The organism is Celeribacter ethanolicus, from assembly GCF_002407265.1.
Taxonomy (GTDB): domain Bacteria; phylum Pseudomonadota; class Alphaproteobacteria; order Rhodobacterales; family Rhodobacteraceae; genus Celeribacter; species Celeribacter ethanolicus.
Map to the genome: position 1 here is coordinate 1386439 of NZ_CP022196.1, position 56212 is coordinate 1442650.

The following is a 56212-nucleotide window of genomic DNA, read 5'->3' on the forward strand; positions in this document are numbered from 1 at the left end:
GACGACCAGGTCCCGACCACGACGCCAAGCGTCATCGCGAAGACAAAGCCCCGGATCACATCGCCACCCAGCACCAGAAGCGCAATCAGCGCGATCAGCGTGGTGCCGGAGGTCATCACGGTCCGCGACAGGGTCTCGTTAATCGACATGTTGAGCACGCCGCCGAGGTCCATCTTCTTGTATTTGCGCAGGTTCTCGCGGACCCGGTCGAACACCACCACGGTGTCGTTGAGCGAGTAGCCGACGATGGTCAGAAGCGCTGCGATTATGGTGAGGTCGAACTGAATGCCGAAGAGGGCAAACACCCCGATGGTGATCGCCACGTCATGCACGAGCGCCACCACGGCGCCGACGGCAAACTGCCATTCGAAGCGCAGCCAGATATAGAACAGCACGGCGGCGATGGCGGCAGCCACGGCCTCGACCGCAGTCCAGATCAGCTCGCCCGAGACCTTCGGCCCGACGGATTCGACGGAGGGGAAGGTGATCGAGGGATCGACCGTTTTCAACGCATCCTCGACCATCTGCACGGTTTCCGGCGTGATCGCCTCGACCTCGTCCTGGGCCTGAATGCGGATTTGCGACACATGCTGGTTCTCGGCGAAATTCGGATCATAGACCTCGGTGATCGACACATCGCCAAGGCCGAGCGTCGAGAGCGCGGCACGATATTCGCCGACATCGACGGCGGATTCGGACTGGGTCCGGATCGTGGTGCCGCCCTTGAAGTCGATGCCGAAATTGAGCCCCAGAGAGATGAAGGACACCAGCGCCACCGCGACCATGACGGCGGAGAAGCCGAAGGTTATCCTGGCTCGTTTGAAGAAATCAATCGCGGTGTCGGCAGGCACGAGATGCACCCCCTTGAGCGTCCAGCCCTTGCGGTTCTTGCGCCCGTACCACATCACGACCATCGCACGCGTCACATAGATCGCGGTGAAGACCGAGGTGATCAGACCCAAAGCCAGCGTCACGGCAAAGCCCTTGACCGGACCGGAGCCCATGACGAACAGGATCGCGGCGGTGATGAAGGTGGTGATGTTGGCGTCGACAATGGCCGACAGCGCCTTTTCATAGCCAAGCTCGATCGCCCGCGCGGTGGACTTCGAATTCTTCAGCTCCTCACGGATGCGCTCAAAAATCAGCACGTTGGCGTCCACGGCCATCCCGACCGTCAGCACGATCCCGGCGATACCCGGCAGGGTCAAGGTGGCCCCGATGGAAGACAGAAGCCCGAACAACAGCCCGACGTTGATGATCAACGCGATATTGGCGAAGATCCCGAAGAGGCCATAGGCCAGCGCCATAAAGATCAGCACGGCGGCAAAGGCGACCATGGTCGCGATCTTACCGGCCTCGATGCTGTCGGCACCGAGCTCCGGCCCGATGGTGCGTTCTTCGAGGAAGTTGATCTTGGCCGGAAGCGCACCGGCACGCAGCAGAACCGACAACTCGGTCGATTCCTCGACAGTGAAGGAGCCGGTGATCTGGCCGGAGCCGCCCCGGATCGCGTCCTGAATGCGCGGCGCGGAGATCACTTCGTTATCGAGCACGATGGCGAACAGCGCGCCGACATTGGCGGCGGTATAATCGCCGAACTTGCGCGCGCCGGTCGGGTTGAACCGGAAGGTCACCGAAGGTCGCCCGTTCTGGTCGAAGGCCGGTTGGCTGTCGGTCAACTCGTCGCCGGAGACCACGGCGGTCTGTTCGAGAATGTAATAGATGCCCGGCTCATTGACCGAAGGCGCGATGAAATTGCGCGCGCCGGGGGCCTCATCCGGGTTGGTGGTGCGGCCCACGACCGGGTTGAAGGTCAGCTTCGCGGTGGTGCCGATCAGCGATTTCAACTCGGCGGCGGACCCGATGCCCGGCACCTGAATGAGAATGCGGTCCTCGCCCTGACGCTGGATCGTCGGCTCGCGGGTGCCGACCTCGTCGACCCGGCGGCGAATGATCTCCAGCGATTGCTGCATGGTACGGTCGTCCGTGGCGGCTTTTTCCGCCTCGGACAGCTCGACCGTGATCACATCGTTGACGGCAGAGACCGCGATGTCCTTTTCGCCCGCAGCGGTCAGCGACACCACCGGCGTGCCGAGCTTGCGCACGGTCGCCAGAGCGGTTTCCATGCCGGAAGCCTCGGAAATGCGGATGCGGAGCTGGCCTGCGGGCGCGTCCAGACGACGGATCGTGCCCACCGTGTCGCGCTCGTCGCGCAGCGCGTCACGCACCTCCGGCCAGAGCGCATCCATGCGCGAAGCATAGACCTCTTCCACCTGCACTTCGCCCAGAAGATGCGCGCCGCCGCGCAGGTCGAGACCGAGGTTCACAAGCGAGGACGGCAGGTAGGACGGCCAGGCATCGCGCGCCGCGGCCCGCTCCGGGGTTTCGCCGGACTTCTCAATCGCCGCGATGGCGTCGTTATGCCCCTCGACCCGCGGATAGAACGCGTTGGGCAAGGCGGCGAGAAGACCGAGGGCCACGAGCCCCCAGATGACGATCCGTTTCCAGAGAGGCATTTGCAACATGGGAATGTCCTGAGACGTCTTTCAAAAGGGAAAGGCCCGCGCGGGTGGCGGGCCTTGTATATTCACGCGTGCGCGATCAGCTTTCCGCGACAGGTTCGGTTTTCGACACCACGGCGCTCAACGTGGCTTTCTGCACCTTCACCTTCACGCCCTCGGCGATCTCGACCTCGACGAACCCGTCTTCACGCACCTTGGCGACCTTGCCCATGATGCCACCGGCGGTCACAACCTCGTCGCCACGGCGCACGGCTTCGATCATTGCCTTGTGCTCTTTCATTTTCTTCTGCTGCGGGCGGATCATCAGGAAATACATGATCGCGAAGATCAGGATCAGCGGCGCGAAAGACATCACCGGGTTGGGGGAAGCACCTGCGGCCTGCGCATAGGCGGGGGTCACGAACATCTGTTGGTCCTTTGTGTCACTTGTGTGTTTCTCGGAGGGTGACCCTTGCCACCCCATGAAAGTCGCCGCGCACCCTATAGGCGGGATTTGGCCTTGTCCAGCCGGGCCCGACCTTAGGTCACGCGCTCGTTAGAGGGTTACTTGAACCGCCCGCCGCGCTGAATCACTTCGATCTTGTAGCCGTCCGGGTCGGTGATGAAAAAGAACTTTGCCACACGGGTTCCGGCGGGGGCGAAATCGACGATCTTGCCGGGGGCAAGCCCTGCCGCGTCCATCCGCGCATGTTCGGCGTCCAGATCCTCGACCGACACCGCGAAATGCCCGTAGCCATTGCCGAGATCGTAAGGCTCCGTGGTGCCCTTGTTGATCGTCAGCTCAAGTTCGAACTCCGAAAGCGGGTTCGACATATAGATCAGCGCGAAATCCGGGAAATCGAGCTTGTCGGCCACCGTGAGCCCAAAGGCCGCCTCGTAAAACGCAACAGACCGCCCCTCGTCGAGCACGCGGATACAGGTGTGGATGGCTTTGGCTGGCATAGGCTCCCTCATCTTCCGTTTCCCGTTAGATGTGTGCAAACAGCCCTGAGAGCAAGGGGGCAAGACGGAATACAAGCGTGGATTGTCCCAAATCCCCCTTCCCTCCTCTCTTCCCCTGTTGCATAACCGCGCCCAAACCAACCAACCCCGAGGACCAGTCCGATGCATGACATCAAGGCCATTCGCGAAAACCCCGAAGCGTTCGACGCTGCCATGAACCGCCGTGGCTTGTCCGGGGTGTCGTCCGAGCTTCTGGCCCTCGATGCCGACCGCCGCGCCAAAATTGCCGCCGCAGAAGAGGCCAAGGCTGAGCAGAACAAAGCCTCGAAAGAGGTCGGTGCCGCCAAGGCGAAAGGCGACGAGGCCGAGTTCGAGCGCCTGCGCGCGCTGGTCGCCGAGAAAAAGGCCGAGATCGCCCGTCTGAACGACGAGGCCAAGGAAGAGGACGCGCGCCTCGCCGAGATGCTGATGGCGCTGCCGAACGTACTCTACGAAGACGTGCCGGTCGGCGCGGACGAGAACGACAACGTGGAAATCCACCGCTGGGGCACGCCCGCCGCCTTCGATTTCACCCCGAAAGAGCATTACGAGCTGGCCAGTGTCGTCAAAGGCATGGATTTCGAGTCCGGCGCCAAACTCTCCGGTGCGCGCTTCGTCGTGCTCAAAGGCGCGGTCGCGCGCATTCACCGGGCGCTGGCGCAATTCATGCTCGACACCCATGTCGACAAGCATGAGCTGACCGAAGCGATCACGCCGGTGCTCGTGCGCGAAGAGATGATGTACGGCACGGGGCAATTGCCGAAATTCGGTGAGGACAGCTATAAAACCACCAATGGCTGGTGGCTGATCCCGACCGCCGAAGTGACGCTCACCAACCTCGTCAATGGCGAGACGGTGAACGAGGCCGATCTGCCGATGCGCTATGCCGCGCACACCCAATGTTTCCGCTCGGAGGCGGGTTCCGCGGGCCGCGACACCGCCGGCATGCTGCGCCAGCACCAGTTCGAAAAGGTCGAAATGGTCTCCATCGTCCATCCGAACGACAGCGAGGCCGAACACGCCCGCATGACCACGCAGGCCCAGAACATCTTGGAAGCGCTGAACCTGCCCTACCGCACCGTCAAGCTCTGCGACGGCGACATGGGCTTTGGCATGAAGCGCACCCATGACATCGAGGTCTGGCTGCCCGGTCAGGACAAATACCGCGAAATCTCCTCGGTCTCGACCGCAGGCGATTATCAAGCCCGCCGCATGAACGCCCGGTTCAAACCGAAGGACGGCGGCAAGCCCGAATTCGTCCATACGCTGAACGGCTCCGGCCTCGCAGTGGGGCGCTGCCTGATCGCAGTCCTGGAAAACGGCCAGAATGCCGACGGCTCCGTCACCCTGCCCGACGTGCTCTCGCGCTACCTGAACGGCAAGTTGACGCTCACCGCCGAAGGGCAACTCGTCTGAGTTTCCTTTGCTGCGAAAAATACTCAAAACAAACGGCGCCCTTTCCGGCGCCGTTTGTCGTTCTATATCAGCGCCATGACCAAGACACGCCTCATCGCCCTCCTTCACCTTCTCGCCGCGCTGGCCTTTGCCATCGCCGGGCCTTTGCTCGCCCCCGATTTTCGTGGCTATGACCCGAATGCCTTCCCGATCCCGCAGGGCGACGCACCCGTCGGCCCCGCGGGCTATGCGTTTTCGATCTGGGGCGTGATCTATCTCTGGCTCATCGTCTCCGCAGCCATCGGTCTCAAACGTCACGATGCCCCCGACTGGGCGCCCATGCGCCCGCCGCTCATCCTGGCGCTGGTGATCGGCACGCCCTGGCTGACCATCGCCACGATGAACCCGGTAATCGCGACCGGGATGATCTTCCTGATGCTGGGCTGCGCCATGCTCGCAATGGTCCGCGCCCCCGTGCTCGATCCCTGGCTCGCCCGCGCGCCCACGGCCCTGTTCGCGGGCTGGCTCACCGCCGCCTCTTTCGCCTCTCTGGGCTATATCGGCGCAGGCTATGGCGTGGTGTTCAATGATGTCGGCTGGGCGTACCTGTGCCTCATCGGCGCGCTGATCGTCGCGATATACGGCACCCGCCTGCGCCCCGACGCCCCGCTTTACCCGTTCGGCACCGCCTGGGCGCTCATTGCCATCGTCGTCAAGAACTGGGGCTCAGAATGGGGCGTTGCAGCACTCGCTGGATTGGGAGCGGTCCTGCTTCTTTTCCTGAGTTTCAAAACACTCAAGCGACAGAACACACCCGCCTGAGCAGATTCTCATGGTCTCGAACCATGCGAAACCCGTCGTGGATTGCCTTTTTCGCCTCGTGGAAATCCAGCACCGTCATCGACGAAAGCTCCGCAGAGAGCAGAACCTGCGGCGGTTCGCCCGCCATACGCGCACGGCGGATGTGATCGGTCATGATGTCGACCGTGGTAGAGAGCACATCGAGATAACCCGGTGCAGGCGGCGTGTCCGGCGCCGACGGCGTCGGCAAGAGCCCCTTGAGCGCCTCCGGCAAGCGAGCCTGAAACGCCGAGAGACCGGCGCTCGGAACACGTGCGTCGGGCGCCCGCCAAAGCGTCCCGTCGAGCCGCGCGTTCGGGTTCACCGCGATCACCAAATCCGCCCCCATGGCCCGCGCCAGAGACACCGGCACCGGGTTCACCATGCCCCCATCCAGAAGCCACTTGCCCTGATGATAGAGCGGCGAGATGACGCCCGGCATCGCCGCAGACGCCCGCACCGCCCGGTCGAGCGGCCCGTCCTGCAACCAGACCTCGCGCCCGGTCTCGAGATCGGTCGCCACGGCGGCAAACGGATGATCGAGCTCTTCGATGCGCTTCGGCAGGCCGAGCCTGTCGATCAGCGTCATGATTTCCCGCGCCTCAACCAGACCGCCGCCGGAGAAGCGCAGGTCCACCAGCGACAGGAACGAACGCCGTGTGATGGAGCGCGCCCAGTCTTCGAGCGCATCGAGACGCCCCCCCGCGTAGATTGCTCCTACGAGCGCCCCCATGGAGCAGCCGGCTATGACATCCGGGCGGATACCGATCTCGGCCAGCCCGCGCAACACGCCGATGTGGCAAAACCCACGCGCGCCTCCGGATCCCAGGGCCAGTCCGATCTTCGGGCGTCTGGACATGTCTACCTCACCTCCTCAGCCAAGCGCCGCCTGCGCGACTCGGGTGACATTCTGGGACAGCGGGCGGGCCGTCGTCAAAAGATCCTCAAGGCTCATCCAGTCCACCGCCGCAGCGTCATCCGCCGCCACCGGTTCCCCGGAGATGTAGCGGCAAGCGACCGCCATGAGCAGAAAATGATGATCCGGCACAATCAGTTCGACATGGTCGATCACCGCGCCCGGCGCAGCCACCACGCCGGTTTCTTCGAAAAGCTCTCGCGCCGCCGCCTCGGCCAGCGTTTCACCGAATTCCACATGCCCGCCCGGAAAACCCCATGTGCCACGGGCGGGATCCTTGCCGCGTTCGACCATGAGAAAGGTGCCGTTTCTCTGACAGACCGCGAGAACCGCGAGTTTCGGCTGGTCACTCATGACGTGCCTTCCCGCGTTCCAGAAGCGGCTTGAGATAGCGCCCGGTGTGCGACGCCGCGATCTCGGCCACCTCTTCGGGCGTGCCGGTGGCCACGATCTGGCCGCCACCATCGCCGCCCTCGGGGCCGATGTCGATGATGTGATCGGCGGTCTTGATCACGTCGAGATTGTGCTCGATCACCACGACCGTATTACCCTGATCCACCAGTTCATGCAGCACTTCCAGGAGCTTACGCACATCCTCGAAATGCAGCCCCGTGGTAGGCTCGTCGAGGATATACAGCGTCCGCCCCGTCGAGCGTTTCGACAGCTCCTTCGACAGTTTCACCCGCTGCGCCTCGCCGCCCGAGAGCGTCGTCGCCTGTTGCCCGACCTTGATATAACCAAGCCCCACCCGCATCAGCGCATCCATTTTCTCGCGGATCGAGGGCACCGCCTTGAAGAACTCCTGCGCATCCTCGACGGTCATGTCCAGAACGTCGGCAATCGACTTGCCTTTGAATGCGATCTCAAGCGTTTCGCGGTTGTAGCGTTTGCCGTGACAGGTCTCGCATTCCACGTAAACGTCTGGCAGGAAATGCATTTCGATCTTGATCACCCCGTCGCCCTGACAGGCCTCACAGCGCCCGCCCTTGACGTTAAAGCTGAACCGACCGGGTTTATAACCACGCGCTTTCGCCTCCGGCAGGCCCGCGAACCAGTCGCGGATCGGGGTAAAGGCGCCGGTATAAGTGGCCGGGTTCGAGCGCGGCGTGCGACCGATCGGGCGCTGGTCGATGTCGATCACCTTGTCGAGATGCTCAAACCCTTTGATCGTCTCGCAGGGCGCAGGCGTCTCCCGCGCGCCGTTCAGTTTCATCGCCGCGTTCTTATAGAGTGTCTCGATGGTCAGCGTCGATTTCCCGCCGCCCGACACGCCGGTGACGGCGACGAATTTGCCCAGCGGGAATTCTGCCGTCACCTCCTTGAGGTTGTTGCCGGTGGCCTTCACCACCTTGAGCATCTTGCCATTGCCCTTGCGCCGCTCGGACGGCACAGCGATCTCGCGGGTGCCGACGAGATACTGCCCGGTGATCGAGGCCGGGTCTTTTTCGATCTCCTCCGGCGTGCCTTTGGCCACGACGATCCCGCCATGAACGCCTGCGCCCGGCCCCATATCGAAGACGTAATCGGCCTCGCGGATCATGTCCTCGTCATGCTCGACCACGACCACGGTGTTGCCCTGATCGCGCAGGTTTTTCAGCGTGCCGATGAGACGGTCATTGTCGCGCTGGTGCAACCCGATGGAGGGTTCGTCCAAGACGTAAAGCACGCCCTGAAGCCCCGAACCGATCTGCGACGCGAGGCGAATGCGCTGGCTCTCCCCGCCCGACAGCGTGCCCGCGTTGCGCGACATGGTCAGGTACTCAAGGCCCACGTTGTTCAGGAACCCAAGACGCTCGCGGATTTCCTTGACGATGGCCCGCGCAATCTCCTGTTTCTGCGGGCTGAGCGTGTCCATCACGCCGAGGGTCCACGCATAGGCCTCCTTGATCGACTTCTCGACCACCTGACCGACGTGCAGCCCGGCGATCTTCACCGCCAAAGCCTCTTCGCGCAGACGATAACCATGGCAATGGCCGCAGGGCCGGTTGTTCTGATAGCGCTCGAATTCCTCGCGCACCCAATTGCTGTCGGTCTCGCGATACCGCCGCTCCATATTGGGGATCACCCCCTCAAAGCTACGCTCGATCTCGTAAACCCGCCCGCCATCGTCATAGCGGAATTTGATCTCCTCCTCGCCGGAGCCGTAAAGGAAGACCTTCTGGATTTTCGGGTCGATGTTCTTCCACGGGGTCGAGGCTTTGAACCCATAATGTTTCGCAAGCGCTTCAATGGTTTGCAGGAAATACGGCGTCTTGCCCTTGCGCCAGGGTGCGATTGCCCCGTCGGCGATTTTCAACGCCGCATCGGGCACCACGAGGCGTTCGTCAAAGAACAGCTCAACGCCCAAGCCGTCGCAATGCGGACAGGCGCCGAAGGGCGCGTTGAAGGAAAACAGACGCGGTTCGATTTCGGGAATGGTAAAGCCCGACACCGGACAGGCGAAGTTCTCTGAAAACGTGATGCGCTCAGGCTCGCCCTCTTTCGGCGCGGTCTCCAAAATGGCGATGCCGTCTGCCAGATCGAGCGCGGTGCGAAGTGAATCCGCCAGCCGCGTCTCCAAGCCTTCGCGCACCACGATCCGATCCACCACGACGTCAATATTGTGGCGGAATTTCTTGTCGAGCGTCGGCGGCTCATCCAGTTCGTAGAATTCCCCGTCAACCTTGACCCTCTGAAAGCCCTGCTTTCTAAGCTCCAGAAATTCCTTGCGATATTCGCCTTTGCGATCCCGCACGATGGGGGCAAGGAGGTAACCGCGCGTGCCCTCCTCCATCCGCATGGTGATGTCGACCATATCCTGCACCTGCTGCGCCTCGATGGGCAGACCGGTCGTGGGCGAATAGGGCGTGCCGGCGCGGGCAAACAAAAGCCGCAGATAGTCGTAAATCTCCGTCACCGTGCCGACGGTGGAACGCGGGTTTTTCGAGGTGGTCTTTTGCTCGATGGAAATCGCCGGGCTGAGACCCGAAATGTGATCCACATCCGGCTTGCCCATCATATCGAGAAACTGCCGCGCATAGGCCGAGAGGCTTTCGACATAGCGCCGCTGGCCCTCCGCATAGATCGTGTCAAAGGCCAGCGACGACTTGCCCGAACCGGACAAGCCGGTGATCACCACAAGCTCGTCACGCGGGATGTCGACATCCACATTCTTGAGATTGTGCTCGCGCGCGCCGCGCACTTCGATGAATTTCAACTCGGCCATAGGGCACCCCACTCGGATTCTGCCCTCATATCTAGTGGAGGCCGCGCGGTGTTCCAACAGGAAATTGAGAACACAACAAGAACAAATGTACCCCATGCCCGCTTTTTCACCGATCACGGCTTTGCGACAGCAGCGCTTCGAGTTTCCGTGATTTCATCACAGACATCCCATTGACCTCTGCCTAGAACAGGCGCAATCAACAAGAAATGACTGCGAAGGAAAGCTGACATGTTTGGATTGTTTGGCGGCGGCTCGAAAATCTCCGTCGAAGAGGTCAAGGCCGGCATGGCCAAAGGCACCACCGTGCTCGTGGACGTGCGTGACACCATGGAGCTGCATATGTCCGGCACCGCGAAAGGCGCGCTGCATATTCCGTTGCAGGATCTGAAGGCGAAATGCGATCCGAATTCACCTTCCTGCCTGCCGGAGATGAAGGACACCAAGACCACGAAAGTGCTCTATTGCGCCTCCGGGGCGCGGTCTTCGGGCGGGGTGCGCCTGTTGAAATCCCTGGGGCATGAGGATGTGCAGAACCTCGGGGGGCTGCACAACTGGGTGTCCGGCGGCGGCGAGCTGCACAACGTCTGAAACACACCACATGGCAAGAAAGAAGCGGCCCTTCCCAGGCCGCTTTTTTATTCCACCGTCGCCGACATCGTGCCCTCAAGCTTTGCACCATCGCCGCGCGTCGCGGTGTTGGCGGACGTCTTGTCCGGCCCCATGTAGAGCGCCCGACGCGCGGTAAACCGCCCGGCGATGAAACGCATGAACTCTGTCACCCGCGGCACATGACGCAGATCCGGATGGGTCAGAACCCAGATCGGCGTGTGATCGCTCAGCGGCAGGCCCGGTACACGCTCCAGATGCGGATCGCAGGAGCCGAGAAGATGCGAGGTCCGCACCATGCCCATGCCCTGCCGCGCCAGAGACATGGCCGAGACCATGTCATCGGTCTTGAGCGCAGCGCGTGCTGGCGGCAAATCGGAAAACAGCCCCGCCGGTGCGGAATTCAGCCAGGTCGAGAAGGCGATATAGGGCAACGGGGTGTCCGTGTCCTGACGCTCGATCGTCGCGCGGTACTGCTCGATGAAGGCGGGCGAGGCGAACCAGCCGGCGCGCTGCGGCGTGACCATGCGCCCCCAGAGGCTTTCTTCCGGCGATTGCGTCACCCGGATCGCCACATCGGCCTCGCGGCGGTGCAGGTTCAGAACTTCGGTCGCGCCCAGAAGGTGAATGTCGATCCCCGGGTGTAGCGCCTTGAATTCCTTGATATCTTCGGCGAAATGATCTTCCGCCATCAGCGGCGGGATGGTGATTTTCAGCTCGCCTTCCTCGGTCTCGTCCCGTGCCGCCAAAGCCATATCGAGCGCCACCATGCGCGCCTCGACCTCTTCGGCATGGGCGATGGCGACCTGCCCCGCTTCCGTCGGCTGAAGCCCGGAGGCCAGTCGCGTGAAGAAGCGCACACCGGCGGCATCCTCCGCCTTGGCGAGTTGTCGCGACACGGTGGCATGGTTCACACCAAGGATGCGGGCGGCGCCCGAAAGCCCGCCCTCACGCGCCACCGCGAGAATATATCGAAGAGAATCCCAATCCGTCATGCAGGTCAGATTACATGACCTTCATTTCTGCACAAGAGGGGCGCAGATAATATCACCCATCACATATATTGATGCATGAATGGATTAGCCTGTGCGGAAAAGCGGCCTTGTCGCGCACAATCTTAGGCGTCGCCCGGAGCCTCCTGTCGCACGCGATAGCGCGGAAATGTGCCGTTGATCGGCATCGGTACGGCAGTTCCAAAGCTCAGACAGGCCAGGAGAAACAAGACCATGGCGGCCCAACGCAATCGGCAGCGATGCACCGGCACGATCTCTGACAAAAGAGCCACAGCGGCGTCCCGATCCGAAGGCAAGACACAGATCGGCATACCTCCGAACGCCACGGCATGTTGCGAGGCGACAAGATGTACCTGGCGATGTAGGACAAAAAGCGGAATACCGGCGCCTTCGAAGGCGCTCTCGATCAAGGCAACATCGGCCGCACCGTAAGCACGGCCGATTTCGATAAAATCATTCTGTTGCAATGAGCTTATGCTCCAGAGGACAAATCCCTCAAATATGCAGCGCCCGACCGTAAGCCGCCAGCACCGCCTCATGCATCATTTCCGACATCGTCGGGTGCGGGAAGACCGTGTTCATCAGCTCTTCTTCCGTCGTCTCCAACGTCCGCCCGATCACATAGCCCTGGATCATTTCCGTCACCTCGGCGCCCACCATATGCGCGCCCAAAAGCTCGCCCGTCTTGGCGTCGAACACGGTTTTCACCAGACCCTCGGCCTCCCCCATCGCGACCGCTTTGCCGTTGCCGATAAAGGGAAATTTGCCGACCTTGATCTCGTAACCCGCCTCTTTCGCCTTGTCTTCCGTCAGCCCCACAGAGGCCACTTGCGGGTGGCAATAGGTGCAGCCCGCGATCGAGTTCGGCTTGATCGGATGCGGGTGGAGGCCCGCGATCAGCTCGGCCACCATGACGCCTTCGTGCGACGCTTTATGCGCCAGCCAGGGCGCGCCCGCGATGTCGCCAATGGCGAACAAACCGTCGACACCCGTGCGGCAGAATTCGTCGGTCACGACATGCGTGCGGTCGATTTTCACGCCCGCCTCCTCAAGGCCAAGCCCTTCGACATTGCCGACGATGCCGACCGCGGAAATCACCGTGTCGAACTCTTCGGTGGTGACTTTGCCGTCGGCTTCAAAATGCGCGGTGACCTTGCCTTTTGCACGGTCGAGTTTCTTCACGGTCGTCTTTTGCAGGATCTTCATCCCCTGCTTTTCGAACTGTTTTTTGGCGAAGGCGGAGATGTCTTTGTCTTCGACCGGCAGCACGCGATCCATCACCTCGACGACCGTCGTGTCGGCGCCCAAAGTGTTGTAAAAGCTCGCGAATTCAATGCCGATTGCGCCCGATCCGATGACCAGCAACTTCTTCGGCATCCGCGTCGGCACCAGAGCGTGGCGGTAGGTCCAGACCAGATCGCCGTCGGCCTCCAGCCCCGGCAGCTCACGCGCCCGCGCGCCGGTGGCGACGATGATGTTTTTGGCGGTCAAAGTCTCGGTGCCCTTGTCGGTTTTGACCTCGACCTTGCCTTTGCCCGCGAGCTTGGCCTCGCCCATGATCGCGGTGACTTTGTTCTTTTTGAACAGGGTCTTGATGCCGCCGTTCATCTGCGCCGCGACCCCGCGCGAGCGCTTGACGATGGCGTCGAGATCAAAGCCGATGTCCCCCGCCGACAGACCGAATTCCTTGGCGCGGTGCATCTGGTGATAGACTTCCGCCGAGCGCAACAGCGCCTTGGTCGGAATGCAGCCCCAGTTCAGACAAATCCCGCCAAGGTTTTCGCGCTCGACACAGGCGACCTTGAGGCCAAGCTGCGCCGCACGAATGGCCGCAACATAGCCACCAGGGCCGGCGCCGATGACCACGAGGTCGAATGATGTGTCTGACATGAGGAATCCTCCCGAAACCAGTTTAGAGCGCTCCGCCCCGGTCCGAAAACCGGCAGGCAGCACAAATTAGTTTGACGCTAAACTATCTTGGGAGTCGGAGCAACGACCGGCAGAACTTCGCAAGCGAAAGGCTGCATCCCGCTCAACGCATAGCTTGAGCGGGAAACGCATAACTTGGGGTTTCCTTTGTAAATTTCCCTTGTAAATCAGGGATCAGGCCGCCACAGGGTCCATTTCGCGCAGCAGTGCCGGATAGCCACCCCGGCTCAGGAATGCCTGTTCGCTTTCCGTCGTGGCCCGCGACAGCGCCGCGTTGCGATAGGGGAAACGCCCGAACAGACGGATCACCTCGCGATGCGCACGGGCATGCAGCAGGTTGCCCGCTTCGCCCTTGAGACGTTCGAACATCAGCCGCACGCAGCGTTCCTGATCGGTCAGGCATTCGGAATGCATCAGCGGCAGATAGAAGAACTGCCGCGCGGGTGCGTCGATCCGCAGATCCCACCCCTTGTCCAACGCCGCCTTCGCCGCCGCCAGCGCCGCCCGGTCGGAGGCAAAGGCCCGCCCCGTTCCCCGGAACATGTTGCGCGACATCTGATCGTTCAGGATGATATAGGCCAGCGCCCCCGACGGGTAGGTGAGCCAGAGCGAATAGGCCCCTTCCTGCGCGTTCTGCCAAGTGACGAGGAACGCGTCCCGGATCGTCTGATCGAGCGCGTCATCCACCCGATACCAATCCGCCGGGCTCAGCTCATCGAGCCAGAAGGCCAGAATTTGTTCCGGGTTTTTTTCTTGCCCCCCGATCGCGGTGTCCTGTGCTTCGGTCTGTGTGTGCGCCATCAGCCTCGCTCCTTTCGACGGCTTGCCTTTACGAAACCGTTACAAAGACCAAAGCACAAAGCAAGTTCATTATCGGAGACACCGCGTCACTTTGTCAAATGTTGCTCATGAACATCAGAAGCGCCCTCTTCCGCCCGTTCTATGGCCACTTCCTGTGCCACTTCGGCCGCGACCGGCGTGGTCGAAGGCATCACCGGAACATAGCTTGCGCTGTCTTCGACCGCGATCGCCGGACGACGCGTCATCCGCCAGAGCGCATAAAGCGCCACACCGGCCATCAGCACGATCTGGAACAGCCAGTATCCCCGTGGCCCGGTCACGCTCATCAGCCAACCGGCAATGAGCGGCCCCCCCACGGCACCGACACCGTTGATGAAGATCAACCCGCCGGAGGAGGCCGCCATATCCTCGGGCGCGAGGTAATCGTTGGTATGCGCAATCAACAGGGAATAAAGCGGGCTCGACATGCCCCCCGCCACGAAGCCTGCGACCAGCACGAGAATATATGTGCCCGCGAACATCGCGCCCAGAACGCAGGCCAGCGCCCCGACACCCGCCGCAGCAAAGATGACCTTGCGGCGATCGGAATGGTCAGACAGCCAGCCGATCGGCAACTGGAACACCAGCGCCCCGAGGTAGATCGCAGCCACGAACATGGAGATTTGCGACAGGTTGAAGGCGGCCTGCCCGCCGTATACCGCCGCCATGGCCATTTGCGAGGCGAAGACACCGCCCATGAGGAACATGCCGACACAGCCGAGTGGCGATGCCCTGAACAACTGGCGCAAGGTCATCGGTTTGGTGGTTTCGAAGGCCGGGGTGGGCGCGACCGACAACAGGATCGGCGCGAATGAGATCGACACCAGCACGGATGGGATAATGAAGAGGACGAAGCCCGACGGATCGCCCTGCGCCAGAATCCATTGCGCCAGGATGATACCGAGGGTTTGCACCAGCATATAGGCCGACAGCACCTTGCCGCGCATCTCGTTGGTCGTCGCATTGTTGAGCCAGCTCTCCGCCGTCACATAGACGCCGGAGAAACAGAACCCCAACACGATCCGCAGCGCGGTCCAGACCCAAGGATTGGTCACCACCGGAAACAGGATGAGCGCCGCCGAGATGAACGAGGCCAGCGCCGCGAAGACCCGCACATGCCCGACCCGGCGGATCAGCAGGGGCGCGGCCTGCGAGCCGCCCAGGAAGCCCGCGAAATAACCGGACATGACGATGGAGATTTCCAGCGTCGAAAACCCTTCGGCAACGCCGCGCACACCGAGCAGCGTGCCCTGAAGCCCGTTGCCGATCATCAGAAGGAGAATGCCGAGCAGCAGAGGCGAAGTATTGGCAAGAACGTAACGCATGGGGAGAGCCTAGGGGGATTCGGTGAAGGGGGAAACCACCCGGGCGCGGGAACGGTGATGTCCGTCCCGGGCCCGGATCGGGCGGATGGTCGCGTTAAGGTTAATCAGATTAAGGTTAACGCTTTGAGAAGGGGCCGAAGCTCGGCAAAGACCCGTCTCACGGCTCCTGCGGCAACAACAGGGATGCATCGCCATAGGAGAAGAAACGATAGCCCTCGGCAATGGCATGATCGTAGACCTGCCTGATCCGCTCCCGGCCCATCATCGCCGAGACAAGCATCATCAGCGTCGACTTCGGCAGGTGGAAATTCGTCATCAGCGCATCGGCGACACGAAACTCATAGCCCGGCTTGATGAAAATATCGGTCTCGCCCAGAAACGGTGCGATCACACCGGGCGCGGGCGCCGCACTCTCGATGAGTCGCAGCGCCGTGGTGCCCACAGGAATCACTCGCCCGCCACGCTGTTTGGTGGTGTTGATCTCGATGGCCGCACCTTCGGAAACCTCGCCCCATTCTGAATGCATCTTGTGCTGCGACACGTCATCGACCTTGACCGGCAGGAAGGTCCCCGCCCCGACATGCAGGGTCACATAGGTGAATTCGACGCCTTTGTCGGCCAGCGCCTTCAGGAGCGGTTGGTCGAAATGCAGCGACGCGGTGGGCGCCGCGACGGCACCGAGGTTCCTGGCCCAGACTGTCTGATAATCCGTCTTGTCCTGCTGGTCCGCCTTGCGTTTCGCCTCGATATAGGGTGGCAGCGGCATCGACCCCGCCGCATTCAGCGCCCGGTCGAAATCCTCTCCTGTGAGATTGAATTCCACCACCGCCTCACCGTCTTCCTTCGCAATCAGCCTGGCCGCGAGATCGTCGGAAAACCGGACCTCCTCGCCCTCCCTGATCTTTTTCAACGGCTTGATCAGCGTTCGCCACTGGCCCGGCGTGGCCTGCGGCTCCAGAAGCGTGACCTCGATCTTCGCCTCCTGCCAACCCTGTGCCGTATCGCGCCCCCGCTTGCCCGTCAGGCGTGCGGGTAGCACCTTGGTGTCATTCAGGACCAGACGGTCGCCGGGGCGGAACCACTCCAGAAGATCCGTCACATGCCCGTCCACGATCCGCGTCGGCGTCGCCACCAAAAGACGCGCGGACGAGCGCGGCTTGGCGGGACGGGTTGCAATCAGCCCCTCGGGCAGTTCGAAATCGAAATCGGACAGTTTCATGGAACGCCTCAGAGCTTGTGGTCGCACTATTGGTCCCCGGCGGGTTTCTTGCGGAAGATATCCCGCAACGCGCCCGGGGTGAGAAGGGACAGCGGGTTGACCCCGACCGCCGGATGTTTCGCAGGACCGGTGAGCGTGTAGGTAAAGCCGAACAGACCCTCCCCCTTGCGCGATACGACCTGGCCCAGCGCATTGAGGAAATAGACCGGCGACACCACGCCCTGCAAATCCACCGTCCCGGCGGCGCTGTCATAGAGGCCTTCCATGGAAATGCCAAGGGAGGGCCCTTCCGCCGTGCCGCCCCGCACCGTCAGCCGGCCGGGCTTCATGGTGAAGTCGCTTTGCACATGGGAAAACAGGATACCGCCGCCGCCCGTCATCTGCTCGATCAGCCCCACGACCGACACCGCCGAAAGCAATTCCGCCAAAGAAGGCGCGGAGAGCACCCGGATGTCACCGACCACCACCCGCCCGTCGTAACTGCCTTTTTCCGCCAACGCCGTGAGACCGATGCTCAGCGTCCCGCCTGCAGCACGTTCCAGAAGGCCCGAGGCCTGCACCACAGCCCCCGCGTCTTGCGAACTGGCGGTGATCGTGGGGCCGTAGGGGCCCGGACTCACGGTTCCTGTGAGCGGCCCCGTGCCATTGAGCAGGCCGCGAAACGATCCGGTCAGGCCGCCCGCCCCGGCCGACAGCCGCGCGGAGAACCCCGTAAGGTCCTGCGCTTCAGCGATCCGCAGCCGGTCGAGTTGCACCTCGATTGGCACAGCGGCCCCCGAAAGCGCGCCCGCACCGGAGCCGCCGAATGTGGCCCGTGGCAGGTTCAGCGTCCCGCCGGTGATCGCCACTTTCACGGGGTTGCCCTTGCCCTGCCCGATCAACACCGCAGGGACATCGAGCCAGCTCCCCAAGCGCACGCGCCCAAAGGCCAGCCGGTCGAACTGCCCGCCCGTGGTCAGCGTGAGCCGTCCCTCCGTGGCTTCGAGCCCCGCGCCCTTGAGCGTCAGGGCCGTGATCTCCGGCTGCGTCCCCGCCCTGCCCTCAAGGCTCAGAAGCCCCTTGGTCCCCGCCGGTTTGCCCCATCCGAGAGGCGCAAAGGACAGGCGCAGCCCCGAGAGATCGGAGATGAGTGCGAATGTCGGCGGTTGCCCCTGGCGCAGGGCAACCGAGAGATCACCCCAGCTCTCTCCCGCCACCATGCCCGCGGGCAATGCGATGCCGAAGGTGTCGAGCAGCGCCTGGTTGATCCGCGCCCGTCCCGTCATGTCGGATTTGCCGCGATTCTCCGGCCCGAAGGCCTTGCGCCACTGCCCCGCCATCTGCGCCGTGCCGATGCGCGCCTCGCCCGCGACCGAAAGCCCCGACGGGTCCACCGTCAACCGCAACTGATCAGAGGAGAGCACCTGTCCGGGCATGAGCTGGTCGGAAGACACGTCGCTCAACACCCCGTTCAGCAGGTAATTCACATCCGACGGCATCACCTTCTGAATCAACGGCAGGGCGATCCGGCCGTGCAGCTCCGCCTGCCCCTTCGCCACATCCGGGCCAAAACTCGCTTCTTTCAGCACCGAGAACGGCGGTTCCGCCATCAGTGCCATTCCCGCCTCGATGCTGGAGCGGGTCGCAAGCCCGATCTCGATCCGCGCCGGTTTGGCGTAAATATCCGGGATGCGCAGGGTGGTGCCCGCCACCTCGATCGCCCCGCCCGACGGGGCGGTGATCGCGCCGCCCGCCATGGTGATCGCCATCGCAGGCCCGAAAATCGCCCCATGCCCCGACCCGTCCTCGACCGGCGGCTGGCTTTTCATGAAGCGCAGATCAAGATCCTCGAAATCCCAGTCGAGCGCCAGCACCGGCTGGCTTTGCCCCGGGTTGAACCGCAGCGCGAGGTCGAGATCGCGATAGGTCGCACTCCGAATGTTTTCCGCCATCCAGTCCCGGGTCTTGGACACGGCGGCAGGCGGCCAGAGCGCCAGAAGCTGCACGATGCTGATCTTGTCGACCGACAGATCGAGCCCCGCCTGCCATCCGTCTGGCGTGACTTCCGCCCGGCCCTTGCCGCGCAGCCAGAGGTCGCCCTCGGGCGTCGTCTGTCCCAGATCTATCTGACCGACATCAAGCCGGAAGGGGGCCAGCCTCAGCCTTGCGTCGACCATGGCCTGATCGAACACCAAAGGCGCGTCGAACATCCCTTCGGGCGACACCTTGAGTTCGGAAAACTGCCATTGCCCGGTGAAACTCTGCGGCCAGTTGTTTTCGAAATCGCCCAGAAGCACATGCCCCCGCCCGGTCATCTCCAGCGCATCGGTGGTAAGCCGCAGCTCGGGAAAGTCGATCCGCTCGCGTTTCGGGTCGTAATCGAAATAGCCGCGCGCGCCCTCGAAGGCGATCGGCTCCGCGCCCTCGCCCGCCACGATCCGCCCCGGCGCAATCGCCAGCGTGCCGGTGTATTGCGACAGTTGCCCCTGTCCGTCGATCTCGGCGCGCATCGAGGCCGACAGCGGGGCATCGACCACCGAGAGAAACGACAGCGCCGGGCTTTGCAGCGCGAAATCGCGGGTCGGCGCGCGCTCCATGTCGAGCGAAATCGTCGTCGCCAGAGAGCCCTTGGCGGAGGCGAAACCAAGCGCGATGCGCGACAGCTCTTCCGTGCCGTTGAACAGTTCGAAATCGAGCGCCATATCAAGCAGTTGGCCTGTGTTTTTCAGGACGATCCCGGCATCCGTCGCCTGCCAGATCCGCCCTGAATGCGCATCCTCGAGCGTCACGGTGATCTCGCGGGCCTCAACCCGGGAGATATCCGAAAGCGGTGCCCTGGAGAAGGCGGTGTCGATGGCTTCGAGCACTTCGATGCCCGACCCGGCCACCCCCTGCGCACCGCCGAAATCGAGCGCGAATGTGCCATCGGCACGCCGCCGCACGGTAATCTGCGCCCCCGAGAGCCGCAGCGTGTCGGGTTGCAGCCGCCCCGACTTCAGCGCCTCTTTCGACAGCACCGCACGCAAGCTGTTGAGCCGCCCGATTTCCGCCCCGGAGGCGTCGATGATGCCGACATTGCGGGCGGTCACACGCGGCACGAAATTGCGATCGACCACGGCGTCGATCTGGCCGATGGAGACCTGCGGCCCGTCGAGCTTGTGGTTGATCCCGGCCTCGATCCGCGCGGTCAGAGCCTCGGGGAAGGTGACCACCCGCCCGGTGAAGGCCAAAACCGCCAGACCCGCAAACAGCACAATGACCAGCATCAGCGCACCCGTCCAGATCCCGATCTTGTGATGGGTCTTCAAGGGCTTGCGCTTAGGCTGTTCGGGCGTGCCCGGCGGCTCTGCGGCGTGGTTTTCGGTCTCGTCGGACAAAATCGGCTCGTTGATTTTCCTGCGGGTCGTCTTGCGACGACGACTGTCGGTTTCATCTTGTCGCAATGCGGCCTAAAACGAAAGCCAAGCGCATTGCAACTCCCTGTGCAACATCCTGTGCAACCCACGAATGCCTGATGAGAGGAAAACACCATGATCGACGCCGGAACCATGGCCCCCGATTTCACCTTGCCCCGCGATGGCGGCGACAGTGTCACCCTGTCGGCGCTGCGCGGCCAGCAGGTGGTGCTGTATTTCTACCCAAAGGACAACACCCCCGGCTGCACCACCGAAGCGCTGGATTTCACCGCGCTCAAGGACGAGTTCGCCGCCGCCGGTGTCGCGGTCTTCGGAATTTCCAAGGATTCCGTGAAGAAACACGAGAATTTCTGCGCCAAGCATTCCCTCGGCATCCCGCTCTTGTCCGATGAGGCTGGCACGGTCTGCGAGGATTACGGTGTCTGGCAGGAAAAAAAGAACTACGGCAAGACCTATATGGGCATCGTGCGGTCGACCGTGCTGATCGACGAGACCGGCAAGGTCGCGCAGGTCTGGGACAAGGTCAAGGTTGCGGGCCATGCGGCCGATGTGCTCGAGGCCGCCAGGGCATGAGCCACGCACAATGACACTGACGCTTGCAGGCATGGCCGAAGAGGTGCTGCGCACCGCCGATGGCCGGGAAAAGACCGCACTGTCGCATCGCTACGCCGCGATGTGGCGCGAAAGCCGTGCCGCCGGGGCTCCGATCCCGCTCGGCACGGCCTATCCGCCGATGCAACCCGCCCGCCCCGCAAAACCCGAACTTTTGGCTCCGCGCGACGTGCCCAAACGCAAGCCCGGAAGCCCCGAGGGGCGCAAGGCGATCCTGCATGCCATTGCACATATCGAACTGAATGCCGTCGATTTGCACTGGGACATCGTCGCCCGCTTTACCGATATCGACATGCCGCCCGGATTTTACGACGACTGGGTGAAATCGGCCGATGAAGAAAGCAAGCATTTCAATCTGGTCTGTGACCGCTTGGAGGCGATGGGGTCGTTTTACGGCGATCTGCCCGCCCATGCCGGGATGTGGCGCGCCGCCGAGGACACGGCGGAGGACATCATGAGCCGCCTCGCGGTCGTACCCATGGTGTTGGAGGCACGCGGGCTCGATGTGACGCCGGGGATGATCAAGATCTTTCAAAACGCCAAGGACCCGGAAACGGTCGCAGCCCTCGAAGTGATCTATGCCGAGGAGGTCGGCCATGTCGCCTATGGCGCGAAGTGGTTCAACTTCCTCTGCGGCCGACAGGGGCTCGATCCGAAAGACGAATTCCACGGCCTGATCCGGCGCTATTTCCCTGGCGGCACCAAACCGCCGTTCAACGATGAAAAGCGCGCCGAGGCCGGACTGCCGCCGGATTTCTACTGGCCCCTGGCCGATGAACTGCCGCCTGCCTGGAGTTGACACCCACGGCGTGGCGCGCGGCCTGCGGCAGCCCGTCGCAGCCCCTCACAGACGCACCGCGGCGTGACCGCTAACATCGGCGAAAAACCGCCCACATCCTGAGCTTTCCGGCTGGAATCCCCCGCATCCAACCTCCGAGGAGGCAAAAAAGTTGCCCCTTTGGTCCCGCTTCGCTAACAGGGGGCAACCGCTTTCGAGTGACGGACATGAAGCTCCGCATGAGACGGATCGTCCTTTGTTTCAGGCCGGGTGCGACACGCTCCCGTCCGAGAGTACATGGTGCAAAGCGGGTCGAGGGAACGGGATAAGAGAACGGCAACGACAAGACGATGATCAGAAAGCTCAATCACCTGCTTGAGCGCAGATTCCCCGAGCGTCGGGTGTTTCTGCGGTCCGACAACGACACGCGGTATCTGCGGATCACGCCCCTCACCCAAGTGGTGGCCATCACCGGGTCCACGGTGTTCGCGACCTGGATGATCATTGCCACGGCGATCCTCCTGATGGACAGCATCGGCTCCGGCAATCTGCGCGAACAATCGAGCCGCGATCTGGTCCTGTTCGAGACCCGCGTGGCGGAACTGGCCCATGAACGCGACATGCGCGCCGAAGAAGCCGCCGCCGCTCAGGCCCGGTTCAACACCGCGCTCGCGCAAATCTCCGACATGCAGAGCCAGCTTCTCGCCTCCGAAGAGCGGGTGCGCGAGCTGGAAAAAGGCGTCGACGTGGTGCAGACCAACCTGCGCCGCGCGCTCAAGGATCGCGATGCCGCCGAGGCCGACAAGGCCCAGCTCATCGCCCAACGCGACGGCGGCACGGCGGCGGCCAATGGCATGAGCGCCGAAGAGGTCGAGGCCACGGTCGACGTGCTGGCCGCAGCGCTGGCCGATACCGCTGCCGAACGCGACGAGATGGTGGTTTCCGCCAGCCGTGCCCTTCAGATGGCCGACAATCTGGAGACCGATATCAAGCTGATGGAAGAAAAGAACGACCGGATCTTCACCCAGCTCGAAGATGCGGTGACAATTTCCGTCGCGCCTCTGGACAAGATGTTCAAATCCGCCGGCATGGACCCCGAGCACCTGATCGCCACAGTGAAAAAGGGCTACTCCGGTCAGGGCGGCCCCCTCACACCGATCACATTCTCCACCAAGGGCGGCATGATCGACCCGGATTCGATGCGCGCCAATGCGATCATCGACAAGATGGACCGGCTCAATCTCTACCGCATCGCCGCCCAGAAAGCCCCCTTCGCCCTGCCGCTGAAAGACGCGTTCCGCATGACCTCTCCCTTCGGGCCGCGCTGGGGCCGGATGCATGAGGGACAGGACTTCGCCGCCGCCTACGGCACCCCGCTTTATGCCACCGCAGATGGTGTCGTGACCTTCGCGGGCTGGCAATCGGGCTACGGGCGTCTCGTCAAGATCCAGCACGAATTCGGCATCGAAACCCGCTATGGCCACCAGTCCCAAATTCTCGTGAAAGTCGGGCAAAGGGTCTCGCGCGGCGAACAAATCGGTGCTATGGGAAATTCCGGCCGCTCGACCGGCACGCATCTTCACTATGAAATCCGTGTCCAGGGCAAGGCCGTCGATCCGATGACTTATATTAAGGCTGCCAACGATGTTTTCTAAAAGCAGAATCAACGAACCGGGCCCGAAACAGGGCGATGACGCGAAGAAACCCGAGGCGGCGGCCACGAAGCCCCCTCTGCCGAAGACGCCTGTGCCCGACTATGCGGCCACGTCCGCGAAACCGAAGCCCGCAGCTTCGGTGCTGTCCTCCGACCTCACCGTCGTGGGCAATCTCAAGACCACCGGCGACATCCAGATCGAAGGTACGGTCGAGGGCGACATCCGCGCGCACCTGCTGACCGTCGGCGAAAGCGCCACGATCCGCGGCGAAGTGATCGCCGATGACGTCGTGGTGAACGGTCGCATCGTGGGCCGCGTGCGCGGTCTGAAAGTCCGCCTGACCTCGACCGCGAAGGTCGAAGGCGACATCATCCACAAAACCATCGCCATCGAGAGCGGTGCGCATTTCGAAGGCTCCGTCCAACGGGCCGACGATCCGCTCGCCACCGGCGCGAAACAGGCCCCGTCGGCTGCGCCCGCGGCGGCGCAGACCTCTGCCGCCGTGTCGAAAGCGACCGCAGCCGCCAAAGGCGAATAAGCCTTCCGGCACGAGAATGCGAAAGGTGGTCTTCGGGCCGCCTTTTTTCATGCTTGAACCGCCCCGCCGCCTCCGCCATCGTGGGAAGAGACAACCCGGAGTCCCCATGCCCGCCGAAGCCCTGCGCCAGCTTGAAAAAGTCGCCAATCTCTATCTTTCGGATTTTCGCATGGGACGGTTCGACGAACGCCGCCTGACCGCGATTTTCGACGAGGGCGTCCCCGGCGAACCGGGGCCCGCCCAGACCGGCAGTTCGGTGATCGACGACATCCTGGGGCCGGTCTCGGCCATCGAAGTGCGCCCCGGATCGCGCCGCTTCACGCTTCGGTTCGACGAATACGTGTCCTTCAAGATCACCGACGAGAGCCAGATGAGCAGCGATCCGGAGACGGCGGAAAGCCACGCCAGCCTGTTTCGCGAGAACCCCTCCGCCGTTTTCCTGCGCCACGTCAAGCAGGGGCTGCATTGGGAGGATGACCGCATTCCGCTCTATCACTACTGCGTCGTGGCGCTGAACCATGTGCTCGAAGTCGTCACCTCCCTGCCCCCCGATGCGGAGATGCAGGTGCTCGGGCCGGATGATTTTCCCGACGGCACCGACGTTTAACCCATGTCCCTGTCAACGGACCCAACGGCCCTGAAAGCGGGCAATCTCAAGGGCGCGCTGCTGATGGTGCTCGCCATGTTCCTGTTTTCGCTCGAGGACATGGCGATCAAAACCGTCACCGCGCATTTGCCCGTCGGTCAGGTGCTCACCCTCTTCGGCACAGGCGGCATGGCGATCTTTGCCGTGCTGACCGCGCGACGGCGCGAGCGGCTGATCCATCCGGTGATGGCCGAACGCGTGATGCTGATCCGCGCGGTGTTCGAGGTCATGGGACGGGTGTTCTTCACCCTGTCGCTGGCGCTCACCGCGCTTTCCACCACCTCCGCCATTCTGCAAGCCACGCCTCTGGTGGTGGCCGCCGCCGGTGTGGCGCTCTTTCACGAGCGGGTTACTTTGGGCCGCTGGGCCTTGATCGCGCTTGGCTTTGTCGGCGTGCTTTTGGTGATCCGCCCCGGTCTCGACGGGTTTACCCCGCTCTCCATCCTCGCTGTTCTCGGCATGATCGGCTTTGCCGGGCGCGATCTCGCCACCCGCGCCGCCCCCGCGGTGTTGTCCTATGCCCAGCTCGGGCTGACCGGCTTTGCCGCGCTCGTGCTCTCCGGTCTGGCGCTCACGCTTTGGAGCGGCGGCTGGCTCCTGCCCAGGCTGCCCGATCTGGCCGCGCTTGGCCTTGCCGTGGCGGTCGGGGTCGGCGCCTATACCGCTTTGACCATGGCGATGCGCATGGGCGAGCTGTCGGTGGTCACACCGTTTCGCTATGTGCGCCTTTTGTTTGCGATGATCCTCGGTGCGCTGGTGTTTGGCGAACGCCCGGATGCGTTTGAACTGATCGGCGGCGCGGTCATCGTCGGCACCGGCGTGCTGTTGATGCTCACCGCGCGGCGCTGATCAGACAAGCGCCCGGCGATAGAGATGCCACGTTGCGTGGCCAAAGACCGGCAGCGCCACGAACAGCCCGAGAAACAGCGGCAGCATCGCCAGAAAGGTCAACCCAGCGATCAGCGCGGCCCAGACCAGCATGACGAACAGGTTCTCCCGCACCACCCGGAGCGAACAGAGCATGGCGGTAACGAAATCGACCTCGCGCTCCAGGAGATGCGGCAAGGAGGTGACCGTCAGTGAGAACAGTACAAAGGCCAGAACCCCGCCAACGCCCAGTTCGACCGCGATCATCATCAGCCCGTTGCGGGTCAGGAAGACCTCGTAGGAGGAGCTGATATTGGTCATCACCGACAGCCCCATGAAAAGCGCGAAGATCATATGGGCGAGGAAGGACCAGAACAGCACATAGATGACGATGATCGCCCCCATCCAGGGGATTTGCCGGTCGCGTTCGGCGGCCACCGAACCGAGGATCTTGCGCCAGTCCAGCGGCTCGCCACGCTCCATCCGGCGCGACACCTCGTAAAGTCCGACGGCAGCGAAGGGCGCGAACATCGGGAAGGCCAGAGAGACCGCGAAGGTCCAGAGCACCGTCCCCGCGCCGAAGATCACAAAGCCGAGCCCGATCAGCACATAAATCCCCGCGAAGAAACAGCCGAAACCGGGCGCGCGCCGAAAATCCCGCCATCCTTCCCGAAGCGCGGCACCGAGATCGGCAAGCGTCAAACGTGCCACATAGGGCAACGGGGCTGCGGCCACCGCCGTCATATCTGTCATTGAAATGTCCTCCCTGCCGGACTTGCCGCCCGGTCTGCCTCACAGAGAGGACAAAATGTCGCACCCTGTCAAGCATCGCCCCCGCCGCAGCGCGGCGAGGCAAGAGACGGATTTACAGGGGCGTGCGGCTCAAAAGATAGGACAGCGGCACCATGGTTACGGTCGCGGCGCGGTTGCCCAGCGACCATTCCGCAAGCGCCTGTAGCGTCTCTTGGCGTGAGCGCCCCAAAAGCACCACGGTCTTGCCGGTGCCCGCCTGAAATGCCGCCTGATCGAGGAAGCGCTTGATCGCCGCCACATCCTGCCCCTGCCCGTCGAGATCGCGGAATACGAGGGCCGCGGGTGCCTTGGCGCGCTGTGCTTCCTGTTCCATCGCGTTCAGCCCGCGCGGGAAGGTCACAAGACCCCGCCCGCTGTCCTGCGCGGTCGCGACCACCTGAGCCGCGACCTGACGCGACGTCTGGAACGTGCCAGAAGGCACATCAAGAAAACCGATGGAGACCGGCACCAGTTCGGCGGCCTGCGACAACGTCACGGCGGCATCCTGCGGCGTCGCACCTTCGGGCAGACCGATCATCGCCATCACTTCGAGCCCCTTGTCACGATAGGCCATGGCGCGCTCTCCGGCCTGTCGGGCCAGCGCATCGACCGCGAAGCTCACCGGGAACGGCAGGTTCGCAAGCGTCTTGTCCTCCGGGCCAAGCTCCCCAATGTCCATCAGGATCACGCTCATCACCGGCCCCGGCGGGGTGGCGGTGTAATTGGCGGAATAGGCCAGAAGGGCGGGCAAATCGTCGGCGATCACCACCGGGGCACTCGCCTCGGCTTGCGAAGTCGAAGAGCCGGAAATCGACGGCAGGCGAGAGGAAACGCGGCTGTCCGCGCGGTCGGTGAAACTGCCAGCCTGATGGCCGGGCATCACCGCCGTGGCCGGTCCCTCTTCGAGCGCGGCGTTCGGGGCAGGTTCCATGTCGACCCCGTCGAGCATGATCTCCGGCGTGGCCGTCTCTGTGCCGACCTCAGGCGTCTCCGGCGCTTCGGGTGCGACATCCGTCCCCTCGGGCAGCGGGGCCGCCTCCGGAAGAGCCTCCTCGGCAGAGGGCAAGGCCTCAGGCGCGGAGGCTTCCGGCGCCATAGCCTGCGGCGGTGTCAGGACCGGATCGCTTGGCGTGCTCACGACCGCGCCCATCTCTCCGGCCTCGGGAGTTTCGAGCGCCTCAGGCACGGTGATCGCCGGGGCCTCGGCCGCTTGCTCGGACACCTCCGGGCGGAGTTCCGTCCCTTCCGGCGCCTGCATCTCAGGCTGCGCTTCGGCGCGATGCGGATCGGCGGCGGGCGCATCGGGCGTCACCTCTGTGCTGCGCTCTGTCGCGCGTTCTGCCCCGGCTTCCGGCGCGTCTGGCAGATTTTCCGTCACGGCGGGCGCAGGTACGGGCGTCAGGTTGACCGGAGCGGCGATTTCATTGGCGAGTGTCAGGATGCCGAACCCCACGATCGCCCCCCAGATCACCCCTGTCAGAACTCCACGCCCCATTGCGCACTCCTTGCCTGTTGCACACCGCCTTTGCGGCCCTTTTCAACCGCGTGAAAGCCAAGGCATCCCCTTGACCCTCTGCAGCCCTTGTGAACATGTATAACCCGGCTTAAAGGCGGGATCATCCCCCTTTGAGCGCTTTGCCGCCCGGCGTGCGAAACACCGCGCCCGGGTGGCTTGATTTCCGGCGTTTGCACGCACGTAAAGGACTGCGACCATGCTGCTTCTGATCGATAACTACGACAGTTTCACCTATAATCTCGTGCATTACATCGGCGAGATCGGGTGGCAGGCCAATGTGGTCCGCAATGACGCGCTGAACGTGCAGGAGGCCATGGCGCTGCGCCCTTCCGGCATCGTTTTGTCGCCCGGGCCGAAAACGCCGACAGAGGCTGGCATCTGCGTGCCGCTCATCCATGCCGCAGCCGAAGCGAAGATCCCACTCTTTGGCGTCTGTCTGGGCCATCAGGCCATCGGCGAGGCCTTCGGTGGCAATGTCGTGCGCTGTCATGAGATCGTCCATGGCAAGATGGGCGAGATCTACCATGAGGACAAAGGCGTGTTCAAAGGCCTGCCCTCGCCGCTTCAGGGCACGCGCTATCACTCGCTGGTCGTGGATCGCGCCACCCTGCCCGACTGCCTCGAAATCACGGCGGAGCTGAAAGACGGCACGATCATGGGGCTGCGCCACAAGGAGCTGCCCATCGAAGGGGTGCAATTCCACCCCGAAAGCATCCGCTCCGAGCACGGCCACGAGATGTTCCGCAATTTTCTGAACCAATTGAAAGAGGACCAACCGGCATGAGCGATGCGATGAAACCCCTGATTTTCGCGGCCTCCGAAGGGCCGCTGAGCCGGGCGCAGGCCGAAGCCGCTTTCGAGCTTCTGTTCAATGGCGAGGCGACGCCCGCACAGATGGGCGGACTGCTCATGGCGCTCAGGGCACGCGGCGAGGCCGTCTCCGAATACGCCGCCGCCGCCAAGGTCATGCGCGATCACTGTGTCCATGTGAACGCCCCCGAGGGCGCGATCGACATCGTCGGCACCGGCGGCGACGGGCTCGGTACGCTCAACATCTCCACCGCCTCGGCTTTCGTCGTGGCGGGCGCGGGCGTAACCGTTGCCAAACACGGCAATCGCAACCTCAGCTCCAAATCCGGCTCGGCGGATGCCATGTCGGTCAACGGCATCAACGTCATGGTCGGCAAGGATGTGGTCGAAGAGGCGATCAACGAGATCGGCATCGGTTTCATGATGGCGCCGATGCACCACCCGGCGATGAAATATGTCGGCCCCGTGCGGGTCGAACTGGGCTGCAAGACCATCTTCAACATCCTCGGACCGCTAACCAATCCGGCGGGCGTCAAACGCCAGCTCACCGGCGCTTTCGCCCCCGACCTGATCTGGCCAATGGCGGAAACGCTGCAAATGCTCGGCTCCGAGAAAGCCTGGCTGGTCTATGGTCACGACGGCATGGACGAGGTCTCGATCACCGGCGCGACATCTGTCGCCGCGCTCGACAATGGCAAGATCGGCTCGATGGAAATCCATCCGGAAGATGCGGGCCTCCCGGTTCACCCGCTCAAGGACATCCTGGGCGGCACACCGGAGGAAAACGGCGCCGCGATGATGAACCTGCTCAAGGGCGAAACCGGCGCGTATCGCGATGCGGTCCTGATGAACTCCGCCGCAGCACTTGTGGTGGCCGACAAGGCCGCGAACCTCAAGGAAGGCGTCGAGATCGCGTCTGAGAGCATCGCCTCCGGCGAAGCGCTCAAACGCCTGCAAGCTCTGGCGGAACTGACCTCACGGCACTGAGTTTCCTTTGCTGATCAAAATACTCACGGCGCGCCCTCTCAACCGGGTGCGCCGTTTTCATTTGAGTATTTTGCGCACAAAGGAGACGAAAAAGGGGCCCTAAGGCCCCTTAAACTTGTCCAGATCGAACACTCTTACTTCGTGATGATCTCCGGCCCCATCAGCGTCGTGGGCAGGTAGGTCGAGATCCATGGCACATAGGTGACGAGGATCAGGAAGACGAAGAGGATCGCGAGGAACGGCAGGGCGGCGCGGACCACGGCCATCATCGGCATCCCCGCAACGCCCGAAGTCACGAAGAGGTTGAGGCCCACCGGCGGGGTGATCATCCCGATCTCCATGTTCACCACCATGATGATACCCAGGTGGATCGGATCGACGCCGAGTTCCATGGCAATCGGAAACACCAGCGGTGCGACGATCACGATCAGCCCCGAGGGTTCCATGAACTGGCCACCGATCAGAAGGATGACGTTGACCATGATCAGGAACATGATCTTGCCGAAGCCCGCCGACAGCATCGCATTGGCGATTTCCTGCGGGATTTGCTCGTCGGTCAGCACATGTTTCAGGATCAGCGCGTTGGCGATGATGAACATGAGCATGATCGTCAGCTTGCCCGCATCGAACAGCGTGTGACGCGTGTCCTTGTGGAAGAAGGCGGTGATCAGCGCATAGGGTTTCGCCAGAAGGGATTTCGGCCCGGTGCCGTCGCGATCCGCCAGCGGCCCCATGTCGCGGTAGATGAAAGAGGCGACAAGGAAGGCATAGACGGAGGCCACGGCGGCGGCTTCGGTCGGGGTGAAGATCGCACCGGTGATGCCCGGAATGCCGTAGATGCCGACCATGATGATGACGATGAGCATCAGCCCCCAGAAGGCTTCGCGGAAGGAGCGGCCGATTTCGCTCCAGCCGGCCCAGTCGCCTTTCGGCAGGTTCTTGACCCGCGCGATGACATAGATCGCCAGCATGAGCATGGTGCCGGCCAAAAGCCCCGGAATGACGCCCGCAAGGAACATCCGCCCGACGGAGACGTCTGTTGCGGAGGCATAGACCACCATAACGATGGACGGCGGGATCAGAATACCCAAGGTGCCCGCGTTGGCGATGACACCGGCGGCGAAATCCTTGGTATAGCCCATCTGGCGCATCGCCGTGATGACGATGGAGCCGATGGCCACCACGGTTGCGGGCGACGAGCCGGACAGAGCGGCGAAGATCATACAAGCAAACACGCCCGCAATCGCCAGACCGCCGTGGAAATGCCCGACACAGGCGATGGCAAAGCGCACGATGCGTTTCGCCACACCGCCCGTCGACATGAACGACGAGGCGAGGATGAAGAAGGGGATGGCCAGAAGCGTGTAGTGACCGGCCATGGCCTGATAGAGCGACTGCGCCACGGAGGCCAGCGAAGTGTCGGAGAACACCAGCAGGAAGATCATGGAGGACAGGCCGAGAGAGACCGCGATCGGCACACCGATCAGCAACAGGCCCACCACCATGACGAAAAGAAAGACGACGTCCATTGGGATTATTCCTCGTATTCGCCGTGCGCCACGCGCTCGACTTCGTCTTCGGCCTCGTGGGACACGATAAGGCTGGATTGTTTGCCCGCCAGAATGCGGATCGTGGCCTGCACCACGCGCAAAAGCATCAGCGCCGCCGAGAAGGGGATGATGACATAGGGGACCACGCGCGGCAGCTTGTCATAGCTGTCGCCATAGTTGATCGCATCTTCGAGCCAGCGGAAGATGCCGAGCATGGGCACCTGATCGGTGATGTAAAACGCCCGGTCGCGCACGTTCTCGGTGAAGCCCAGCGGGAACCAGCGGCCTTCGGTCGGCTGCAACGCGGCAAAGGGGGCCCAGTAATCCCAGGCGCCTTTCATCAGGAGCATCGCATAGGCGAGACAGGCCAGCGCCGAAAGCACCGCCATGAGCCGCTGCCCCCGCGTTGGCAGCACGTTGATCAACGCGTCGACGCCCAGATGCGAGGTCTTCTTGAACCCGTAGGAAATCCCCAGAAGCACGAGCCAGGCGAAGAGGATCAGCACCACTTCGAGGCCCCAGATCAGGGAATGGTTGAACACGTAGCGCAGCACCACGTTGACGAAGGTGATGAGCGTCATCACGCCAAGGATCGCCGCGATGACGTTTTCCTCGAGCCCGTCGAAGAACTTCGCCACCGCCGATTTCGGCAGGTTGTCCTGATATTGTGTCATGGAGATTGACCCCTGTTGTCCCTCTGTCGGGTCCGGGGGACCCGTGGCATCCGGCATTGCGGATGCAGGCAAGGCCCCATCGTCATCGACGGGACCCTGCCATGATGATCAGCGCTCAGTGCTTGGCGTTGATTTCCTGCGCCAGCGCGATGTTGTCGGCGCCCACGTCATCGGTGAATTTCTCCCAGACGGGTTTCATCGCATCGACCCAGTCCTGACGCTGTTCCGGCGTCAGTTCGCGGATCACGCCACCGGCATCGAGAAGCGCCTGACGGTTGTCGGCGTCGACCTCGTTGATCGCGGCGTTGCGCTCGACGGTCACCTCGTGGAGGATGGTCGCAAGCTGGTCGCGGATGTCGGCGTCAAGCCCTTCCCACCAGTCGACGGAGGTCACAACCATGTAGTCCAGCAGACCGTGGTTGGTCTCGGTCACCCCGTCCTGCACTTCGAAGAACTTCTGGCCGTAGGTGTTGGACCAGGTGTTTTCCTGCCCGTCCACGACACCGGTTTGCAGCGCGCCGTAGACCTCGGAGAAGGCCATCGGCTGCGGGCTGGCGTCCAGCGCGTCCATCTGGGCGACGAGCACGTCGGAGGGCATCACGCGGAACTTGAGACCGGCGGCATCCATCGGTTCCAGAAGCGGTTTGTTGGCGGAGAATTGCTTCATGCCGTTGTGCCAGAACTCGAGGCCCAGAAGGCCGCGGCGCACCATCGATTCCTTCATCGCCTGACCGGCGTCGGAATTCTGGAATTCCTCGACGGCATCCATGTTCTTGAACATGAACGGCAGGTCGAAGATGCGGAACTGCTTGGTGAAGGTCTCGAATTTCGACAGCGACGGCGCGGCCATCTGAACGTCGCCCTGAAGCATCGCCTCGAGCACCTGGTCATCGTTGTAGAGCGTGGAGTTCGGATAGACCTCGACACAGGCCTTGCCGTCCATCTCGGCATTCACGCGATCGGCAAAAAGCTGGGCCGCGATGCCTTTCGGGTGCTTGTCGGTGTTGGTGACGTGGCTGAACTTGATCACCATCTCGCCGTCGTCGCAGCCCGCGGAGGCGAAAGCGGTGGTGGCGGTCACGGAAAGTGCCAGGGCGGTGGCGGCGGTAGCCAGGAATTTCATGTCTGTCCTCCCATCATGAAATCATATGTCGGTGGGGTGATCGGGCGGATTTCACCCGCTTCACTCTGCGACAGAGGAAACAAACCCGCCTGCGATCCGACAAGTATTCCTGTGAGATAGATGAAACTTTCTTGAAAACCATTTGGTTTCAGATTGTTACATGAAGGCAAAGACGCATAGCAGGCATGCATCTCACGCAAGTGTGCGATTTTCCGCACGCAAGAAAATTGCGTATGTGTGGGAAATCGCACAGTTCGACTCACGGCGCCTCTCGCGGCCCGGATCGCGCCGCGCAGCCTGTTCAATGCCGAGCGTTGATCTCCTGCGCCGCAGCGATATTCTCCGCCCCGACTTCGTCCTCGAACAGGCTCCAGACCGGTTTCATCGCTTCGACCCAGGCCCCGCGCTGTTCATCCGTCAGTTCGCGCACCACGCCACCGGCGTCGAGGATGCCCTGTTTCGCCTCCATGTTGACCCGCTCGGACTCGCCGTTGCGCGCCTGGGTCACCTCATGCAGGATCGTCGCGAATTGCGTGCGCACATCGTCCGGCAGGCTGTCCCACCAATCGACCGAGGTCACCACCATATAGTCCAGAAGAAGGTGATTGGTCTCTGTCACCCCGTCCTGAACCTCGAAGAATTTCTGGCCGTAGATGTTGGAATAGGTGTTCTGCTGGCCGTCCACCACGCCGGTCTGCAACGCGCCGTACACTTCGGGAAAAGCCATCGGCTGTGGGTTGGCTTTCAGCGCTTTCATCTGTTCGATGATCACCTCGGCGGGCTGCACCCGCATCTTCAGCCCTTCGAGATCGGAGGGCCAGAGAACCGGCCGGTCCGCCGTGATCTGTTTCAGCCCGTTGTGCCAGAACTCAAGCCCCAAAAGCCCGCGCCGCACCATGCCTTCTTTCATCGCCTGCCCGGTCTCCGAGCTCTGGAACTCGTCCACCGCGGCGATGTTCTTGAACATGAAGGGCAGATCGAAGATGCGGAACTGTTTCGTGAACGTCTCGAATTTCGACAGACTGGGCGCGGCCAGTTGCACATCACCCTGCAACATCGCCTCAAGCACCTGATCGTCATTGTAGAGCGTGGCGTTCGGATAGATCTCCATACAGGCCTTGCCGTCCATTTCCGTGTTTACCCGATCCATCAACAGATTGGCCGCAATGCCTTTCGGATGCTTGTCGGTGTTGACGATATGGCTGAACTTGATGACGATCTCGCCCGGATCGCAGGCCGCCACGACCATGCCGGCAGACGAAACGAAGACGCCGGTCGCCAGCGCGCAAGTCAGAAATTTCATGATGTACCTCCCAAGGTTCCCCGGACCACTCCCTCCCGGGTTACGCTCAGAAGACAGGCGGACGTTGCGTCAAGCAATGTAACCCAAGGTATCGGGTCATGCTTTTGCAGAACGCAAAGGACGTCAGGCGCGATACTCCTCCGCCTTCACCCCATGCCGCGTCAGCTTGTCGTAGAAGGTCTTGCGCGGCAGTTTGAGACCCTTGGCCGCCTCCGTCGCATTGCCCTTGTGACGTTGCAGCGACGCGATCAACAGAGACCGCTCGACCTGCGCCAGTTGCTCCGCGAGGCCCAGCTCCTCCTGCGCCTCCCCCTCCGTCAGCCCCATGGCGAACCGCATCGCCGCGTTCATCAGGGAGCGCGCATTGCCCGGCCAGTCCTGCGCCATCAGGCGGGAGATGACATCGGGCGTGATTTCCGGCACCGGCAGGTCGCTCTGTTCGCAGGCGATGTTGACGTAATGCCGGAACAGCACCGGAATGTCCTCGCGCCGCTCGCGCAGCGGCGGGATGCGGATCACCGCCGCCTCCAGCCGGTAAAACAGATCGGGCGAAAACCGCCCCGCGCCCGCCTCAGCCGAGAGATCGGCATAGGTCCCGGCGATGAGACGCGGCCGATCGTGGGTTTCCAAAAGCTCCAGCAGCGCGAATTGCGCCGGGCTGGTGAGCTGTACGATCTCGTCGAGGAACACCGATCCGCCCTCCGCCTGAGCAAAAGCCTGCACCAGCGTATCGGGCGTCATCGCCGAGGCGGAGAATTTCAGGAAAGGTGCCATCGAACCCGCCGACAAAAGATGCACCACCTCGGCCATCTTCGCTGTCCCCACCCCCGGCTCGCCGGTCACCAGAACGTCGGAGGCCGAACGCGCCACGGTTCGCGCCGCATCCCGCATCTTTACCGACATCTCGGAGGTACCCCGGAGCAGGCGCGCAGCGGCATCGCCCTGCTCCACCTGCCGCTTGAGACGACGGTTCTCCAACACAAGCGCGCGGGTTTTCAACGCCTTCTCGACCACCGCGATCAGGTCCTTGGGCGCGCAGGGTTTTTCCAGAAAATCGAACGCGCCCGAGGAAATCCCCCGCACCGCCATCGGCACGTCGCCCTCTCCGGTCAGCAGGATCACCGGCAGTTCCGGGTCCACCTTCTGGGCGAAGTCCAAAAGCGCAAAGCCATCCTTGCCGGGCATGCGGATGTCGGACACCACCACACCGGGAAACTCGCGCGAAATGTGATCTTTGGCCTCGATGTAACTGCCCGCCAGCGTCGGCACCAGATCGGCCAGTTCCAGCGTCTGCCCCAAGGCCTCACGCACCGAGGCGTCGTCATCGACCAGAAGTACGCGTTCAATATGTGCCATCATGGACCTCCTGCCCGCCCATAGTTCCGCTGACATCGGCGGGCTGCAATTCGATGGTGAACACCGCCCCGCCCTCGGGGCGGTTCTCGCCGCGGATGCGCCCTCCGAAGCTCTGCACCAGCCCGTAGGAGATCGACAGACCAAGCCCCATGCCCTGCGCCGCGCCCACCTCTTTCGTGGTATAGAACGGGTCGAAGATCTTTTCCGGCTCGGCAATCCCCGGCCCGCTGTCCGCCACCGTGAGGCGCGTCGGATCGCCACCCGTCTCGCCCTCAACAGCCCCCGGGACCAGACGGATCGTGATGTGCTTGTCTTCCACATCCATCATCGCGTCGACCGCGTTCGACAGAAGGTTCATCACCACCTGCTGAAGGCGCACCTCGCCGCCCCGCACCCAGACCTGCGCCCCCGGCGTCCAGTCAAGCGTCACGCCCGCCCGCGAAATCTTGCCCTGCGTCATCTCCAGCGCCGCCTCGATCACACCGGTCAGTTCGACATTGGTCGCGGTCTCCGGTTCCTGGCGGGCAAAGGCACGCAGGTTCTTGATAATCCGTCCCATCCGGCGCGCCAGTTCGGAAATGCGCCCGAGATTGTCGGCGGCCTTTTCCGGCCTGTCGCGTTCGAGAAAAGCCTGAGCATTCTCGGCAAAGGACCGGATCGCCATCAACGGCTGATTGAGCTCATGGCTGATCCCCGCCGACATCTCGCCCAGCGCCGAGAGTTTCCCCGCCTGCACCAGATCGGCCTGCGCACGCTTGAGCCGGGCCTCTGCCTCGTGACGTTCATGCACCTCGTGCTGCAACTCCCGGTTGGCGATCTCAAGTGCCTCGGTCCGCGCCGCCACCCGTGCCTCAAGCCGGGCATTGGCCTCCGCAAGCGTCCGCCGTCGTTCCATGGTGAAGAACAGAAAAGCCGCGAAGACCAAGGCCAGAGCGGCGGCCAGCCCCGCCTGCAACCCCGCCTGCGCGATGACCGGGTGCAGATCCAGCAAAAGCTCCGCAGTCAGCCCGACGACCGGCAGAGGTTTCGTCAGATGCAGCGCCGGTGACGGGATGTAGGGGCCCATGTCATGGGTCCAGATGTCGTGCCCTGCCAGAAGATGCGTCCCCCGCACCGGCAAAGCCCCGCCCAGGCCGCCCCTGAGGATCAACTCGGAGCGATTGGCCACGAAGATCACACCATAGTCATCGGTGAAATAGATTGCCGACGGCTCCGACGGCCAGCCCCATTCCAGTAATCCGATGTCGACGGACACCAGAACGGCGGCCACCGGCGGCCCCTCGGGCGAGAACACCGGGGCTGCGAACATGTAGCGGCGGCGTGCTTCCGGATCTACGAAATGCGCGATGCCCAGCGCTCCGTCCAGCGCCCGCGTCAGCGCTGCCTGCGCGCCTTTCGGCAAGTGGCTTTCGCCTGCGCTCGCCAGCACCTCTCCCGTGGTCGAGACCACCATCATCGACGACGCCCCGGTCTTGTCCACCACCCCCTGCAACAGGGCATCGGCGTCAAGCGCCCCGCCATCGGCAGACGCCGTGACCCGCGCCGTCACCGTCGGGTGATCGGACAAGAACACCGCCAGCTCGCGATAGCGTTGCAGCCCGGTGGTCAGACGATCTGCGGAAAGCGTCAGATCCGACGTGCCCCGCGCCGCCGCCTGATCGAGGGCGGCGCGAAAGGAAAACCCGAACACACCCAACCCGAAGATCGCCACGACAATCAGCCCGGCAAGAGCCGTAAACACCCGGCGGCGGGCGGCATGGCGCTCGGCCTCCGCAGAGGGCGCGCCGGCATGAGGCATTTCCTGTGACGTCATGTCCGGGACTCTAGAAACTCCCGCTTGCAAAGGGAAGCGCTTGCGATCACCTTCCAGGCCATGAAACGCTTTGCCCTCTCCCCCTCCGATCCCGATTTCGTGCAAAACCCCTACCCGTTCTACGACCTCCTGCGCGCGGGCGGCAAAATGGTGTTTTGGGAGGACCTGAACCTGCCTGTGGTGGCGGGCTATGACGGGGTGTCGATGGCCCTGCGCGACACTCGTTTTGGCCGGGAGGCCCCCGAGGGCTTCGAACCCGACATCCCCGCCCATCTGCGCGCCTTTTACGACATCGAGGATCACTCGATGCTCGAACTCGAAGGCGAGCGGCACACAAGGCTGCGCTCGCTGGTGCTCCGCGCCTTCACCTCGCGGCGGATCAAGGCGCTGATCCCGGACCTCGAAGAGATCACCAACGATCTGATCGACCGCTTTCCCGATGAGGAATTCGATCTCATGCCCGCCTTTGCGAAAATGGTGCCGGTGCGGATCATCTGCCGCCTGCTGGGCGTGCCCGAAGAAATGTCGGACCAGCTCCTGACATGGTCCAACGCCATGGTCGCGGTCTATACGCCCAACCGAACCCGCGCCATCGAAGAGGCCGCGTCCAAAGCCGCCACCGAGTTTTCCGATTTCATGCGCTCCTACGTCGAAGAGCGGCGTTCCAAACCCGCCGATGATCTGATCACTTCACTGATCGCCGCCGAACAGGATGGCGAAAAACTGACCACCGATGAGCTGATCACCACCTGCATTCTCCTGCTGAACGCCGGTCACGAAGCCACCGTCCACAGCCTCGGCATCGCGGTGAAAACCCTTCTGGAACAGAACACGCCGCGCGAATTCCTCTCGGATGACAAGATCGACGGCAGCATCGAAGAGCTCCTGCGCTTCGATCCGCCACTGCACCTGTTTCAACGCTGGGTCTATGAGGACACCAGTTTCCTAGGCCAACCGCTCAAACGCGGCGACAAGATCGGGCTTCTGCTCGGTGCCGCCAACCGTGACGACGACACATGGGACGATCCCGACCGCTTCGATCCGACCCGCAAGGTGAAACAGAACACCTCCTTCGGCGCGGGCATCCATTTCTGCGTCGGCGCGCCTCTCGCCCGCTTGGAGATGCGCGTTGCCCTGCCGCTCCTGTTCGAGCGCTGCCCGAATATCTACCTCACCGACCCACCGGTCTACGCCGACACATGGCATTTCCATGGGCTCGCACGCCTCATGGTGCACGTCTGATCTTCATTGCAGCCCGAAATACTCACAAACCGACAGTGAGTATTTTCACGGCAATGAAGACAAAGTGCACGATTGCCATCTTCCCTTAACCGCCCCCGCAAGGTATCTCTGCCCCCATGTCCAACGTTCTCGATAAAATCAAAGCCTATAAGCTCGAAGAAGTGGCCGCGGCGAAGCAATCCGTGAGCCTCGCCGACCTTGAGACCGAAGCCTCCGCCCAAAACCCCACGCGCGGCTTTGCCAAGGCGCTGCAAACCGCCGCACAGACCGGCTACGGGTTGATTGCCGAGGTCAAGAAAGCCTCCCCGTCCAAGGGCCTCATCCGCCCGGATTTCAATCCGCCCGCCATCGCCCGCGCCTATGAGGCAGGCGGCGCGACCTGTCTGTCGGTCCTGACCGATGCGCCGTCGTTCCAAGGCTCACCGGAGTTCCTGAAACAGGCCCGCGCCGAGGTCTCGCTCCCGGTGCTGCGCAAGGACTTCATGTATGACACCTATCAGGTGGCCGAGGCACGCGCTTGGGGCGCCGATGCGATCCTGATCATCATGGCCTCCGTCGAAGATACACTGGCCGCCGAGCTGGAAGACGCGGCCTTTGGCTATGGCATGGATGTGCTGATCGAGGCGCATGATGCCGAGGAGCTGGACCGCGCGCTCAAGCTCAAATCCCCACTTCTGGGCGTCAACAACCGCAATCTGAAGACCTTTGAGACCACGCTCGACACCACGCGCGAGCTGTCGAAACTGTCGCCAGCGGATCGGACGCTCGTGTGCGAAAGCGGGCTGTTCACGCCTGCGGACCTCGCCGATATGGCGGGCTATGGCGCCCGCTGTTTCCTCATCGGCGAAAGCCTGATGCGGCAAGACGATGTCGAGGCCGCGACCCGCGCGCTCCTCGCCAATCCGGTTCCGGCATAATGGCGGAGCTCACGCATTTCGACGAGGGCGGCAACGCCCATATGGTCGACGTTTCCGGCAAGGCGGTGACCGACCGATTGGCCACCGCAGAGAGCGCGATCAGAATGACGCCCGAAACACTGGCGCTGGTGACCCAGGGCACGGCGAAAAAGGGCGACGTTCTGGGCGTGGCGCGGCTTGCGGGGATCATGGGGGCGAAACGCACCTCCGATCTGATCCCGCTCTGCCATCCGCTGCCGATCACCAAGGTGACGCTCGATCTGGAGCCGGACGAAAGCTTGCCCGGCATCCGCATTCGCGCCACCGTCAAGACCTCCGGCCAAACGGGTGTCGAGATGGAAGCGCTAACCGCCGCCACTGTCGCCGCGCTCACCGTCTATGACATGTTGAAGGCCGCCGAGAAGGGCATGGAGATCGTCCAGACCCGGCTTCTGCGCAAGGAAGGCGGCAAATCCGGGACTTATGAGATTTCTGGTGAGGCCAAGTAAATGATCACCGTCGATGAAGCGCTTGAAAACGTGTTCAAACTTTGCCATCCGCTCGGCACCGAACGCGTTCCTCTGCGCGAGGCATCGGGGCGGGTTTTGGCCGAAGATGCGATTGCGATGCGCGATCAGCCGCCCTTCGCCTCCTCCGCCATGGACGGCTACGGCGTTAAGGCCGATCATCCCTCGGTTGGCGACACCTTTACCGTCATCGGCGAAAGTGCCGCCGGTCATGGCTATGCGGGTCCGCTCAGTGATGGAGACGCGGTGCGCATCTTCACCGGCGCGCCGGTGCCAGAAGGCGTCACACGCGTGATTATTCAGGAAGACGTCTCCCGCGACGGCGATGTCATCACCGTCGCGGAAACGCTCTCCGGGAACCGTAACATCCGGCCCTTGGGGGGCGATTTCAAATCCGGTGACCGGCTGGCCGCCCCGCGCCGCCTGACGCCGCAGGACATCAACCTTCTCGCCGCGATGAACATCCCCGAGGTGACCGTCACGCGTCGCCCGGTCGTGGCGCTCATCGCCACTGGCGACGAATTGGTGATGCCCGGCGAGACGCCCGGCCCCTCGCAAATCATCGCCTCCAATTCCTTCGGCCTCGCCGCACTGATCGAAGCGGCGGGCGGCGTCGCCCGCATGCTGCCCATCGCGCCGGATGACGAAGATATGCTGGCCGCCACTTTCGCCATGGCCGAGGGGGCCGACATGATCGTCTCCATCGGCGGCGCCTCCGTGGGCGATCACGATCTGGTCGGCAAGGTGGCCGAAAAACTCGGCCTCGCGCGCGCCTTCTACAAGGTCGCCATGCGTCCCGGCAAACCGCTGATGGCGGGGTCGCTGAACGGGGCGGTGATGCTCGGCCTGCCCGGCAACCCCGTCTCGGCCATGGTCACGGCCCAGCTTTTCCTGCTGCCTGCGCTTACTGCGCTATCAGGGCTCCCCCCTGCCCCGGCCCCACGCAGCAAAGCCTTGCTGTTGCAGGATATTTCCGAAAACGGCCCGCGCGAACATTACATGCGTGCGATCCTGACCGAGGACGGCGTGCAACCTTTCGACCGTCAGGACAGCTCGCTCATGTCCATCCTCTCGCAGGCCAACGCGCTCCTGGTGCGCCCGGTCGGCGATCCGGCGCGCAAGACGGGTGAAACCGTCGACGTGATCCGCCTGTAAAAATCCGCCTGTAAAAAACCGTCTGCTCCCGACAAAATTAACTCCGTTTTAACCAAGCTGCACTCAACTCTCCTCAAAGGCGCAACAGATCGCTTTCTGGTGAGACGGAGAGGAACATTGACACATTTCGGGAACAGCGGTAGAACATTCTCAGAACACACGCAAAAACCCGTCTGGGGACTGACGGAAAGCGGTGGCCCCGTGGCCTTTGGTCGGAAAAGCGTCGGGACGAGCACTCCTCCCTCCGCCACCCCGATCAGAATGCGCATTTCCGGCCCCGTGGCTCCCATGCCGGTGCATTACATCCGGCGCTCAGACACAGGCTGGGTCACACAAGAGACAAACACCCTCTCGATGGCCGCGCCAGAACAGAGGACGGGACAGAGGAATGAGCCGATGCTGACGAAAAAACAGCTCCAGCTGCTGGACTTCATCAACACCAGACTTCAAAGGGACGGGGTTCCGCCCTCCTTCGATGAAATGAAAGAGGCGCTCGATCTGCGCTCTAAATCCGGGATTCACCGGTTGATCACGGCGCTGGAAGAGCGCGGCTTCATCCGCCGCCTTGCGCACCGTGCCCGCGCCATCGAGATCGTCAAACTGCCTGAAAGCCTCGGCGGCGCGCCCACCGCGCCGACTGCGGCCCAGTCTGGCGGTTTCACGCCCCGCGTGATTGATGGCGACCGCCCGGATCACACGCCCCCCGCCGCGATGGAGATCGAGGCGGTGACCGCGATCAACCTCCCGATCATGGGCAAGATCGCCGCCGGCCTGCCGATCGAGGCGATCTCCGACGGGGCAATGAACGTGGCCGTGCCGGGGTCGATGCTTTCGGGGCGCGGCAATCACTATGCGCTTGAGGTCAAAGGCGATTCCATGATCGACGCCGGGATCAACCACGGCGACATCGTGGTCATCCGCGAAACCAGTCAGGCCAGCAACGGCGACATCGTCGTTGCCATGGTCGAGGGCTACGAGACCACGCTCAAACGCTATCAACGCCAGGGCGACACGATCGCGCTTGAAGCGGCGAACCCGGCGTTCAAGACCCGCGTCCTGCCCGCCGATCTGGTCGAGGTGCAGGGCAAACTGGTGGGGCTGATCCGCAGCTATTGAGGCTCAACGCCCAAACGTCAGGAACCGCCGCAGTCAAATGTGGCGGTTTTCTCATGTTCACGGTGCGCCGCGCAAAGCCAGACGACCCATCCCGGTCCCCGCCTCATGGAACCGCAATCCCATGGCGGCGGGCAAAAGCCCGGCCCTCACCTCCCGCGCGGAGGGCGCATGTGCCCCACGCAACGCCGGTGTATTCCAGAGCCGCAGGCCCGAGGCGGCATAGGCGGTGCGGATCGTGACCGTCTCGCCCGTCTGGGACACCGCGAGCGAGCCGCTCTGCCGCAACATGCCGAGATCGGCCAAAAGGCATCCCTCTGGCATATCCTCGTCCCAAAGCTGGTTCACAATGACCAGATCGGCCTCGGCGCAGGCCGCCCGCACCGCCTCCTGCCAGCCGCGCCCGGTGACATGACGCACCCGGAGCGGCCCGACGTCCAAGGGCGGCATAGTGCGTGCAGCGGCACGTTCCTGATCCGGCAGATCGCCGTCATTCTCCAGCCAGACCGTTGCGGCAAACCCACTGCCCTGCGCTTTCGACAGCGCACGTCCGTCCAGCCCCATCCGTCCAACCAGCGCCCCGTCGTCAGAGATCAATAACGCCGGACGCTCCGCCACGCTCCAGAGCCAGAAGCCCGAGAGCACCGCAATCAGCCCGACATGCTGCGCCCGCCCGCGCCAGAAGATGACGAACAGCGCCCCCAGCGCGATCAACGGCAATGTGGCGTGCGGCGGCGACGGCAAACGGCTGACCGCACCCTCCCATGAGGACACGGTCTCGGCCACGAACAGAATCCAGCGGATGCCCCAGCCCATCACCGCCAACCCCAGCGATTGCAGCCCGATGGGCGTCAGCACCAGCGCCAGCACCGCCGCCGGGATCACCATCGCCCCCATCAGCGGCACGGAAACCACATTGGCGATCAGGCCGAAATCCGCGATCCGGTTGAAATGCGCGGCGGCGACCGGCGCGGTGGCGATGCCCGCGACGCCGGAGGAAATCACGACCGTCGCAATGGTTCTGAGCCAGGAGGGCCAGGACCACATCAGGCGCAACCGCCGGACGATGGAGAACACCGCGACGAGCGCCGTGGTGGCGGCAAAGGACATCTGGAAACCGGGTTCGGGGAGCACTTCGGGCTGAAGCGTCAGCAGGATCAACGCCGCGATGGCGACCGTGCGCAGCGAGATCGCCTGCCGGTCCAGCAGCACCGCAATCAGGATGACCGAGACCATGACAAAGGCCCGCTCGGTCGCGACATTGAACCCCGACAGCGCCAGATAGAACGCCCCCGCAAGGAGCGCGCCCCCGGCCGCCAGTTTCTTGATTGGCCATTTCAGCGCCGCGCCGGGGATCATCGCGAGGCCCAGCCGCAGAGCAAAGAACACCACCCCGGTCAGAAGCCCCATATGCAACCCGGAAATCGCCAGAAGATGCGATAGATTGGCACCCCGAAGCGCCTCCGCCGTGTCCTGTGAAATGCCGCCGCGATCCCCGGTCAGGATCGCGGCGGCGAAAGCGCCGGTCTGGCCGGGCAGTTTGGCTTGCAGATCCTGCGACAAAATCTGCCGCAGCCGGTGAATCCAGAGAACAGGGCTTGGATCGACCGGGGCGGCGCGCAAAACCGGCGTGCGCGTGTAGCCCACCGCGCCGAGGCGGTCGAACCAGGCCATGCGCTGAAAATCGAAGCCGCCCGGCTCGGTCGGCCCCGGCGGCGGCGAGAGATGCGCCGTCATGGCGAGGCGCAGCCCGGGTTCAGGAGCGACAAACGGCTGATCGCCATGCAGCGACACCCGCACCCGCGCGGGCGTGCGCCCCGGTGCCGTATCGCGCAGCACCACCCGGTCGAGCGTCAGGCGCAGCGCATCGGAGGCGGAGCGGTCGATCTTGATCACCCGCCCCTCCACCGGACCGTAATAGCGGTAATTCAGCACCGGTGCGGCGACACTCTGCGTGCGAAACCCGGCGATGAGCAACCCGGCCAGCACAAGCAGAAGCGCGATGACGAAGGGCGCAATCTGCGGCGGCACACGCCAAAGCAGCAGGCCAAGCGCAACCGCACAGGCCAGCCAGACCACCAGCAACGCGCGCGAGGGCTCATCGGGCAGCGTGAAGAACAGGCCGATCCCCATGGCGTAAAACACCGGCGTCCAGAGGAACAGCCGCCCGCGTTGACCATCGACGATGTCGAGGGGGATCTGTGCCAGTTTCCTGAGGGCGCGCACCCTTGTTTCCCCTTCCGCCTTCCCTTATGCCCGGTGACGAAAAGCATCCGCCAACATGGTTACCAAAAGGTTAATCTTCCCATGTCCGATACCGCCGCCAAACCCGTCGTCACCCGCATCGCCCCTTCGCCCACCGGCGACATGCATATCGGCACCGCCCGCACGGCGCTGTTCTCCTGGCTCTATGCCCGGGGCCGTGGCGGCAAGTTCCTGCTTCGGATCGAGGACACGGACCGGGTGCGTTCGACCGACAGCGCGACCCAGGGCATTCTCGACGGCATGGCGTGGCTCGGGCTTGATTACGACGGCGAAGCGGTGAGCCAGTTCGAGCGCGCGGAGCGGCACGCCGAGGTGGCACGCGAGATGTTGGAGATGGGCAAGGCCTATAAATGTTTCTCGACTCAGGACGAGATCGAAGCCTTCCGCGAAGAGGCCCGCGCCAAAAAGGAAAGCACGCTGTTCCGCTCGCCCTGGCGCGATGCCGACCCGTCGAGCTACCCGGACATGCCCTATGTGATCCGGGTGAAAGCGCCGCGCGAAGGCGTCACCGTGGTCAAGGACCGGGTGCAGGGCGACGTGACCTTCAAAAACGATCAGCTCGACGACATGATCCTGTTACGTTCGGATGGGACACCGACCTACATGCTGGCTGTGGTTGTGGACGATCAGGACATGGGCGTGACCCATGTGATCCGGGGTGACGATCACCTCGCCAATGCCGCGCGCCAGATGATGATCTACGAGGCGATGGGCTGGCCGGTGCCGGTCTACGCCCATATCCCGCTGATTTTCGGGCCGGACGGCAAGAAAATGTCGAAACGCCACGGCGCGGTCGGCGTGAAGGAATATCAGGCCATGGGCTACCCGGCGGCAGGGATGCGCAACTACCTCGCGCGGCTCGGCTGGTCGCATGGCGATGACGAATTTTTCACCGATGCGCAGGCGCAGGCATGGTTCGATCTCGATGGAATCAACAAGGCTCCGGCGCGGTTTGACACCAAGAAACTCGAAAACATCTGCGGCCAGCATATCGCGATCATGGCGGATGCTGAAATCTTGAGCGAAATCGAGGGCTACCTCGCGGCGGCGGGCGAGCCCGCCCTGACATCGCAGCAAAAAGAGCGACTGGGCGCGGCGCTCGATTGCGTCAAGGGGTCGAGCAAGACTTACCCTCAACTCATTGAAAAGGCACATTTTGCACTGGTATCGCGGCCCGTCGACATGGATGAGAAAGCGGAAAAACAACTGGGGTCTGTATCCAACGGTATACTGGAAGAATTGACGCCGCACCTGCAAAGTGCTAGCTGGGAGCGCGACGCATTGGAGGAGGCTGTCGGCCGCGTGATGGAAGCAATGGAGCTCGGGTTCGGCAAGGTCGCCGGCCCCTTGAGATCCGCCCTCGCCGGCCGTGCGGTCACCCCGAGCGTGCTCGACATGATGCTGGTACTTGGCCGCGAGGAGAGCCTCGCCCGGATCGGCGATTTCATGAGGATCAGCGCGCAGGCGGCGTCGCAAGAGGAGTGACCGGGGCGTTCTAGAGACGGTCACGTGCGAAATTCAGGCCGGAACCCCGTTCCGGTCAGGCCCCGGCCCAGAAGCGCTTCCGGCGCTCTGGCCCAAGGCTCGGAATCGGTCCCTCCCGAGTTTACGGGACGGGACCTAGCCAAGACGGTGTCCGGGATCCGCCCGGGCGTCCGCGTGACCACCAGCGGAATTTCCGCCGCCTGCAAAAGCAGCGCGGGGAAGTCACCGCCAACCGAAGGAACCACCATGGCAGACACTCAGAAGACTGCGACCCTGACGCTCGACGGAACCTCTTACGAGCTTCCCGTCCTTTCCCCGACCGAAGGGCCCGACGTCATCGACATCCGCAAGCTTTACGGCCAGGCCGATGTGTTCACCTTTGACCCCGGCTTCACCTCCACCGCCTCCTGCGAAAGCTCGATCACGTTCATCGACGGCGAAGAAGGTGTGCTTTTGCACCGCGGTTACACGATCGGCGATCTGGCCGAGAAATCCCACTTCCTCGAAGTCTGCTTCCTGCTTCTCTACGGGGAACTGCCGACTGCGGCCCAGATGGAGAAATTCGAGAACACTGTGACGCGCCACACCATGGTGCACGAACAGATGCTCAAATTCTTCACCGGCTTCCGTCGTGACGCCCACCCGATGGCCATCATGGTCGGTGTCGTCGGCGCCATGTCCGCCTTCTACCACGACTCCATCGACATCGCCGATGCGCATCAGCGCGAAGTCGCGACCATCCGTCTGATCGCGAAAATGCCGACCATTGCCGCGATGGCTTACAAATACACCATCGGCCAGCCCTTCGTGTATCCGCGCAACGATCTCGATTACGCCTCGAACTTCCTGCACATGTGCTTCTCGGTTCCGGCCGAGACCTATGAGGTGAACCCGATCCTGTCGCGCGCCATGGACCGTATCTTCACGCTCCATGCCGATCACGAACAGAACGCCTCGACCTCGACCGTGCGTCTCGCGTCCTCCTCGGGGGCCAACCCGTTCGCCTGTATCGCGGCTGGCATCGCCTGCCTCTGGGGTCCGGCACACGGTGGCGCCAACCAGGCCTGCCTCGAGATGCTGCGCGAGATCGGCACCGTGGATCGCATCCCGGAATACATCGCCCGCGCGAAAGACAAGAACGATCCGTTCCGCCTGATGGGCTTCGGCCACCGCGTCTACAAAAACTTCGACCCGCGCGCGACCGTGATGAAACAGTCCGCCGACGAAGTTCTGGAACTCCTGGGCATCGAGAACAACCCGACGCTTCAGGTCGCCAAGGAGCTTGAAAAACAAGCCCTGCAAGATCCGTATTTCGCCGAGAAGAAACTCTTCCCGAACGTCGACTTCTACTCCGGCATCATTCTCGAAGCGATGGGCTTCCCGACCGCGATGTTCACCCCGATCTTCGCCCTGTCGCGCACCATCGGCTGGATTTCCCAGTGGAAAGAACAGATCGAGGATCCGGCGATGAAAATCGGCCGTCCGCGTCAGCTCTACACAGGTCACGCCCAGCGTTCCTATGTGAACGTCGAAGACCGCGGCTGATCTTTCTCAGCCTTCGAAATTGGAAAACCCGCCGGAAACGGCGGGTTTTTCTTTGAGTATTTGCGCCATCGGAAAACCCTCAGGCGGCAGAGATCCGACGGCGGCCAAGCCGTATCCCGTCGCGCATATTCAGGCCCAGAAGCGTGATATTCGTGGCGCCCGCGAGCAATTCGACGCTCTGAATCAAATAATAGACCGCCCCGCCCTGCCCCTGCATCGCAAGTGGCACAAGGATCAGGGCCGAGGGCACGAGGAACACCAGACCGTTGAACGCGATGATCTTCATCCGCTTTTGTTTCGCGGCGATCAAAGGCCCGCGCATCCGCTGGCCGAGACGGTTGCCGCTGAACCCGGCCAAGATCAGCATCGGAATGAGCGCCAGAAGGCCCCAGGCGATGGTGAGCTTGGTCATGGCGATCACGTATTTGTCGCCGATGATCAGGGTGATAACCGTGGCGCTCCAGTTGGCCAGAACGATCAGAAGCCCGGTCGCGCCAAAAAGCGCGTGAAGTTTGGGAAGGAAAGTCGGCATGATGAGTCTCCATTGCATAGCTTGCTATTTATTATTGCATAGCTTGCTATCTTGTGAAAAACAAGTCCCATGGCAGAGATACAAAAAGAAACAGATTTCACCCGCACCGGGTCCGAAGGCTATCAGGTCAACCTGATGGCCCGCCTCTTCGCCCGCGCGCTTCAGGCACAGATCAAGCCTCTGGGGCTCTCGACCGGCACGTTTCCGGTGCTTCTGGCGCTTTGGGAGCGGGAGGGGCAGACCCAGCGCGAGCTGGTCACGGAGCTGGGCGTCGAGCAGGCGACCATGGCCAACACCCTGTCGCGGATGGAGCGCGACGGGCTGATCACGCGCCGCGCCCATGAGGCGGATGCGCGGGTTCAGACCGTGTGGCTCACGGAGCGGGCGAAGGGGTTGGAACAGGCGGCGACGACGGCGGCGGGCGAGGTCAACGACCGGGCCATGGCCGGGCTGACGGAGCAAGAGCGCCAGACCTTCGCGGCGCTCCTGTCCCGTGTGATCGGCAACCTGTCAGATCATTGAGAGGGCGTTAACGCCCCTCGTATTTCGGTCTGCGCTTTTCAAGGAACGCCAGCACGCCCTCCTTGAAATCCCGCGTCTGGCCGCAATGGTTTTGCAGCTTCGCCTCAAGCGTCAGTTGCTGCTCCAGCGTATTGTCATAGGAGGCGTGCATCGCCTCCTTGATGTGGCGATAGGCCACCGTCGGCCCCTTCGCGAGATGTGCCGCACGAGCCTGCCAATGCGCCGAGAAATCCCCATCCGGCACCGCCTCGTAGATCATGCCCCAGCGCTCGGCCTGCGACGCCGTGACCTCATCGGCGAACAGCGCCGACCCCATGGCCCGCGCCATGCCGATGGTGCGTGGCAGGATATAGGTCCCGCCCGCGTCCGGCATAAGACCGATGCGCGAAAATGCCTGAAGGAAAATCGCCGATTGCGTGGCGATCACCACATCGCAGGCCAGCGCCAGCGACGCCCCTGCTCCCGCCGCCACGCCGTTGACGGCGGCGATCACCGGCACCGGGCATTCGTGGATCGCGTAGAGCATCGGCTCGTATTCGTCGCGCAGCGTGCGTTCGAGATCGGCCGTCGCCGCATCCACCCCGTCGCCGAGATCCTGCCCGGAACAGAAAGCCCCGCCCTCTCCGGTGAGCACGATCACCCGCGCGGACCGCCCGGCGTCGCGCACCGCATGGGTGATCTCGGCGCGCATCTGGGTGTTGAGCGCGTTCTTCACCGCCGGACGGTTGAGCGTCACGGTCGCGATGTCGTTGTCCAGCGTAAAGCGGATGGTCTCGTACTGCATGCGCGTCTCTCTCCCTGTTTGCGCGCCCAAGATAAGGGCTTGGCGGACAAAAGAAAGAGAGACGCTCCGTCAAATGCGCTCAGAGACCATAGAGAGACGAGGTCCGTTCCGGCACGGTCGGATTGGCGCTGCGGCGGCGGAGCACCTCACGGATCACCGCCTGCGCCGTGGCGTCGGGCCTGGCCTCACGCCGGACATAGCGCGAGCCGTCGCGGTTGCGCTCCAGAAGCCCGTCCTCGATCAGCGAGCGCCGGATCTGCGCCGGATCACGGAAAGCGGTCATGCCGTCGAACAGTTCGGAAATCGTCTTCTCGGTGAACACGGTACGCGGCGGCACCTGCGCCCAGAGCGCCCAAAGGCAATGCTGGCGCACCTTGCGTTTGGTGGATCAGCTTTCCAGCAAGCCTGCGGGCGTAAACCGCGCCAAAGCACGAGACACGGCGCGGCCCTCGACCGGCTCGACCGGGTCGGTGCCGGTCTGCGTGGCCTTGAGGTGCTGGAAATTGCGATACCCGCCCGCGCGGGCGATGGCATTGAGCAAACTCTGATGGCCGGGGATCGCGCCGCCATCGAATTCGGATTTCAGCACCCGCGCAAAGGCGGACACATCGGGAAGGGTGAGAGAAATAGTCTCACGAGTCATCGGTTCACTCCGTGGATCGCGTCAGATGTCGTGCGGGGAGCTGCCCTTGGCCCACGCCTGAGACGCGCGGAAAGACCGGAAGGTTTTATTAAGAGCAGGTTCAGCTTACCCAAAAGGGCGGCAGCGACTCGGTGAACTGCGGACCGTGCGGACTGTATAGAAAACCCGCCGCTTTGTGTCCAGCGGCGGGGTTCCCGAGTATTTGCAGCAGCAAAGGAAACGCAAAGCGGTGCGTCACTCCTGCATCAGGCTCTCAAGCCGGGTCTTTTCCTCGTCGGTCAGTTCCGGGACGACCTCGCTCTCCTGCCCCCGGCGGCGGATGAAGCTGATGCCGATGCCAAGCGCGAGGATCAGCATCACCGGCCCCGCGATCCAGAGCACCTTGTTGGCGCCATTCATCGTCGGTTTCAGCAGCACGAATTCGCCGTAGCGGTCGACCACATAGTCCACCACCTCATCGTTCGTATCCCCCGCGACGAGACGTTCACGCACCAGAAGCCGCAGGTCTTTGGCGAGCGTGGCGTTCGATTCGTCGATATTCTCGTTGCGGCAGACGAGGCAGCGCAGACCTTGGGAAATATCGCGCGCACGGGCCTCCATCGCCGGGTCCGGCAGCACCTCGTCGGGCTGCACGGCCAAAACCGGTGTAGCGATCAGAAGTGCGAGGGCAAGAAGCAGACGTTTCATTCGGCGGGCACTCCCTTCGCTTCGCCATGGGCTTTGCGCGCGCCGACGCCGACGCGGTAGCGACGATCCGTGAGCGACAGCAGCCCACCGAAGGCCATGATGATCGTGCCGCCCCAGATCCAGTTGGCGAGCGGCTTGATATAGGTGCGCACCGCCCAGCCGCCGTTCGACTGCACATCGCCGATCACCAGATAGACGTCACGCAGAAACCCGTTGTCGATGCCCGCTTCGGTCGTGGGCATCTGCGCCACCGGGTAGTTGCGTTTCTCCGGGTGGAGCGTCGCAACCTTCTTGTCGCCCTCGAACACCGACATGGTCGCCATGGTGGTGATATAGTTCGGCCCCTGCGCCCGCTCGACCTTTTCGAGCGCGATGGTATAGCCCGCCACCTCGAAGGTCTCGCCGACCTGCACCACGCGGATGTCTTCGACCGTCCAGGCGGTCAGCCCGGCGATCCCCGCCATGGTGATGCCAAGCCCGCCATGAGCCAGAAGACGCCCCCAATCGGCCCGCGGCAGACGGGTGAGACGACCGAGATTAACGGTCTTGCCGGTGCGCAGCAAAAGATCCTGCACCGCCCCCGCCAAAAGCCATGTGCCAAGCGCGATGCCGATGGGACCCAAGAGCGTTTTCTGGGTCTGGATCGACCAGATCAGGCCCAGAACGGCGAAGGCGAGGATCATCGAGGGGATGAGTTTTTTCACGGTCGCCCCCATCCGCGCGCGTTTCCACGGCAGTATCGCCCCGATCGGCAACATAATCGCCAGAGCAACGAAAAACGGCGTGAAGGCGGCGTTGAAGAACGGCGCGCCGACGGAGAGTTTACGGCCCCAGAAGGCTTCTGCGATGAGCGGCCAGATCGTGCCGATGAAGACGACGAAAGACGACACCGCCAGGAGGATGTTGTTGATCACCAGGGCGCTTTCACGGGAGACCAGCGAGAACACGCCTTTGGCCTGCATCGCATTGGCCCGGAGGGTGAAAAGCAAAAGCGCGCCGCCCATGAAGATCGCGAGGATCAAAAGAATGAACACGCCGCGCTCCGGGTCGTTAGCGAAAGCGTGGACGGAGGTGATCACCCCGGAACGCACAAGGAACGTCCCGATGAGCGAAAATCCGAAGGCCATGATCGCCAGAAGGATGGTCCAGCTTTTCAGCGTCTCGCGTTTCTCGACGACGATGGCGGAGTGCAGCAAAGCGGCGGCAAAAAGCCATGGCATCAGCGAGGCATTTTCCACCGGGTCCCAGAACCAGAATCCACCCCAGCCAAGCTCGTAATAGGCCCACCACGAGCCGAGCCCGATGCCGATTGTGAGGAACACCCACGCCGCCAAGGTCCAGGGCCGCACCCAGCGCCCCCAAGCGGCGTCGACACGGCCTTCGAGCAGAGCGGCGACGGCGAAGGAGAAGGTCATGGAGAGGCCGACATAACCGAGATAGAGAAACGGCGGGTGAAAGGCCAAACCGGGGTCTTGCAGCAGCGGATTGAGATCGTCGCCGTTCATCGGCGGCATGGCGAGGCGCAGGAACGGGTTCGAGGTAAAGAGGATGAAGGCCAGGAACGCGACGCCGATCGAGCCCTGAACGCCGATCACCCGCGCCCGCAGTGTTGCGGGAAGATTGCCGCCAAACAGCGCCGCCGCCCCGCCGAACAGAGCAAGGATCAACACCCAGAGGAGCATCGAGCCCTCGTGGTTCCCCCAGACGCCCGAGACCTTGTAAAGCATCGGTTTGAGCGTGTGCGAGTTCTCGACCACCACCTTGAGCGAAAAGTCCGAGGTCACGAAGGCATAGGTCAGCGCGCCGAAGGAAAACGCGATCAGCACAAGCTGGATCATCGCCGCCGGTTCGCCCACGGCCATCATGGCGCGGTTGCCGCTCTGCGCGCCCCAAAGCGGCAGGACGGTCTGCGCCAGAGCCACGAAAAAGGCCATGACGAGGGCAAAATGTCCGAGTTCTACAAGCATAGGCGCCTCCCTTTTGTCCGGTTTTACCCGCTCGCGGGCCGTCCGCCAATGGGCTGCGCGCGCGTGTCGCAAGGAAATGAAGGCCGGGGCACCGGGCCGTTCCCATCGCTCTGCCATAAAGAAAGGGGCCGCCCCCGGCCCCTTTCGCGTCCCTTCCCACCAACTTTTGCCCTCAGAGGATCAAAAGCACCCCGAAAGAGACGATCACCGCCCCGAACACCGGCCAGAGGAATTTGAGGCCCGAAAGCCCGAAGGTCCCCTGTATCACCGAAAAGTGAAGCACCGCGCCGGAGATCAGGAGCGACAGGAACAGAAACAGCGCCGCCGCCTCGATCCCCGCCACAGGGCCACAGAGCGGGCTTTGCAGGACCTGCATCGCCCACCACCAACCGGTGGTCAGACCCGATCCGGCCCAGCTCAAAGACATGCCCAGCGCCAGAGGCGTTGCGCGTACCTGCCAGAGCCAGAGGAACGTGCCGGAGATGGTCAGCGCCATCAAAGCGATAGCCCCGAAGGTCAGCAAAAGCGCCTCGGCGACGCCAAGCCCGGCCACGGCCAGCGCCAGCGCGCCCAGAACGACGCCGTAGAGAGTGACAACCTGTTTCATTGCTTCAACATCTCCTTCACGACGGCATCGAGCGCATCCGCCGCTTCCCGGTTGCGTTTGAGCGCGGCGGTCAGGGCCTCGCCCAGCCATAGCGCCCGCAGCACCGCTTTCATCCTGTCGCAACGCATCCCGAACCTCCGCATCACGATCCTCCTCGGGGCAGACGCTCCCGGATCATCGTCGTCATCTCGATGAGGATTTGCGTGTTCTTATCCAGAACCCGCCGCGTCGCCTGATCCTTTTGCAGGTCGCGATAGAGCAGAAAAAACACCATGAGCACCCAGGGCCCGTGTTCGGCCAAAGCGCCAATCAAAGCCTCACTCATCACGTCCCTCCCTCCATGCCACAAGCGCGGGGTTCGGGGCCTCGGCACCCGGCACATCGACCTGAGCCTCCACGTCTGTGGCAGCCCATCCCGAGCCGGACGGAAGCCCCTGCCCCTGCGCGCCCGCATCCAACGCTCTGAGCGCTGCGATATTGGCCTGCACCACCGGGGCCTGCGCCATGGTCGAGGCGACAGAGCGTTGAAATTCCTGCGATTTCACCTGATAGCGCGCGCCGAAATAGAAGGACACAATGGTGCCCAACAGCCACCACAGAGGCTCCGGCACAAGCGCGATCCCCTGCATCCGCGAGGCAAACCAGATCGGATCGACCATGGCCGAGACGCAAAGCCCGATGGTGCCGAAGGCCATCAAAGGGCGCGGCACCCGGTTCAACGCATCCATGAACCGGTCGAAATAGCCGGTGCGCGCCGTCGCGAATTCGCCCGCGAATTGCTGCATCGCCGCCGCGCGATAACCCGCTTCCCGCGCGCCGGCGTTTTCCTTGTTCTCAAAGAACACTTCGGCCGTGTCCTTCACCACATTGCGCCCGTCGCCGAACAGCGCGTCAAAAATCCGCCCAATCAGCCCCATGCCGCCACCCGAGCGGCATGCTCGGCCTCCGTCAGGTGATAGCGCGAGGAAATGAACTCTTCGGCGCGGGTGATCCAGCCGCCTTTGCCGCCATCCCGGCGTTTGGCATATTTGCGCGATCCCGGACGGCGATCCGCCAGCGCGTAATAGTAGTTGCGCCGGGCGATGCCGTAAGCGTCCGCAAGGTAATTCGGCGCCAGAGACTGGGCGATAAACGCCGCCTCGATGGTCTGCGGCCCGACCGCCCCGTCGATGGCGATGCGCTGACCCATGTCATTAAGAAGCCTCTGCAAAATCCGCACCGCATTGGCGCCCGCGTTGACATACATGTCGAACACGCTGGCTTGCAGCACTGGCGGCAATTCGTCGATCCGCGGACCTTTGAAGTAATGTTCGACGAAAATATCCCGCGCCTTGTCGCGCGTCAGCCGTTTGACATCGGTCTCGCTCACCCGTCCGTTGCCATCGAGATCAAGCCCGATCCGCTGCATCGTGGCGAGCGTCACCCCGTATTTCGTCGCCCCGCCCGGATCGTCGGGGTCGTTGACGTAGCCACCCTCGCGGGCGACGATTTCCATCGCGATTTGCTGTACTGTTTTCATCTGCCTCAATCCCACCAAATTGATGAGTTGAGGCTCGCGCAAAAAGGTTAACGCCGCCGGAGTTGGGCGTTCGGACAGCCTTTTAAAGGCAATTAACCGCCTTTAAACGCGGGAGAAAAAGCCGCGCATCGTGAAGAGATTGCAGTTCTCACTCGCGCTCTTTGCGCGCATTCTGTTTGGCTTCGAACGTCTCCCAAACCTGCATCCGCCCCTTTTGACGTGCGTCCGCAAGCCAGAGCTTCTGACGAACATCCGGCAGCTCCATGGATCTGTATGCTCCCCCTGAGAATTTCGCCCAGTCGATTGCGAGGCCCTGCTTGACCATCTCAGCCGACAAGTCCCGCCCATCGGGCAAGTAACACCGCGCAACCGTGCGGCCATGAGTGTCCACATCCGTCACCTCGGCGCGTATGGACTGACCTTTGCAAAGCTTAACCAAGGCCCATTTCGCTTTTTTGCCATAAGGATGGTTAAGCTCCGGCGCATCGACACCAAAGAGACGGATTTGGGTCTTGGCGATGGTCAGCGTATCGCCATCGACGACATAAGCGGTGCCCCGCAAGACGGGCTTTTCCAAAGCCTCTCTGGCCGTTTTTTCATTGAAGGGTGCAGGCTTCGGTGTTGGCCGATAGAGCGGCTTAGGCTCTGCCGGTTTAAACGCGCGACGCACGGCACGCCTCGCCTCTTTCCTGGCATTGCGAATGAAAAGACCGCCAATGACGATGGCCACGGCAAAAAGAAATTCAAACATGCTTCATTCCCCCCGGAATAGCGGGAATTGAAGGGGAGATTTCTTAAGATTTCAAGAAAAACACTTGCTGCGCTTGCAGCAGCAGAACAGAGGCTCAGCTCTCCGGCTCTTTATAAACCCCGGTCTCTTTCAGCGAGTCCATCACCTCTTTCGGCATATAGGTCTCGTCGTGTTTCGCCAGAATCTCGGTCGCCACAAAGGTGCCGCCGACCATCGACCCGGTGCCGATCATGCCCTGATTTTCGCCGAAGAGATCCGGCAACACGCCCTCGAAGGTCACCGGAATGGTCTCCGCCCCGTCGGTCACGGAGAAGGTCACATGGGTGCCTTCGCCCCGCACCAGAGTGCCGTCTTCGACAAGCCCGCCCAAGCGGAAAATCTCGCCCTCGCGCGGCGGCTCGGCCTTCACCTTCGACGGGTCGCGGTAGAGGTTGATCCCGTCGCGCATCGCATAGCCGATCATGCCGGTGGACAGCGCCAGCGCCACGGCGGCGACGGCAAAGACCTGAATGCGGCGCGTCTTTTTAAGGTTTTTCAAACCGGCCATGGGATCTCCTCCTCAGCTCCCTTACGGATACAGGTTACGGATACATGGGCACATTCATGAGACCCATGGTCTCATCGAGCCCCAGCATCAGGTTGGCGTTCTGGATCGCCTGACCGGACGAGCCTTTGGTCAGGTTGTCGATGGTGCCGATGACGATGGTGCGGCCCGGAATGCGGTCCTCCACCACGCCGATATGGCAGAAATTCGAGCCGCGCACAT

At 62.8% G+C, this 56212-nt stretch carries 55 protein-coding genes (2 of these 55 running past the window's edge); 19 read left to right on the top strand and 36 right to left on the bottom strand.

The features are described from left to right. The 3 genes from secD to CEW89_RS06740 form a co-directional block, all read right to left on the bottom strand. Nucleotides 1-2525, bottom strand: the 5' portion of a protein-coding gene (secD, locus tag CEW89_RS06730) for a protein translocase subunit SecD (protein ID WP_066709051.1). It extends 103 nt beyond the left edge of the window; 2525 of the gene's 2628 nt are visible here — the first part of the coding sequence; its start codon is at nucleotides 2523-2525; its stop codon lies beyond the left edge, outside the window. A gap of 76 nt (nucleotides 2526-2601) precedes the next feature. Next, nucleotides 2602-2928, bottom strand: a complete 327-nt coding sequence (gene yajC / locus CEW89_RS06735) for a preprotein translocase subunit YajC (protein WP_066709053.1) — start codon at nucleotides 2926-2928, stop codon at nucleotides 2602-2604. Nucleotides 2929-3065: 137 nt separating this feature from the next. Then, nucleotides 3066-3464: a VOC family protein gene (locus tag CEW89_RS06740; RefSeq protein ID WP_066709056.1), complete on the bottom strand. Its 399-nt coding sequence runs from the start codon at nucleotides 3462-3464 to the stop codon at nucleotides 3066-3068. Nucleotides 3465-3626: 162 nt separating this feature from the next. On the opposite strand from CEW89_RS06740, the gene serS reads away from it, so the two are divergent. Further along, nucleotides 3627-4919, top strand: a complete 1293-nt coding sequence (gene serS, locus CEW89_RS06745) for a serine--tRNA ligase (RefSeq protein ID WP_096805377.1) — start codon at nucleotides 3627-3629, stop codon at nucleotides 4917-4919. Between the two features lie 75 nt (nucleotides 4920-4994). Continuing rightward, a complete protein-coding gene (locus CEW89_RS06750) occupies nucleotides 4995-5720 on the top strand; it encodes a hypothetical protein (RefSeq protein WP_096807156.1) in 726 nt (241 codons plus the stop codon). On the opposite strand, the gene CEW89_RS06755 is transcribed toward CEW89_RS06750, so the two are convergent. From CEW89_RS06755 to uvrA, 3 genes are read right to left on the bottom strand one after another with little or no spacing between them, the layout of a single operon-like run. Continuing rightward, complete coding sequence (locus CEW89_RS06755; protein WP_096805378.1) at nucleotides 5695-6597, bottom strand: patatin-like phospholipase family protein; 903 nt, start codon at nucleotides 6595-6597, stop codon at nucleotides 5695-5697. The genes CEW89_RS06750 and CEW89_RS06755 overlap by 26 nt on opposite strands. A gap of 15 nt (nucleotides 6598-6612) precedes the next feature. Continuing rightward, nucleotides 6613-7008, bottom strand: a complete 396-nt coding sequence (locus tag CEW89_RS06760; RefSeq protein ID WP_096805379.1) for an NUDIX hydrolase — start codon at nucleotides 7006-7008, stop codon at nucleotides 6613-6615. Beyond that, nucleotides 7001-9859, bottom strand: coding sequence for an excinuclease ABC subunit UvrA (uvrA, locus tag CEW89_RS06765; protein ID WP_096805380.1), 2859 nt, complete (start codon nucleotides 9857-9859; stop codon nucleotides 7001-7003). Before uvrA ends, CEW89_RS06760 begins: the two co-directional genes overlap by 8 nt. Before the next feature lie 228 nt (nucleotides 9860-10087). Here uvrA and CEW89_RS06770 point away from each other — a divergent pair, with 228 nt between their 5' ends. Next, nucleotides 10088-10447, top strand: coding sequence for a rhodanese-like domain-containing protein (locus CEW89_RS06770; protein ID WP_066709072.1), 360 nt, complete (start codon nucleotides 10088-10090; stop codon nucleotides 10445-10447). A gap of 47 nt (nucleotides 10448-10494) precedes the next feature. Here the strand turns inward: CEW89_RS06770 and CEW89_RS06775 are convergent, their stop codons facing one another. From CEW89_RS06775 to CEW89_RS06805, 7 genes are all read right to left on the bottom strand, one after another. Further along, a complete protein-coding gene (locus CEW89_RS06775; protein WP_066709074.1) occupies nucleotides 10495-11460 on the bottom strand; it encodes a LysR family transcriptional regulator in 966 nt (321 codons plus the stop codon). Between the two features lie 122 nt (nucleotides 11461-11582). Continuing rightward, entirely contained in the window at nucleotides 11583-11945 is a 363-nt protein-coding gene (locus tag CEW89_RS06780) for a hypothetical protein (RefSeq protein WP_066709076.1), read from the bottom strand. Nucleotides 11946-11973: 28 nt separating this feature from the next. Next, entirely contained in the window at nucleotides 11974-13368 is a 1395-nt protein-coding gene (lpdA, locus tag CEW89_RS06785) for a dihydrolipoyl dehydrogenase (protein ID WP_066703715.1), read from the bottom strand. A 213-nt stretch (nucleotides 13369-13581) separates the two neighbouring features. Continuing rightward, a complete protein-coding gene (locus tag CEW89_RS06790) occupies nucleotides 13582-14208 on the bottom strand; it encodes a DUF924 family protein (RefSeq protein WP_096805381.1) in 627 nt (208 codons plus the stop codon). Nucleotides 14209-14294: 86 nt separating this feature from the next. Further along, on the bottom strand, nucleotides 14295-15572 hold the full coding sequence (locus CEW89_RS06795; RefSeq protein ID WP_096805382.1) for an MFS transporter: 1278 nt from the start codon (nucleotides 15570-15572) through the stop codon (nucleotides 14295-14297). Nucleotides 15573-15729: 157 nt separating this feature from the next. Next, nucleotides 15730-16791 carry a tRNA preQ1(34) S-adenosylmethionine ribosyltransferase-isomerase QueA gene (queA, locus tag CEW89_RS06800; protein WP_066703724.1) on the bottom strand — a complete coding sequence of 354 codons (1062 nt, stop codon included), beginning with the start codon at nucleotides 16789-16791 and terminating at the stop codon, nucleotides 15730-15732. Nucleotides 16792-16817: 26 nt separating this feature from the next. Continuing rightward, nucleotides 16818-20147 (bottom strand): YhdP family protein, encoded by a 3330-nt coding sequence (locus CEW89_RS06805; RefSeq protein WP_096805383.1) that lies wholly within the window; start codon nucleotides 20145-20147, stop codon nucleotides 16818-16820. A 153-nt stretch (nucleotides 20148-20300) separates the two neighbouring features. Between CEW89_RS06805 and bcp the strand changes: the two genes are divergently transcribed. The 6 genes from bcp (at nucleotide 20301) to CEW89_RS06835 (ending at nucleotide 25264) form a co-directional block, all read left to right on the top strand. Continuing rightward, nucleotides 20301-20759: a thioredoxin-dependent thiol peroxidase gene (gene bcp / locus CEW89_RS06810; RefSeq protein ID WP_096805384.1), complete on the top strand. Its 459-nt coding sequence runs from the start codon at nucleotides 20301-20303 to the stop codon at nucleotides 20757-20759. 10 nt (nucleotides 20760-20769) lie between these two features. Then, nucleotides 20770-21597, top strand: a complete 828-nt coding sequence (locus CEW89_RS06815; protein WP_096805385.1) for a ferritin-like domain-containing protein — start codon at nucleotides 20770-20772, stop codon at nucleotides 21595-21597. Between the two features lie 329 nt (nucleotides 21598-21926). Then, nucleotides 21927-23231, top strand: a complete 1305-nt coding sequence (locus CEW89_RS06820; RefSeq protein WP_096805386.1) for a M23 family metallopeptidase — start codon at nucleotides 21927-21929, stop codon at nucleotides 23229-23231. Beyond that, on the top strand, nucleotides 23221-23769 hold the full coding sequence (locus CEW89_RS06825) for a bactofilin family protein (RefSeq protein WP_096805387.1): 549 nt from the start codon (nucleotides 23221-23223) through the stop codon (nucleotides 23767-23769). The genes CEW89_RS06820 and CEW89_RS06825 overlap by 11 nt, the downstream gene beginning before the upstream one ends. Nucleotides 23770-23875: 106 nt before the next feature. After that, a complete protein-coding gene (locus CEW89_RS06830; RefSeq protein WP_096805388.1) occupies nucleotides 23876-24376 on the top strand; it encodes a hypothetical protein in 501 nt (166 codons plus the stop codon). Between the two features lie 3 nt (nucleotides 24377-24379). Then, on the top strand, nucleotides 24380-25264 hold the full coding sequence (locus tag CEW89_RS06835; RefSeq protein ID WP_096805389.1) for a DMT family transporter: 885 nt from the start codon (nucleotides 24380-24382) through the stop codon (nucleotides 25262-25264). On the opposite strand, the gene CEW89_RS06840 is transcribed toward CEW89_RS06835, so the two are convergent. Both CEW89_RS06840 and CEW89_RS06845 read right to left on the bottom strand, forming a co-directional pair. Continuing rightward, nucleotides 25265-26035 (bottom strand): DUF2189 domain-containing protein, encoded by a 771-nt coding sequence (locus CEW89_RS06840; RefSeq protein ID WP_096805390.1) that lies wholly within the window; start codon nucleotides 26033-26035, stop codon nucleotides 25265-25267. It lies immediately after the preceding gene. Nucleotides 26036-26147: 112 nt separating this feature from the next. Then, nucleotides 26148-27569, bottom strand: coding sequence for a divergent polysaccharide deacetylase family protein (locus tag CEW89_RS06845; protein WP_096805391.1), 1422 nt, complete (start codon nucleotides 27567-27569; stop codon nucleotides 26148-26150). Nucleotides 27570-27786: 217 nt separating this feature from the next. Between CEW89_RS06845 and CEW89_RS06850 the strand changes: the two genes are divergently transcribed. Both CEW89_RS06850 and trpD read left to right on the top strand, forming a co-directional pair. After that, on the top strand, nucleotides 27787-28374 hold the full coding sequence (locus CEW89_RS06850) for an anthranilate synthase component II (protein ID WP_096805392.1): 588 nt from the start codon (nucleotides 27787-27789) through the stop codon (nucleotides 28372-28374). After that, entirely contained in the window at nucleotides 28371-29387 is a 1017-nt protein-coding gene (gene trpD / locus CEW89_RS06855; protein WP_096805393.1) for an anthranilate phosphoribosyltransferase, read from the top strand. The genes CEW89_RS06850 and trpD overlap by 4 nt, the downstream gene beginning before the upstream one ends. 134 nt (nucleotides 29388-29521) lie before the next feature. Here trpD and CEW89_RS06860 read toward each other — a convergent pair whose 3' ends face one another. The 6 genes from CEW89_RS06860 to CEW89_RS06885 form a co-directional block, all read right to left on the bottom strand. Beyond that, on the bottom strand, nucleotides 29522-30916 hold the full coding sequence (locus CEW89_RS06860; protein ID WP_096805394.1) for a TRAP transporter large permease: 1395 nt from the start codon (nucleotides 30914-30916) through the stop codon (nucleotides 29522-29524). A gap of 5 nt (nucleotides 30917-30921) precedes the next feature. Further along, nucleotides 30922-31611, bottom strand: a complete 690-nt coding sequence (locus CEW89_RS06865) for a TRAP transporter small permease (protein WP_066703771.1) — start codon at nucleotides 31609-31611, stop codon at nucleotides 30922-30924. Nucleotides 31612-31726: 115 nt separating this feature from the next. After that, nucleotides 31727-32734 (bottom strand): DctP family TRAP transporter solute-binding subunit, encoded by a 1008-nt coding sequence (locus CEW89_RS06870; RefSeq protein WP_066703774.1) that lies wholly within the window; start codon nucleotides 32732-32734, stop codon nucleotides 31727-31729. 301 nt (nucleotides 32735-33035) lie between these two features. Then, nucleotides 33036-34037, bottom strand: coding sequence for a DctP family TRAP transporter solute-binding subunit (locus CEW89_RS06875; protein WP_096805395.1), 1002 nt, complete (start codon nucleotides 34035-34037; stop codon nucleotides 33036-33038). 123 nt (nucleotides 34038-34160) lie between these two features. Further along, a complete protein-coding gene (locus CEW89_RS06880) occupies nucleotides 34161-35393 on the bottom strand; it encodes a sigma-54-dependent transcriptional regulator (protein WP_198403514.1) in 1233 nt (410 codons plus the stop codon). Beyond that, nucleotides 35380-37206: a sensor histidine kinase gene (locus tag CEW89_RS06885; RefSeq protein ID WP_244906169.1), complete on the bottom strand. Its 1827-nt coding sequence runs from the start codon at nucleotides 37204-37206 to the stop codon at nucleotides 35380-35382. Before CEW89_RS06885 ends, CEW89_RS06880 begins: the two co-directional genes overlap by 14 nt. Nucleotides 37207-37266: 60 nt before the next feature. On the opposite strand from CEW89_RS06885, the gene CEW89_RS06890 reads away from it, so the two are divergent. The 5 genes from CEW89_RS06890 to lexA all read left to right on the top strand — a co-directional run bounded on the left by CEW89_RS06890 (nucleotide 37267) and on the right by lexA (nucleotide 42142). Further along, entirely contained in the window at nucleotides 37267-38448 is a 1182-nt protein-coding gene (locus tag CEW89_RS06890) for a cytochrome P450 (protein ID WP_096805398.1), read from the top strand. Nucleotides 38449-38564: 116 nt separating this feature from the next. After that, entirely contained in the window at nucleotides 38565-39365 is an 801-nt protein-coding gene (trpC, locus tag CEW89_RS06895) for an indole-3-glycerol phosphate synthase TrpC (protein ID WP_096805399.1), read from the top strand. Further along, nucleotides 39365-39853: a cyclic pyranopterin monophosphate synthase MoaC gene (gene moaC, locus CEW89_RS06900; protein WP_096805400.1), complete on the top strand. Its 489-nt coding sequence runs from the start codon at nucleotides 39365-39367 to the stop codon at nucleotides 39851-39853. Before trpC ends, moaC begins: the two co-directional genes overlap by 1 nt. Then, nucleotides 39854-41026, top strand: a complete 1173-nt coding sequence (locus CEW89_RS06905; protein ID WP_066703794.1) for a molybdopterin molybdotransferase MoeA — start codon at nucleotides 39854-39856, stop codon at nucleotides 41024-41026. It abuts the gene before it with no gap. A gap of 396 nt (nucleotides 41027-41422) precedes the next feature. Beyond that, nucleotides 41423-42142 carry a transcriptional repressor LexA gene (gene lexA / locus CEW89_RS06910; protein ID WP_066703797.1) on the top strand — a complete coding sequence of 240 codons (720 nt, stop codon included), beginning with the start codon at nucleotides 41423-41425 and terminating at the stop codon, nucleotides 42140-42142. A 57-nt stretch (nucleotides 42143-42199) separates the two neighbouring features. On the opposite strand, the gene CEW89_RS06915 is transcribed toward lexA, so the two are convergent. Further along, on the bottom strand, nucleotides 42200-44365 hold the full coding sequence (locus CEW89_RS06915; RefSeq protein ID WP_244906170.1) for a ComEC/Rec2 family competence protein: 2166 nt from the start codon (nucleotides 44363-44365) through the stop codon (nucleotides 42200-42202). A gap of 81 nt (nucleotides 44366-44446) precedes the next feature. Between CEW89_RS06915 and gltX the strand changes: the two genes are divergently transcribed. Continuing rightward, a complete protein-coding gene (gene gltX / locus CEW89_RS06920; RefSeq protein ID WP_096805401.1) occupies nucleotides 44447-45889 on the top strand; it encodes a glutamate--tRNA ligase in 1443 nt (480 codons plus the stop codon). 246 nt (nucleotides 45890-46135) lie between these two features. Then, nucleotides 46136-47434: a citrate synthase gene (locus CEW89_RS06925; RefSeq protein ID WP_066703803.1), complete on the top strand. Its 1299-nt coding sequence runs from the start codon at nucleotides 46136-46138 to the stop codon at nucleotides 47432-47434. A 79-nt stretch (nucleotides 47435-47513) separates the two neighbouring features. Here the strand turns inward: CEW89_RS06925 and CEW89_RS06930 are convergent, their stop codons facing one another. Continuing rightward, nucleotides 47514-47966 (bottom strand): hypothetical protein, encoded by a 453-nt coding sequence (locus CEW89_RS06930; RefSeq protein WP_096807158.1) that lies wholly within the window; start codon nucleotides 47964-47966, stop codon nucleotides 47514-47516. Nucleotides 47967-48035: 69 nt separating this feature from the next. On the opposite strand from CEW89_RS06930, the gene CEW89_RS06935 reads away from it, so the two are divergent. Further along, complete coding sequence (locus tag CEW89_RS06935) at nucleotides 48036-48488, top strand: MarR family winged helix-turn-helix transcriptional regulator (RefSeq protein WP_096805402.1); 453 nt, start codon at nucleotides 48036-48038, stop codon at nucleotides 48486-48488. A 7-nt stretch (nucleotides 48489-48495) separates the two neighbouring features. Here the strand turns inward: CEW89_RS06935 and CEW89_RS06940 are convergent, their stop codons facing one another. From CEW89_RS06940 to argC, 13 genes are all read right to left on the bottom strand, one after another. Further along, nucleotides 48496-49272, bottom strand: coding sequence for an enoyl-CoA hydratase-related protein (locus tag CEW89_RS06940; protein WP_096805403.1), 777 nt, complete (start codon nucleotides 49270-49272; stop codon nucleotides 48496-48498). Nucleotides 49273-49351: 79 nt separating this feature from the next. Continuing rightward, entirely contained in the window at nucleotides 49352-49645 is a 294-nt protein-coding gene (locus CEW89_RS06945) for a DUF2087 domain-containing protein (protein ID WP_096805404.1), read from the bottom strand. Between the two features lie 15 nt (nucleotides 49646-49660). Beyond that, on the bottom strand, nucleotides 49661-49915 hold the full coding sequence (locus CEW89_RS06950) for a hypothetical protein (RefSeq protein WP_096805405.1): 255 nt from the start codon (nucleotides 49913-49915) through the stop codon (nucleotides 49661-49663). A 234-nt stretch (nucleotides 49916-50149) separates the two neighbouring features. Beyond that, nucleotides 50150-50602, bottom strand: coding sequence for a cytochrome c-type biogenesis protein (locus CEW89_RS06955; RefSeq protein ID WP_066703817.1), 453 nt, complete (start codon nucleotides 50600-50602; stop codon nucleotides 50150-50152). Continuing rightward, nucleotides 50599-52569, bottom strand: a complete 1971-nt coding sequence (locus CEW89_RS06960) for a heme lyase CcmF/NrfE family subunit (protein WP_096805406.1) — start codon at nucleotides 52567-52569, stop codon at nucleotides 50599-50601. Before CEW89_RS06960 ends, CEW89_RS06955 begins: the two co-directional genes overlap by 4 nt. Before the next feature lie 172 nt (nucleotides 52570-52741). After that, nucleotides 52742-53176, bottom strand: a complete 435-nt coding sequence (locus CEW89_RS06965; RefSeq protein ID WP_096805407.1) for a hypothetical protein — start codon at nucleotides 53174-53176, stop codon at nucleotides 52742-52744. Further along, nucleotides 53173-53319 (bottom strand): hypothetical protein, encoded by a 147-nt coding sequence (locus CEW89_RS20725; protein ID WP_157779777.1) that lies wholly within the window; start codon nucleotides 53317-53319, stop codon nucleotides 53173-53175. Before CEW89_RS20725 ends, CEW89_RS06965 begins: the two co-directional genes overlap by 4 nt. After that, the gene (locus CEW89_RS06970; protein WP_238379694.1) at nucleotides 53319-53501 is read right to left on the bottom strand and encodes a hypothetical protein; all 183 of its coding nucleotides are present in this window, start codon (nucleotides 53499-53501) and stop codon (nucleotides 53319-53321) included. Before CEW89_RS06970 ends, CEW89_RS20725 begins: the two co-directional genes overlap by 1 nt. Further along, nucleotides 53494-54093, bottom strand: a complete 600-nt coding sequence (locus tag CEW89_RS06975) for a holin family protein (protein ID WP_096805408.1) — start codon at nucleotides 54091-54093, stop codon at nucleotides 53494-53496. Before CEW89_RS06975 ends, CEW89_RS06970 begins: the two co-directional genes overlap by 8 nt. After that, the gene (locus tag CEW89_RS06980) at nucleotides 54084-54695 is read right to left on the bottom strand and encodes a holin-associated N-acetylmuramidase (RefSeq protein ID WP_096805409.1); all 612 of its coding nucleotides are present in this window, start codon (nucleotides 54693-54695) and stop codon (nucleotides 54084-54086) included. Before CEW89_RS06980 ends, CEW89_RS06975 begins: the two co-directional genes overlap by 10 nt. Before the next feature lie 148 nt (nucleotides 54696-54843). After that, nucleotides 54844-55425, bottom strand: coding sequence for a thermonuclease family protein (locus CEW89_RS06985; protein ID WP_244906171.1), 582 nt, complete (start codon nucleotides 55423-55425; stop codon nucleotides 54844-54846). A gap of 115 nt (nucleotides 55426-55540) precedes the next feature. Then, entirely contained in the window at nucleotides 55541-55984 is a 444-nt protein-coding gene (ccmE, locus tag CEW89_RS06990) for a cytochrome c maturation protein CcmE (RefSeq protein WP_198403539.1), read from the bottom strand. 43 nt (nucleotides 55985-56027) lie between these two features. Beyond that, nucleotides 56028-56212 carry the end of an N-acetyl-gamma-glutamyl-phosphate reductase gene (gene argC, locus CEW89_RS06995; protein WP_066703836.1) on the bottom strand. The gene runs 844 nt beyond the window's last position, so the window shows 185 of its 1029 coding nt (coding positions 845-1029); its start codon lies off the right edge, out of view — the gene reads right to left on this strand; it ends in the stop codon at nucleotides 56028-56030.

What these genes read in the sequence shown, in the direction of transcription:
- yajC (WP_066709053.1), bottom strand. Translation starts at nt 2,928, where the DNA reads ATGTTCGTGACCCCCGCCTATGCGCAGGCCGCAGGTGCTTCCCCCAAC.
- CEW89_RS06740 (WP_066709056.1), bottom strand. Translation starts at nt 3,464, where the DNA reads ATGCCAGCCAAAGCCATCCACACCTGTATCCGCGTGCTCGACGAGGGG.
- serS (WP_096805377.1), top strand. Translation starts at nt 3,627, where the DNA reads ATGCATGACATCAAGGCCATTCGCGAAAACCCCGAAGCGTTCGACGCT.
- CEW89_RS06750 (WP_096807156.1), top strand. Translation starts at nt 4,995, where the DNA reads ATGACCAAGACACGCCTCATCGCCCTCCTTCACCTTCTCGCCGCGCTG.
- CEW89_RS06755 (WP_096805378.1), bottom strand. Translation starts at nt 6,597, where the DNA reads ATGTCCAGACGCCCGAAGATCGGACTGGCCCTGGGATCCGGAGGCGCG.
- CEW89_RS06760 (WP_096805379.1), bottom strand. Translation starts at nt 7,008, where the DNA reads ATGAGTGACCAGCCGAAACTCGCGGTTCTCGCGGTCTGTCAGAGAAAC.
- uvrA (WP_096805380.1), bottom strand. Translation starts at nt 9,859, where the DNA reads ATGGCCGAGTTGAAATTCATCGAAGTGCGCGGCGCGCGCGAGCACAAT.
- CEW89_RS06770 (WP_066709072.1), top strand. Translation starts at nt 10,088, where the DNA reads ATGTTTGGATTGTTTGGCGGCGGCTCGAAAATCTCCGTCGAAGAGGTC.
- CEW89_RS06775 (WP_066709074.1), bottom strand. Translation starts at nt 11,460, where the DNA reads ATGACGGATTGGGATTCTCTTCGATATATTCTCGCGGTGGCGCGTGAG.
- lpdA (WP_066703715.1), bottom strand. Translation starts at nt 13,368, where the DNA reads ATGTCAGACACATCATTCGACCTCGTGGTCATCGGCGCCGGCCCTGGT.
- CEW89_RS06790 (WP_096805381.1), bottom strand. Translation starts at nt 14,208, where the DNA reads ATGGCGCACACACAGACCGAAGCACAGGACACCGCGATCGGGGGGCAA.
- CEW89_RS06795 (WP_096805382.1), bottom strand. Translation starts at nt 15,572, where the DNA reads ATGCGTTACGTTCTTGCCAATACTTCGCCTCTGCTGCTCGGCATTCTC.
- queA (WP_066703724.1), bottom strand. Translation starts at nt 16,791, where the DNA reads ATGAAACTGTCCGATTTCGATTTCGAACTGCCCGAGGGGCTGATTGCA.
- bcp (WP_096805384.1), top strand. Translation starts at nt 20,301, where the DNA reads ATGATCGACGCCGGAACCATGGCCCCCGATTTCACCTTGCCCCGCGAT.
- CEW89_RS06815 (WP_096805385.1), top strand. Translation starts at nt 20,770, where the DNA reads ATGACACTGACGCTTGCAGGCATGGCCGAAGAGGTGCTGCGCACCGCC.
- CEW89_RS06820 (WP_096805386.1), top strand. Translation starts at nt 21,927, where the DNA reads ATGATCAGAAAGCTCAATCACCTGCTTGAGCGCAGATTCCCCGAGCGT.
- CEW89_RS06825 (WP_096805387.1), top strand. Translation starts at nt 23,221, where the DNA reads ATGTTTTCTAAAAGCAGAATCAACGAACCGGGCCCGAAACAGGGCGAT.
- CEW89_RS06830 (WP_096805388.1), top strand. Translation starts at nt 23,876, where the DNA reads ATGCCCGCCGAAGCCCTGCGCCAGCTTGAAAAAGTCGCCAATCTCTAT.
- CEW89_RS06835 (WP_096805389.1), top strand. Translation starts at nt 24,380, where the DNA reads ATGTCCCTGTCAACGGACCCAACGGCCCTGAAAGCGGGCAATCTCAAG.
- CEW89_RS06840 (WP_096805390.1), bottom strand. Translation starts at nt 26,035, where the DNA reads ATGACAGATATGACGGCGGTGGCCGCAGCCCCGTTGCCCTATGTGGCA.
- CEW89_RS06845 (WP_096805391.1), bottom strand. Translation starts at nt 27,569, where the DNA reads ATGGGGCGTGGAGTTCTGACAGGGGTGATCTGGGGGGCGATCGTGGGG.
- CEW89_RS06850 (WP_096805392.1), top strand. Translation starts at nt 27,787, where the DNA reads ATGCTGCTTCTGATCGATAACTACGACAGTTTCACCTATAATCTCGTG.
- trpD (WP_096805393.1), top strand. Translation starts at nt 28,371, where the DNA reads ATGAGCGATGCGATGAAACCCCTGATTTTCGCGGCCTCCGAAGGGCCG.
- CEW89_RS06860 (WP_096805394.1), bottom strand. Translation starts at nt 30,916, where the DNA reads ATGGACGTCGTCTTTCTTTTCGTCATGGTGGTGGGCCTGTTGCTGATC.
- CEW89_RS06865 (WP_066703771.1), bottom strand. Translation starts at nt 31,611, where the DNA reads ATGACACAATATCAGGACAACCTGCCGAAATCGGCGGTGGCGAAGTTC.
- CEW89_RS06870 (WP_066703774.1), bottom strand. Translation starts at nt 32,734, where the DNA reads ATGAAATTCCTGGCTACCGCCGCCACCGCCCTGGCACTTTCCGTGACC.
- CEW89_RS06875 (WP_096805395.1), bottom strand. Translation starts at nt 34,037, where the DNA reads ATGAAATTTCTGACTTGCGCGCTGGCGACCGGCGTCTTCGTTTCGTCT.
- CEW89_RS06880 (WP_198403514.1), bottom strand. Translation starts at nt 35,393, where the DNA reads ATGGCACATATTGAACGCGTACTTCTGGTCGATGACGACGCCTCGGTG.
- CEW89_RS06885 (WP_244906169.1), bottom strand. Translation starts at nt 37,206, where the DNA reads ATGACGTCACAGGAAATGCCTCATGCCGGCGCGCCCTCTGCGGAGGCC.
- CEW89_RS06890 (WP_096805398.1), top strand. Translation starts at nt 37,267, where the DNA reads ATGAAACGCTTTGCCCTCTCCCCCTCCGATCCCGATTTCGTGCAAAAC.
- trpC (WP_096805399.1), top strand. Translation starts at nt 38,565, where the DNA reads ATGTCCAACGTTCTCGATAAAATCAAAGCCTATAAGCTCGAAGAAGTG.
- moaC (WP_096805400.1), top strand. Translation starts at nt 39,365, where the DNA reads ATGGCGGAGCTCACGCATTTCGACGAGGGCGGCAACGCCCATATGGTC.
- CEW89_RS06905 (WP_066703794.1), top strand. Translation starts at nt 39,854, where the DNA reads ATGATCACCGTCGATGAAGCGCTTGAAAACGTGTTCAAACTTTGCCAT.
- lexA (WP_066703797.1), top strand. Translation starts at nt 41,423, where the DNA reads ATGCTGACGAAAAAACAGCTCCAGCTGCTGGACTTCATCAACACCAGA.
- gltX (WP_096805401.1), top strand. Translation starts at nt 44,447, where the DNA reads ATGTCCGATACCGCCGCCAAACCCGTCGTCACCCGCATCGCCCCTTCG.
- CEW89_RS06925 (WP_066703803.1), top strand. Translation starts at nt 46,136, where the DNA reads ATGGCAGACACTCAGAAGACTGCGACCCTGACGCTCGACGGAACCTCT.
- CEW89_RS06930 (WP_096807158.1), bottom strand. Translation starts at nt 47,966, where the DNA reads ATGCCGACTTTCCTTCCCAAACTTCACGCGCTTTTTGGCGCGACCGGG.
- CEW89_RS06935 (WP_096805402.1), top strand. Translation starts at nt 48,036, where the DNA reads ATGGCAGAGATACAAAAAGAAACAGATTTCACCCGCACCGGGTCCGAA.
- CEW89_RS06940 (WP_096805403.1), bottom strand. Translation starts at nt 49,272, where the DNA reads ATGCAGTACGAGACCATCCGCTTTACGCTGGACAACGACATCGCGACC.
- CEW89_RS06950 (WP_096805405.1), bottom strand. Translation starts at nt 49,915, where the DNA reads ATGACTCGTGAGACTATTTCTCTCACCCTTCCCGATGTGTCCGCCTTT.
- CEW89_RS06955 (WP_066703817.1), bottom strand. Translation starts at nt 50,602, where the DNA reads ATGAAACGTCTGCTTCTTGCCCTCGCACTTCTGATCGCTACACCGGTT.
- CEW89_RS06960 (WP_096805406.1), bottom strand. Translation starts at nt 52,569, where the DNA reads ATGCTTGTAGAACTCGGACATTTTGCCCTCGTCATGGCCTTTTTCGTG.
- CEW89_RS06965 (WP_096805407.1), bottom strand. Translation starts at nt 53,176, where the DNA reads ATGAAACAGGTTGTCACTCTCTACGGCGTCGTTCTGGGCGCGCTGGCG.
- CEW89_RS20725 (WP_157779777.1), bottom strand. Translation starts at nt 53,319, where the DNA reads ATGCGGAGGTTCGGGATGCGTTGCGACAGGATGAAAGCGGTGCTGCGG.
- CEW89_RS06970 (WP_238379694.1), bottom strand. Translation starts at nt 53,501, where the DNA reads ATGAGTGAGGCTTTGATTGGCGCTTTGGCCGAACACGGGCCCTGGGTG.
- CEW89_RS06975 (WP_096805408.1), bottom strand. Translation starts at nt 54,093, where the DNA reads ATGGGGCTGATTGGGCGGATTTTTGACGCGCTGTTCGGCGACGGGCGC.
- CEW89_RS06980 (WP_096805409.1), bottom strand. Translation starts at nt 54,695, where the DNA reads ATGAAAACAGTACAGCAAATCGCGATGGAAATCGTCGCCCGCGAGGGT.